The organism is Streptomyces sp. NPDC024555, from assembly GCF_055559335.1.
In genome coordinates, this window is sequence record NZ_JBVHKV010000007.1 from 247,244 (window position 1) to 302,548 (window position 55,305).

Consider the following 55,305-nt stretch of genomic DNA (forward strand, 5'->3'; position numbering starts at 1 on the left):
GGGCCGCCGCCCCCGGGCGCCGGCGGCCGGGGGGGGGGGCGGGGGGGGGGGGGGCGGGCGCCCCGGGGGGCCCCCCGGGGGGGGGGGGGGCCGCGCCGCCCCCCCCCCCCCGCGCCGTGTCCACCGGGTCAGCGGGTGGCCGCCAGCGCCCGGTCCGCCGCGCCCCCGGTGGAGTGCCAGAGCGTGGTCACCGGCGACCAGACCCGGATGCCCGCGTCCATGCCGACCGCCGCGGCGGGGAAGGTGACCCCGTAGTGCCCCGGATCCGCGGCCACGGAGATGCTGCCGACCACGTGCCCCTGGTCGGAGCCCCGCTCCGCCGTCCGTACGGCGGCGTGGCCGCGCTCGCCCGGCGAGAGGACGTACGGCCCGCTCGTCGCGGGCGGCACGGGCTCGGCCGAACCGTCCAGGCCCTTGAACGTGACGGTCGGGATCCGGTCCACCACACAGCTCCGCGCGCCCTGGTTGGCGACGGTGATCCGCGCCGTGCCGGACTCCGCGCCGGGTGACGCGGTGATCCGCAGGACCTTCTCCGGGCAGGGCGCGGGGGCGGCGGACGTCCCGGCGGTGGCTGTGCCGACGGCACCGGTGGCCGTCAGGGCCAGGGCGGCCGCGGTGGTCAGCGCGGCGGTGAGGGCGGAACTCGGACGCATGATGCTGCTCCCCTTCGGATCGACAGCCTGCGAGCGCGGCCTGACGGCCCCGGTGGCCGGTGAGGGCCGACAGGAACAGTCTGAAGGGTATGCCCGATTAGTGGCGACAGGTCGGACATGTTCGTTATGCATCCGTGGTGATCCGCGCCGCATCCCCGGGAACGACCGCCTGCGGCGGCCGCCGCACCGGACGGGCCAGGACGCGGCGGGGCTACCGCGCCCGGACCGTCGCCAGCATCTCGCGGTCCGGCTGGAGGGTCAGCGTCGGGACCGGGTTCACCGTGCCCGGGTCGACGTCCAGGTCGAAGCGGCGGGCCAGCACCGCGAGGATCAGTACCGCCTCCACCATCGCGAAGCGGGTGCCCAGGCAGACCCGGGGGCCGCCGCCGAAGGGGAACCAGGCGTACTCCGCGATCTCCTCGCCCGACTCCGCGTCCCACCGCTCCGGCCGGAACGCCTCCGGCTCCGGGAACCACCGCGCGTCCCGGTGCGTCGCCCACTGGCTGCTCCACACCCTGGTCCCCTCCGCCACCGGCAGCCCGCCGATCCGGGCGCCCTCCTTGGCCACCCCGGTGACCAGCCAGATCGTCGGGTACAGCCGCAGCGTCTCCTTGACCACCGCCTGGGTGTAGGTGAGTCGCGCGTAGTCGTCGAAGCCGGGGTCGCGGTCGCCGAGGACCCGGTCCAGCTCCTCGGTGAGCGCGGCGCGCGCTCCCGGGGTGCGGGACAGCAGGTACCACGCCCACACCAGCGTCGAGCTGGTCGTCTCGTGGCCGCCGATGTACAGCGTGACGGTCTCGTCGCGTATCTCCCGGTCGCTCAGGCGGGCGCCCGTCTCGTCCACGGCGGTGAGCAGCCGGCTCAGCAGGTCCGGACGCTCGTCGGTGCCGTCGCGGTGACGGGCGACGACCCGGCCGACCTCGGCGTCGATGACGGCGGCGGCCTTCTTGATCCTGGCCCGCCCCGGCGTGGGCACCCAGTCCGGCAGCAGGGCGCCGATTCCCGCGAACTCCTTGCCGATCTCGGCCTGGGCCACGTCCATGGCCCGGCCCATCGCCTCGGCGTCGGCCGGGGTGTCCACGCCGAAGATCGTCCGGACCGCGATCTTCTGGGTGAGCGCCGCCATCTCCCGCTTGACGTCCACGCGTCGGCCGTCGGCCCAGGTGTCCGCCAGCTCCACCGCGCTGTCCGCCATGGTCGCCGCGTACGACTTCACCTGCTTGGGGCGGACCGAGGGCTGGACGAGCGAGCGCTTGCGCCGCCAGTCGGTGCCGCGTGCCACCACGACGCCGTTGCCCATCACCGTACGGAACGCGATGCCGAGCGCCGGCTGGTCGAAGGTGCGCTCCGTCTCGGTGAGCAGTTCGCCGATGCACTCCGGATCGGCGACGAACAGGCAGTCGTTCGGGCCGAAGCGCCACCGGACCAGGTCCCCGTGGGAGCGCAGCCGCTCGAAGAAGGCGAGGGGATTCTTGCCGAACTGCGGCATGTTCCCGAGGAAGGGCACCCCCCGGGGGCCGGGGACGATGCGGTGGCCGCGCGGTGCGGCGTCGACGGCCGGCCCGGTCTCCGTGGACATGGAAGGTCTCCGCTCTGACGGTCCGGCCGGGGCGATCGCGTGTCACCGGCCTTGTGGCGTACGTGAGTTGCCGAGCCTAGCCCGGACATGACACACCTGCCCCCCCGCTCCGGACGCATCCGGCCACCGGAACCCCCGACGGTCCGTGCCGCCTGAAGGATGCACCCGTTTGCCTAGACCCCTTAGGCACGCGCATGATGAGGGAGGAACGAGGCGACGGCGACGAGGAGGAGGCGATGGTGCGCGCGGGACTGACCCCGGACCGGCTGGCACGCGCCGGCGCGGAACTGGCCGACGAGGCCGGCTTCGACGCCGTGACCGTCTCCGCCCTGGCCCGCCGCTTCGACGTCAAGGTCGCGAGCCTCTACTCGCACGTCAAGAGCTCCCACGACCTCAGGACGCGCATCGCCCTGCTCGCCCTGGAGGAAATGGCCGACCGGGGCACCGCCGCCCTCGCCGGACGCGCCGGCAAGGACGCCCTCGCCGCCTTCGCGAACGTCTACCGCGACTACGCCCGCGAGCACCCCGGCCGCTACGCCGCCGCCCAGTTCCCCCTCGACCCGGAGGCCGCCGCCACGAGCGCCGGAGCCCGGCACTCCCGTATGACCCGTGCCATCCTGCGCGGCTACGACCTGGCCGAACCCGACGAGACCCACGCGGTCCGCCTCCTCGGCAGCGTCTTCCACGGCTTCGTCACCCTGGAACTGCGCGGCGGCTTCAGCCACAGCGCCCCCGACTCCCAGGAGTCCTGGGAACGGTCCGTGGACGCCCTGGACGCCCTGCTGCGGAACTGGCCGTCGACCTGAGGGAAATCCGCCCGGGGGATGACCGGGGGCGGGGAGCCGTCCTCCGACGCCTCCCCGCCCCCTTGTTGTCCCGGCGCGCCGTCAGACGCCCGGCGGGACGTGCGACGGGCGGCCCCGGCCGCGTGTCACGGAGTAGCCGAAGACGGCCGCGAGAGAGGCCAGGACACCGCCGCCGGCCGTCCACAGCCAGCGGCTCGTCCACCAGCCGCCGGCCCAGCCGTCCTCGGGCTCGGCGCCGACGGCGACCGGGGCGGGGGAGGCGACGGAGGCCGCCGTGCCGGTCGTGGAGATACCGGGGACGAGCGGCTGGGAGAGGTGGCCGTCCACATCGGTGGCGCCGCTCCTGTCGGAGGACGTGACCTCGACCTGGGTGCGCACGGGCAGGCCCAGGTCGGCCGAGGGCAGGTCGACGACCGTCAGGCGGACGTAGTAGCTGCCGGGCAGCGGGTCGTTCGCCCAGGGCTCGGACCAGGCCCGCACCGTCCGCAGCACACAGGTCAGTTCGACCGACGCGGCGTCGGCGGCGGCCTTGCCGGTCTGCTTGCCGTACATGCACGCCTGGCGGCGCCGCAGTCCGTCGTAGACGTCGATCTGCCAGGTCGAGGCACCGTGCCGGGTGGCGGCCTCGGGAAGGGTGACCGTGGCGCTGACCTTGGCCCGCTGGCCGGCGTCGGCCGGGAAGACCCAGTACAGGTAGTCGCCCGTGGAGGCGCCGGCGGTGGCGGTCTGCCCCTGCTCGATCGCCGTGGCGGTACGGAAGGCGGTGCCGGCCTCGGTGGGGCCGGAGCCGTCGCCGGAGGCGCTGGGGCTCGGCGACGGATCGTCCGCGACCGCGGCGCCCGCCCCGGTGAGCAGGGCCAGGCCGGACAGCAGCGCGCCCGCGAGCACGCGTCTCGTACGGAACATCAGTTGGTCCTCCAGACGGCGACGCGCCAGCGCGAGATCCAGCCCGTCAGCAGACCGGCGATCAGACCGGTGAGGGTGAGCAGGCCCAGCAGCCACCAGCCGTGGCCGAGCCCGAACGCGGCGGCGTCCGAACCCTGGTCGGGGGCGTCCACCAGGTCGATGGTCAGCTCGACCGGCAGACCGGGGGTGGTCTTCACCGAGGCGGCGGCGGAGAAGGAGTGGGAGACCTGGAGGCAGACCGTCTCGGCGGCCGGCTTGTCGTTGTCGTCCACCTCGGGCTTCGGGTAGCGCAGCCCGGAGGAGATGGCGTCGGCCCGTCCGGTGCCGGACTCGGAGCCCCGTACGATCTCGCGGCCGTGCACGGTCACCGCCCGCAGCAGCATCCCGTAGTCGTTGTTGACCGCGCGGTCGGCGAACACACTGGCCGAGGCCCGCAGTTCCTGGCCCGGCAGCACGTCGACGCGGTACCAGCGGTGCTCGGCGAACTTCGCGCGGTCGGTGTAGAGGCCCGGCTTCAGCTGCGGGGCGTCGGTGCAGCTGCCCGTGCCCTCGGTGGCGACCGGGGTGACCACGGGCTCGGCGGCCCGGTCCACCAACTGCTTCACACGGCCGGAGAGTTCGTCGGTGTGCTGGACGGCCGTGTAGGTGCCGCCGGTGGCCTCGGCGATGCAGGTGAGCTGCTGGCGGATCTTCGCGTTGGGCACCAGGCCCAGGGTGTCGATCACCAGGTGGATGCCGCGCGCCGCGATGTCGCGGGCGACCTCGCACGGGTCGAGCGGGCCGCAGGTGTCCTCGCCGTCACTGATCAGGACGATGCGGCGGGTGGACTCACCGCCCTTGAGGTCGTCGGCCGCGCCCAGCAGCGCCGGTCCGATCGGGGTCCATCCGGTGGGCGCCAGCGTGGCGACCGCCGTCTTGGCCTCGGTGCGGTCCAGCGGGCCGACCGGGTAGAGCTGCTTGGTGTCCTTGCAGCCGACCTTGCGGTCCTCGCCCGGGTAGTCGGCGCCGAGCGTGCGGATCCCCAGCTCCACGCTCTCGGGCACCGCGTCCAGCACCTCGTTGAACGCCTGCTTGGCGGCGGTCATCCGGGACTGGCCGTCGATGTCGCGGGTGCGCATCGAGCCACTGACGTCGAGCACCAGCTCGACCTTCGGAGCGGGCGGCGGCAGGGTGTCGTTGGCCGACGCGGGGAGAGCCGTGCCGAGCCCGGCGGTCAGGGTGGCGAGCAGCAGGCCCACCCCGACCGTCAGCCTTCTTCTTATGATCATCGCCCGGATAGTAGTGAACATCTGTTCGCTGACCAAAACGGCTGGTGGACCGGCGGACCCGGTGCACGGCGGGTCATGACGGCAGGTCAGTCCTGCCTGCGCAGGATGTAGAGGTCCCAGGAGTCCGGGTCGCCCCGGTACGCGTAGAGCTTGGGACGCTCCTCGGTGCCCAGGACGTACCACCAGGTGCCCACGTCGTCGCAGCCGGGGAGGGTGAGCGTCGTCTGCTGGGTGCTCGGGCCGTCGCCCGGGTCGAACTCCCAGCTGCCGGTCCCGTCGCAGTCGCCCGCCGGAGCTCCGAAACCGTCGTGCTCGTCGAGGCCGGACGCCGTGGCACTGCCGTCCGCCGCGAGGGTGAGCGTTCCGCCGTGCCCGTCGGACCAGCTCCCGGCCAGCGTGGCCGGGGACATGCGCGGGGGTTCGTAGACGGTGGCCAGGCCCGTCCCGTACGCCGTGGCCCAGGCGGCCACCGTCAGGGCGACGGCGGCGGCCCCGCCGCACGCGGTCCGCAGGAACAGACGCACCCCCCGCCCCCGCCAGGAGTCCCGCAGGGCGAGCCGGGCCGTCAGGACCGCCGCCGAGAGCGCGGTGGCGACGGCCGCCCAGCAGACGAGGGACGCCCCGGGGCCCGCACCGAGGAAGGCGGCCGCTCCCGCCACAAGACCCGCCTCCACGGCGGCCGTTGCCGGAACCGGCCACCGGGCGTCGGCCCGCCCGGTCGCGGATCGTCCCAGCCGCCTCGCCAGTGGGACGGTCGGCAGGACCACGACGGCCGACAGCACGAGGCACACGACACCGACGAACAGGGCCAGGAAGGGGAGCAGGATCAACCCCAACCCGATAGTGCCGATCACGTTCGGCGCCTCGTCCGACAGGCCGTCGAGGGACAACCACGCCCCGGCGACCGCCGTCGCGGACAGCAGCACCGCGGTCGACGTCCACAGGGCCGTGCTTCTCCGACTCGTGGTGGCCATGGCCGACCTCCCCCCCCCGGCTGTCATGGCACAGCCATCCGCAGGGGAATCTCTCACGGGCGGCCGAGCCGGTGCGGGGCGGGGTGGCGCAATGGGGGAGGGGGCTACCGCGCGGCCCCTCCCAGCAGCGGGCCCGCCGCCCGTTCCAGGACCGAGCCGACCCGCTCCCAGGTGGCGAGGTCCCGCTCCACCGCGGGCAGTTGCCTCTCCTCGCCGGTCTCCCAGCCGGAGGCGAGGGCCACCGGGTCCTCGCCGGTGGCCGCCGACGCGGCGAGGGCGGCGGCGCCGAGGGCGACGAGCTCGCCGGCGGCGGGCACGATCACCGGGCGGCCGGAGAGCCGCCGTACGGTCTCCACCCAGACGTGCCCCTGGGCGCCGCCGCCGATCAGGCGCAGCGGACGGGCCGCGACCTCGGGGTTCTCCGGGTCCAGTCCGCAGGCCCGCAGCAGCGCGTCGAGCGCGCGGAGCACGGTGACGACGGCGCCCTCGTAGGCCGCGCCGAGGAGCTGCCGGGCGGTGGTGTCGTGCCGGAGACCGGTCAGGAGCCCGGCGGCGGTGGGCAGATCGGGGGTCCGCTCGCCGTCCAGGTAGGGCAGCAGGACGGCTTCGCCGCCGGGTTCGGCGTCCGCGCGGTCCAGGCCCAGCAGCGCGGCCACCTTGTCGACGGCGAGCGTGCAGTTGAGCGTGCAGGCCAGCGGCAGATAGGTGCCGTCCGCCGCGGCGAAACCGGCCAGCGCGGGGGAGGCGGGCCGGGTCCGGGAGGCGCTGAAGACGGTGCCCGAGGTGCCGAGACTGAGCACCGGGTGGTCCAGGAGCCCGGCGCCCCCGAGCCCGAGGCCGACCGCCGCGCCCATGTTGTCCCCGGTGCCCGCGGCGACCGCGATGCCCGCGGGCAGGCCCAGCGCGGCGGCGGCCTCCTCGGTGAGCCCGCCGGCGCGGGCCGCGCCGCTCGGGGCCACCTCGGGCAGCAGCGCGGCGTCGAGACCGAGCAGGGCGAGCAGCTCGGGGTCGTAGGCGCCGGTGGCCGTGGAGTACCAGCAGGTGCCCGAGGCGTCGCCGGGATCGGTGACCGCGCGGCCGCAGAGCCGTTCGGTGAGGAAGTCGTGGGGGAGGCGGACGGCGGCGGTGGCGGCCGCGGTCTCCGGTTCGTTCTCGCGCAGCCACTGCCACTTGGACGCCGTCATCGAGGCGACCGGCACCGAGCCCGTCCGGGCGGTCCACGCCTCGGGGCCGCCCAGCGCCTCGGTGAGCGCGGCGGCCTGCGGGGCGGAGCGGGTGTCGTTCCAGAGGAGGGCGGGGCGCAGCGGGGCCCCGTCGGCACCGAGGACGACCAGGCCGTGCTGCTGACCGGCGACGGCGATCCCGACGACGTCGGAGGCCGCGGCACCGGACTCCTTCAGCCCTCCGGCGACCGCCTCGCACAGGGCCTGCCACCACACCTCGGGATCGCTCTCCCGCGCCCCGCCCTCGCCGGTCACGACGTGCGCGGCCCGGCCGACGGCGAGCAGCCGTCCGGTGGCGCGGTCGACGAACGCGGCCTTCGTGGACTGCGTGGAGCTGTCCACACCGATGACGACCTCGTGCGACGGCATGGCTGACCTCATTCTCGGGGTTCGGGGTCCCGGGCCGCGTACCCCGCGCCACGGGTATTTGATCGTACGCAAAACAAATTACGTGATCGCATCCGATCGGACCAGGGGGTGTCCCGGATTTCCGGTGCGTTCGAACAGGCTTCGCCGAGAAGGCCTCCGGATTGTCGATGCAGGGGGGTTACGTCGGACCGGGGGTCCGTGCATGATTAGTCATGACAGTGAACAAATAGAGGTTCGGCCGCTCGACCGGCTGCGGACCCCTGGCACCGAAGGCGGCTGGACCATGACGGAACGCTTCACGCCCACCCCCCAGGACAAGTTCTCCTTCGGTCTGTGGACCGTGGGCTGGCAGGGGCGCGACCCGTTCGGCGACGCCACCCGGCCGGCCCTCGACCCGGTCGAATCCGTCCAGCGGCTCGCCGAGCTGGGGGCGTACGGCGTGACGTTCCACGACGACGACCTCATCCCCTTCGGCTCCACGGACACCGAGCGCGAAGGCATCGTCAAGCGCTTCCGCCAGGCCCTCGACGCCGCCGGGCTCGTCGTCCCCATGGCGACGACCAACCTCTTCACCCACCCCGTGTTCAAGGACGGCGCCTTCACCGCCAACGACCGGGACGTCCGCCGCTACGCCCTGCGCAAGACGCTGCGCAACATCGACCTCGCCGTCGAACTCGGCGCCACCACCTACGTCGCCTGGGGCGGGCGCGAGGGCGCCGAGTCCGGCGCGGCCAAGGACGTCCGGACCGCGCTCGACCGGATGAAGGAGGCCTTCGACCTGCTGGGCGACTACGTCACCGAGCAGGGCTACGACCTCCGCTTCGCCATCGAGCCCAAGCCCAACGAGCCCCGCGGCGACATCCTGCTCCCCACGATCGGCCACGCCCTCGCCTTCATCGAGCGCCTGGAGCGCCCCGAGATCGTGGGGGTGAACCCGGAGACCGGCCACGAGCAGATGGCCGGACTCAACTTCCCACACGGCATCGCCCAGGCCATCTGGGCCGGCAAGCTCTTCCACATCGACCTCAACGGCCAGTCCGGCATCAAGTACGACCAGGACCTCCGCTTCGGCGCCGGCGATCTGCGCCAGGCCTTCTGGCTCGTCGACCTGCTGGAGTCGGCCGGCTACGAGGGACCGCGCCACTTCGACTTCAAGCCCCCGCGCACCGAGGGCTTCGACGGCGTCTGGGCCTCCGCCGCCGGCTGCATGCGCAACTACCTGATCCTCAAGGAGCGCGCCGCCGCCTTCCGCGCCGACCCGGCCGTGCAGGAGGCGCTGCGCGCCTCCCGGCTGGACGAGCTGGCGCAGCCCACCGCCGCCGACGGCGTCGCCGGGCTGCTCGCCGACCGCTCGGCCTACGAGGAGTTCGACGTGACGGCCGCCGCCGAGCGCGGCATGGCCTTCGAGGCCCTGGACCAGCTGGCGATGGACCACCTGCTCGGCGTCCGCTGACAGCGCGGCGGAGCAACAGGAGAGGGGGACGCGGCCCGAGCCGCGTCCCCCTCTCCTTGTGCTCCCGGTCTCAGACCGGGGTCCGGCCCGCGTACGCCGCGGGGTCGGCCAGCACATCCGTCATCACCAGGGCCGCCGCGCCCCGGGCCGCGTCGCCCGCCACGGACGAGGCGCGCAGCCGGCCGCTTCCCGGCGTCCAGAGCCCGGACACCACCCGGCCCGTCAGCTCCTCGTCGGCCGGCGGGGCCAGCCACGGCATCAGGCTCCGGTAGATCCCGCCGAGCACCACCGCGTCCGGGTCCAGCAGATTGACCGCGCCCGACAGCACCCGCCCGAGCATCCGGCCCGCCCCGGCGACCGCGTCCACCGCGCGCGCGTCCCCGGCCCGGGTGCGCCGCTCCAGTTCGATGACGCCTGCCCCGGTCCCGCTCTCCGGGATCCCGGCCGCCCGCAGGAGCGCCGCCTGACCCGCGTACTGCTCCAGGCAGCCGCGCGAACCGCACCGGCACTGCGGACCGGCCGTGTCGACCACGACATGGCCGATCTCCCCGGCGAAGCCGTGCGCGCCGCGCAGCAGCTCACCGTTGATGACGAGGGCGCCGCCGACGCCGATCTCACCGGTCAGATACAGGAAGGTCCGCACCCGCCCCAGCCCGCCGAACCACAACTCGGCCAGGGCCGCGAGATTGGCCTCGTTCTCCGAACTGACCGCCAGCGGCTCGTGCCCCGGGCGCTCGGCGGCCAGCGCGGCGGCGAACAGCTCCTCGGCCGGCACCTGGTTCCACCCCAGGTTCGGGGCCTGGCGCACCGCGCCGTCCGAGACCAGTCCCGGCAGGGCCAGGGCCACCCCGACCGGGTGCAGCTCCTGCTCGCGCGCCGACTCCAGGGTGCGCGCCGCGATCCGCGCGGCGCGTGCCAGCACCTCGCCGGGCGGCGCGCCCCGGTTGTCGAGGTGCTCGGTGAGCCGGACCCGGCCGGTTCCGGCCAGATCGACGACGCACACCGAGACGTAGTCGATGTTGATCTCGACGCCGAGCCCGGACGGCCCGGTGCGGGCCGTCTTCAGCGCGGTCCCCGGACGGCCCGCCTGGCCGCTGAAGGTCTTGCCCGATTCGGTGAGGAACCCGCTGTCGATCAGCTGCTCGACCAGCGAGGACACGGCGGCCCGGGTCAGCCCCACCCGCGCGGCCACCCCGGCCCGGGTGGCCTCGCCCTCGTCCCGGACGGCCCGCAGCACGAGGCTGAGATTGCTGCGCCGGACGGTGTCCTTGTCGGCCTTGGGCCCCAGCGGCGTGAGGTTGCTCTTCATATCGGTCCCGAGCCTATGCGATGCCGTACGCCAGTACGGGCGGGATGTCCCGGTCCCGGCCGCGTACGGCAGGGACCGGGACCGGGGCGGTGCTCAGGCGCCGGCCCCGCGCTCCTTGAGCATGTCCGCCATGAGCGCGATCTCCGACTGCTGGCCGAGCACCATGCCCGAGGCGAGATTGCGGATCTCCTCGGTCCGGGCCGAGGAAGCGGCGGCCCGCGCCATCTCCGCCCCGGCCTTGTGGTGCGCGGTCATCAGCCTCAGGTACATCACCTCGGCGGCCCGGCCCTTCGCCGCGCGCAGCGCGTCGAGTTCGGTGCGGGTCGCCATGCCCGGCATCAGCGCGCCGTCGCCGCGCGGTGTGAAGGTGTGCCCCATCCACTCCATGGGCGGACCGGGCGAGCTCTTCGCGCGGCCCCATGTCTCCAGCCAGCCCAGCATCATGCCGCGCTGGTTGGCCTGGGTGTTGATGATGTCGTACGCCAGCCGGCGCACCGCCTCGTCGGAGGTGCGGTCCCGGACGATGAAGGACATCTCGACGGCCTGCTGGTGGTGGACCGACATGTCACGGGCGAAGCCGACGTCCGCCGAGGACTCGGCGGGCGCGGCGGAGGACGAGGCGGCGGCCTTCGGCGCGGACGAGGACGCCGGGCGCGCCACCATCACCACCACCAGGACCAGGGCCAGCAGGAGCACCGCCCCGCCGGCCAGCAGCATCGGCCGCGAGGTGCGGTCGTCGGCCGTCACTGGGCGATCCCGCCGGTGCAGGCGGCGCCCGGCTCGGGGGTCTGCGCGCCCTGGACGTACTTGGTGAAGAACTGCGCCACCCGGGGATCGGACGCGCTCTTCACGGCCAGCTGCTTGCCCCAGGCGCTGAGCATCAGCGGCGATCCCTGGTCCTCCAGCGGGCTCATCAGCGAGTACGAGGTCGCCGACACCTTCTTCTCCAGCGCCTTCACATCGTCCGCGTCCGCCCTGCTGGTGTACGTGACCCAGACGGCGCCGTGCTCCAGGGAGTGGACGGCGTTCTCCTTCGGTATCTCCTTGCTGTACACATCGGCGTCGCAGTTCATCCAGACCGGGTTGTGGTCGCCGCCCACCGGCGGGTTCATCGGGTAGTCGACCTTCTTCTCGACATGGTTCTGGGTGAGCTTGTCCCAGCTCTTCTCGCCCTCGACGGGCGAGGCCTTGGCGGCCGTCTCGGCCTTGTCCTGCTCGTCGGCGGCGTTCATCAGATAGCCGCCCCCGACGACGAGGCCGGCCACGACGACGACGGCGGCGGCGATGGTGAGGACGCGGCTGCGGCGCTCACGGGCGCGCTCCTGGCGCCGCGCCTCCTCCAGCTTGGCGCGGCGGGCGGCGGAGGCGGAGTTCTGGTTCTTGGCGGAAGCCATGGGGGTTCCTCGGATTCGGTGACACGGACGGGACGCGGACGTGCGGCAGCGGTTCCCGGACAGCGGGGGAGGCGCCGCGGCGGTACGGGCGGGCGCGGTCCCGGAAGGGGAGCGCGGCAGGCCCGGACGCAGGTCCTAGATCCGTTGCACCTGGAGGGAGAGGCGGTCGACGTCGTCGACGGCGTCGTTCGACGGTCCGCGGACGGCCGAGGCCCCGGTGAGCGGTGCCGGGGCGAGCGGGACGGCGGCCGTGGGCAGGGCCACGGGTGCGGGCTGGACGGGCAGCACGACCGGGGCCGAGTGCTCGGCCGTCCCGCTGCACGAACTGCCCGGACCCCGCTCGCGCGGGGCGTCGATCACCACGATGTCCACGGCGTCCCCGTGCACCGGGGGAACGGCCCAGACGGACGCGGGGGCGAACCGGCCGTGCTCGGCGGTGGGGGCGGGGTGCTCCGCGTCGAGCGAGCAGCACATGAGCAGGGCGACGAGGGTGAACGCCCAGCCGAGCAGCGCGGACGCGCGGGCGCGCCGCCGTCGCTCGGTGCGTTCGCTCAGCCAGGTCACCCGCGCATGATACGTGGTGTGTGAAGTTTCAATCAGGGTGAGGGCGGGCCGGGGAACCTGTGGATCGCCGGACGGGGGGTTCACGTTTCGGCCGGGCGGGATAGTGTGCCCCGGTGACCACGCACTCGAACGTATCTGCGGGCTGGTATCCGGATCCGCACGGCGCGCCCCAGCTACTGCGCTACTGGGACGGCTCCCAGTGGACCGAGCACACCAACCCGGCCGGCGGTCAGCCCCAGGCCCAGGCTCCGGCGCAGACCGCCCAGCCGCAGACCGCCCAGCCGCAGGCGGCCGCGCAGCAGTATCCCCAGCAGCAGGCGCCCGCGCAGCAGCACGCGATGCCGCAGCAGGGTGTTCCGCAGCAGCAGGGCGGCGCCCCCGGTGCCGGTTCGCTCTTCAATCAGCAGGTCCTGGTGGTCAACCAGAAGGCCAAGCTGATCGAGGTGACGAACGAGTACAGCGTCTTCGACCAGCAGGGCAACACGATCGGCTCGGTCGTCGAGGTCGGCCAGAGCGCGCTGCGCAAGGTGCTCCGCTTCCTCACGAGCGTCGACCAGTTCCTGACGCACCGGCTGGAGATCCGTGACGCCTACGGGCAGCCGCAGCTCCTGCTGACCCGCCCGGCCAAGTTCATCAAGTCCAAGGTCATCGTGCAGCGCCCGGACGGACAGCCGGTCGGCGAGATCGTCCAGCAGAACGCCATCGGGAAGATCAACTTCGCGATGATGGCCGACGGCCGCCAGGTCGGTGCGATCAAGGCCGAGAACTGGCGGGCCTGGAACTTCGCGATCGTCGACCACAACGACGCGGAGATCGCCCGGATCACCAAGACCTGGGAAGGCCTCGCGAAGACGCTGTTCACCACGGCGGACAACTACGTCCTCCAGATCCACTACCAGCTCCCCGAGCCGCTGCTGAGCCTCGTGGTGGCGACCGCGCTGACCGTCGACACCGCCCTGAAGCAGGACTCCCGCGGCCTCGGCTGAGCCCGCGGCCCCACCCCGTACGCGACCGCCCGCGTCCCCGCCGATGAGCCGGGGCGCGGGCGGTCGCGTGTGCGGGGGAGGGCCGGGGGAGTCCACGCCCAGATGTTTTACAGGTGTAATACCTGTTAAAGTGTATGAGTGAGTGATACATCTACACGGTCCCGGCAGCCCTCCGTCCGACGCGTCCCGCTGGTGGCGCCGCTGCGCCTGGCCCGCCCCTCGGACATGTGGTTCAAGCCCGCGACCAGCGTGGTGGTCGCCACCGCCGTCCCCAATCTGGTGCTCTACTCCCTGGACCGCCTCGACCTCGTGATGTACACGATGGCGGGCTCGCTCTGCGCGCTGTACGGGCACAACCTGCCCTACGCGCGCCGTGCCCGGACGGTCGTCGGCGTCGTCCTCGGCATGATCGCCGGGCTGGCCGTCTCCCTCGTCACCGCCTCGCTGACCGGCTCGACCGCCGTGCTGATCGCGGTCGGCGCCCTCCTCGCCGCCGGGCAGAAGCTGCTCTGCGACGCCACCCGCGTCGGCCCGCCCGGACCGGTGATCTTCACCTTCGTCAGCTCCGCCGCGCTGTTCGCCCCGCAACGGCTCGGCCAGGTCCCCGCCCACCTCGCCCTCACCCTCGCCGCGGGCGCCGTCTCCTGGCTGGTGACCGTCGCCCCCGCCCTGGTCCGCCGGGAAGGACCCGAGCGCCGCGCCACCGCCCGCGCCCTGAACGCCGCCGCCGCGTACGCCGAGGCCCCCGGCCACCGCACCCGCCGCGCCGCCGTCCTCGCCGTGCACGCCGCCTGGCAGACCCTCCTCGCGGCCGGCCGGCCCACCCCGGTCCGCCGCGCTCTGGAGCGCCTCGTCGTCCACGCCGAGACCGGTCTGTTCGACGGCGACCGCACCGCGGACCGGGACGCCGCCGACGCGGCGCGCCTGCGCGACTGGGCCCGGCGCACCCGTGCCCGCGGCCCCGTCCCCACCCCCGAACCGGCACCCCGCACCGCCCAGGAACTCTTCGGCCTCGACGCCGAACGCGCCGCCCGTGCCGGATCCCCGCGCGCCCTGCTCCGCCGCCTCGCCCCCGGCTCCCCGCTCCTGCCGGTCGCCGCCCGCACCCTCATCGGCTGCGCCCTGGCCGGATACATCTGCTCGGCCGCCGGGGTCGGCCGCCCCTACTGGGCCATCGTGACCGCCGCCTCCCTCTACCAGGCCAACCTCACGCTCTCCTGGAACCGCACGCTCCAGCGCACCCTCGGCAATCTGATCGGCGTCCTCGTCTTCGCCGCGGTGCTCCCGCTCACCCGCCTCGACCCGCTGGTCCTGATCGCCTTCTGCCTCTTCTTCAGCTTCGCCGCCGAGGCCCTGATCACCCGCAACTACTGGCTCGGCTCCATCGCCGTCACCCCGATGGCGCTCCTCGTCCTGGAGTACGCCGGAAGCCACCCCGCCGGTGAACTCATCGGCGACCGGGTCCTGGACACCGTGATCGGCGCCGCCGTCGGCTTCCTCGCCGCGGCCCTGGTCACCAACCGGCGCGCCGCCGGACGCGTCGAACAGGCCCTGGCCGCCACCGAGCGCGCCCGCGCCCACGCCGTCCGCACCCTCGCCGAACCCACCGCCGGCCCCGCCGCGCTGGACGCCGCCCGCCGCCGGCTCACCGGCTCCCTCGTCGAACTGCGCGAGGCGGACGACACCGCCTCCGGCGAATGGTGGCAGCGCGCCCTGCCCGGCGAAGCGGTGCTCGCCGCCGAGCGGGCCGGACACCGTACGCTCGCGGCTACAGCGAACCGGCACGGGTCCACGGCCCCGGCCCAGGAGAACGGAGCGATGTGACCGACGACATCGTCGCCTCGGTGGTACGGCAGTGGCAGGCCGTCAATCCGGAACTCGACACCGGCCCGATGGAACTCATCGGCCGTATCAACCGCTGTTCCGCCCTGCTCCAGCAGGCCGAGGACGCACCGCTGCGCGAGGCCGGTCTGACCCGCGCCGAATTCGACCTGCTCGGTGCCGTACGCCGGACCGACCGCGCGCTGACCCCCGGGGAACTGGCCCGGGAGACCTTCTCCTCGGGCGCCGCCGTCACCAAACGGCTGCGGGTCCTCCAGGAACGCGGTCTGGTCGACCGCCGGGGCGACGCCCGCGACCGCCGGGTCGCCCATGTCCACCTCACCGAGGAGGGGCGCGCCCTGGTCGACGGACTGCTGCCCCGGCAGCTCGCCTACGAACGCGCGGTGCTGGCCGGGCTGGACGCCGGGACCCGCGAGCGGCTCAGCGCCCAGCTCAGTGAACTGCTGGTCCAGCTGGAGGGCCGTATCGGCGGCGCCCGCCGCTGAGCCCCGGGGCCGGCACCTCCTCGGCCGCGTCCGGGGCCGGCCCCGTTCCCTCCGCCGCGCGGGCCCGCCGCAGCTGTTCCGCCCGGCGCGCCAGTTCGCCGTCGCCGCCCCGGTGCGCCGGAGCGCACGCCGTCAGTGCCAGCCGGTCGCGCCAGGTGGCGCCGGTCAGGGGCACGGCGACCGCGTACACGCCGTCGACCGCCTCGCCCCGGCCGAAGGCATGGCCCCGCTCCCGGACCTCGGCGAGTTCGTCGAGCAGCGCCGACCGCGAGGTCAGGGTGCGGGGCGTCACCGCCTCCAGCCGTTCCGACGGATACAGGGCGCAGATCTGTTCGACGGTCATCCGGGAGAGCAGGAGCTTTCCGCCCGCCGTGGCGTGCGCCGGGCGCGTACCGGCGGGCTCGGGCGCCACCCGTACGGGATGGCCGGACTCCCGGGCATCGGTGACCACGATCCGGTCGCCGAGCAGCGCGACGCTCTGCACGGTCTCCCCGGTCCGCCGCACCGCCTCGTCGAGCACCGCGCCGGCCCGCTCCCGCACGGCCGGGTCGAAGCCGGCCGGACGGCCCAGCCGCACCAGCTCCGGACCGGGGCGGTAGCCCCGCGCCGAGGCGTCGCGGACCACGAAGCCCCGTCCCTCCAGCGTGCTCAGCACCCGGTGCGCGGTGGAGCGGCCGACGGCGAGGAGTCCGGCCGCCTCGGTCACGGTCAGTGCGTCGTGCGTGAGGAACAGACGCATCATCCGGAGCCCGGTGTCCAGCGATTCGATCGTGTAGTCCCGTGCCCGACCCATGAGATGTGTGTTCCCCTTCCCGTCCCGGACGCCCCCTGCCACCCCTGCGGTGGACAGGATTCTGTTCCTTTCGATCCGCTTCGATCACATGTGCGCTCGTCCCGTGGTGCGGGACGGAAGCGGTCGCACGGGCGTCGCGTACGTGCCGTATCACCGTACTCCCCAAGCGAGTTGGCCATTCCTCGTCCTGCTCAGCGGGACTCGTGCAGGTGATTTCTCCGCATCACCCGTTCCCGTCACTCCCCGCGCACGGATGTTGGCGGTCCGTGCAAAAACTCGTGAGTGTATTACCGCGCGCTGCCTCGCGCAGGGGGTTGGGTGAATGTGCCGAAGCACTGTTTCGATCTGACTAAGCTCACGCGCAGTGAAGTCGAGTTGGCACGAAAGTCGAGTGCTTGTTCCCTATGCGTCTGCACGCACCGTATGCCGCCGTACTTCATGTTTTCTTCCCGAATCAACCGCCAGAGGTTCTAGATGGCTCGTGTTGAATCACCGCCGACCGACGGGGGAACACCCGTCGTCCGTGCCCTGTTGCTGCCCGTGGTCACGGTGGCCGGAGCAACCGCCGCCGCCATGGCGCTGGTTGCCGGGGCCGCCCGCATACCGGTCGCCGTGTGCGGTGCCGTCACCGCCGCCGTGGTCGCCGTGCTCAGCTACCGGCTCGCCCGCCGGGCACGGACCATCCGTCGGCAGCGCGCCCACTACGAACAGCGCGTCACCGCGCTGGAGCGGCGCATCGCCACCCACGACGAAGAGACCGTGCGCATCAGCAAGGAGCTGCTGCCGTCCGCGATCCACCGGCTGCGCGTGGGCAACTCGCCGGACGAGGTGCTGCGCGACGTCGTGGACGGCGACCCGGTCTACCGCCATCTCCCGGACGCCCAGCGCTCGCTCGTCTACACGGTGCTGGACATCATCGACAACGAGGAGGCCACGCGTGACTCCGCGCAGCGCGCCTTCGTCAACGTCGCCCGCCGCGTCCAGGCGATCGTCCACCGCCAGGCCAGTGAACTGCGGGAGATGGAGGAGCACCACGGGCGCAACCCCGACGTCTTCGACGACCTGCTCCGCATCGACCACGGCACCGCGCTGATCGGCCGGCTCGCCGACTCCATCGCCGTCCTCGGCGGTGCCCGGCCCAGCCGCCAGTGGCCCAAGCCCGTCCCGCTGTTCAGCGTGCTGCGCGGCGCGATGTCGCGCATCCTGGAGTACCCGCGCGTCGATCTGCACTCGATCGCCAAGGTCGCCATCATCGGCACCGCGGTCGAACCGCTCATCCACGCCTGCGCCGAACTCCTCGACAACGCGACGCGCTACTCGCCCCCGCAGACCCGCGTCCACGTCACCGCGGTCGAGGTCCAGACCGGCATCGCCATCGAGATCGAGGACGGCGGCGTCAGCCTCAGCGAGGAGGCCCGCGCCCGCGCCGAGAACATGCTCGCCCGCGCCCAGGCCGGTTCCAGCATGAACGACCTCGGCGAGTCCCCGCGCCTCGGCATGGCCGTCGTCGGCCGGCTGGCGCGCATGTACGACCTCCAAGTCTCGCTGCGCCAGTCCGCGTACGGCGGTGTCCGCGCGGTGCTCATCGTGCCCCGCTCCATGATCACCACCGGCCCGGCCCCCGGCATCGCCCACGGCATCGGCGCCACCTCGCGGCCCACCAGCGACATCGACCTCGCGGACATCAAGCACGTCGTCCCGGCCCGCAGCACCCACCGCAAGCCGCGTCCCGCCGTCACCCGGCCCACCACCGGACCGGTCGCGTCCGACTCCCGCCCCGCCGCCCCGGCCACCCCGGCCGTCGCCATGGAGGACGACGTGCCCGTCGTCACGGAGTGGACCGCCGGCGGCCTGCCGCAGCGCCGCAGCCGCGGCCGCGCACCGCTCGGATCGCACAACCTCCCCGCCCAGGCCACGGACTCCGGCGCCGGCCGCACCAACGGCCACGGACGGAGCAACGGCCAGGACGGCGCCAAGGAGCCGCCGCCCGGAATCTGGCTGGAGGCGTTCACCAAGGCCGCCAACGGAGTGCCCCAGGAGCCCAAGGCGGACGAAGACTCTGACGATGCGTGGGACAAGGGAGACCTGAAGTGATCCAGCAGCGGGGCAACATGGACTGGATGCTCAAGGAGCTCGCCGACGACGTCCCGGACGTCCACCAGATCGTCGTCCTCTCCGCGGACGGGCTGCGCATCGCCCAGCACGGCGGCGACCCCGACGTCGCCGACCGGCTGGCGGCGGCCTGCGCCGGACTGCAGAGCCTGGCCGCAGCCGTCGCCTCGGAGATCCCGTACAGCGACGGCCGGATGCGGCTCGTCGTCATCGAGGTCACCGGCGGCTTCTTCTATCTGATGGCCGCCGGGGCCGGGGCGTACCTCGCGGTGCTCGCCGGGGAGACGGTCGACGCCGGGCTCGTCGGCGCGCGGATGCGCGACATGGTCGTACGCATCGGCGGCCACCTCACGAGCCCGCCCCGGCACGACGGGCAGACCGGATGAGCGCTCCCCGACGAGAGCGCCGCAAGGCCGACCCGGCACTGAGCGATCCGGAACGGCTGTACGTCATCACCGGCGATCCCGACGGCAGCGAGCGGGCCGCGCTCGACCTGGTCACGATGGTGGTGGCCAAGGCGCAGCCGAGCCCTACGGTCCAGCCCGAACAGGCCGTGATCCTGCGGCTCTGCCAGGCCCCGTTATCCGTCGCCGAGATCTCCGCCTACCTCGGTCTGCCCTTCAGCGTGGTGACCTCGCTCCTCACCGAACTCCTCGCCACGGAACTGATCGAATCGCGCGCGCCGATCGTCCGCGCGACCCTCCCGGACAGGTCCCTCCTCGAAGCGGTGATGCATGGACTTCAGAAACTCTGACACGATCACGGGCCCCCGCAGCGAGGACGTCCTGCCCACCACGGCCACCGCCGCGGTGAAGGTCGTGATCGTCGGAGGGTTCGGGGTCGGCAAGACGACCATGGTCGGCTCGGTCAGCGAGATCCGGCCGTTGACCACCGAGGAGACGATGACCCAGGCCGGGGTCGGCGTCGACGACAACTATGGGGTGGAGACCAAGACCGCCACCACTGTCGCCATGGACTTCGGCCGGATCAGCATCAGCGAGGAACTGATCCTCTATCTGTTCGGCACCCCCGGACAGGAGCGGTTCTGGTTCCTCTGGAACGGGCTCTTCGAGGGCGCGCTCGGCGCCGTCGTCCTCGTCGACACCCGCCGGCTCGAAGTCAGTTTCGACGTCATCGGACGGCTGGAGGAGCGCGGCGTCCCGTTCGTCGTCGCGATCAACACCTTCCCCGGCGCTCCGAACCACCCCGTGGAGGCGCTGCGCGCCGCACTCGACCTGCCGGACGAGGTTCCGATGGTCGACTGCGACGCCCGGCTGCGCACCTCCAGCCGCGATGTGCTGATGACCCTGATGCGTTATCTGCACAGCCTGGCCGTCCCCCTCGGCTGATCCCAGCCCCGGTGCGCGTGCCCCCACCGCGCACCCCCAACCGTTCTGACCCGCCAGTCCCATCCCTGGAGCGATCGTGACAACCCCCTTCCACTACGAGCCCGGCGAGGCCTCGGGCCCCTTGCCGCCACCCGGGTGCCCGGCCCACGACCTGGGCGTCGGCCCCGGCGGACTGCGCCGGTTCTACGGGCCGGAGGCCGAGCGCGACCCGCACGGCCTGTACGACAAGCTGCGCGCCGAGCACGGACCGGTCGCCCCCGTCCTGCTCCACGGCGACGTGCCGGCCTGGCTGGTCCTCGGGCACAGCGAGAACCTGCACGTGACCCGGACGCCCTCGCAGTTCTCCCGCGACTCCCGCCGCTGGCGGGCGCTGCAGGACGGCAGCGTGGCCCCGGACCACCCGCTGGCCCCGATCTTCACCTGGCAGCCGATCTGCGTCTTCGCCGACGGCGCCACCCACGAGCGTCAGCGCGGTGCCGTCACCGACTCCATGAACCGGATCGACACCCGCGGCGTACGCCGCCACATCAACCGGTACAGCAACCGCCTCGTCAACGACTTCTGCCGGAAGGGCCGCACCGACCTGGTCGCGGACTTCGCCGAGCGGCTGCCGATGATGGTGATGTGCGCGATCCTCGGCATGCCCGAGGAGTACGACGACCGCATGGTGCAGGCCGCCCGCGACATGACCCGGGGCACCGCCACCGCCGTCCAGAGCAACGCCTATGTGCTGGCCGCCCTCACCCGCCTCGTCGAACGCCGCCGGCGCGAACCCGCCGACGACTTCGCCACCTGGCTCGTCGAGCACCCCGCCGCCATGACCGACCAGGAGGTCGCGGAGCATCTGCGGCTCATCCTCATCGCCTCCTACGAGGCCACCGCCAACCTGATCGCCAACGTGCTGCGCATGGTCCTCACCGACCCCCGGTTCCGGGCCCGGCTCAGCGGCGGCCATATGACGGTCCCCGAGGCGGTGGAGCAGACGCTCTGGGACGAACCGCCGTTCACCGCGGTCTTCGGCCGCTGGGCCGTCGGCGACACCGAGCTGGGCGGCCAGCGCATCAAGGCGGGCGACGCCCTGATCGTCGGCATCGCCCCGGCCAACACCGACCCGGTCGTCCGCCCCGACCTCGACGCCAACATGGACGGCAACCGCGCCCATCTGGCGTTCAGCGGCGGCCCCCACGAGTGCCCCGGGCAGGACATCGGGCGTGCCATCGCGGACGTGGGCATCGAGGCCCTGCTGATGCGCCTGCCCGACCTCGAACTCGCCGTCGACGAGCGCGAGCTGCGCTGGGTCGGCAACATCATGAGCCGTCATCTCATGGAGCTCCCGGCCGAGTTCGGGGCGCGCGCCCCGCAGGACGACCGGGAACCGCCCTCCATGGGCAAGCCGTCCCAGTCCGTCCGCCAGGACTGGGAGGTGCAGTCCGCGGTGCGCCATCAGCCGCCGACCCCGGGCCGTGCCACGCCCGTCCCCGACCCGGCCGAGGCCGGTGCGGTCACCGCCCCCGCCGGGGTCACCGTCACCGCCGACGGCTCCTCCGACGGCTCCGCCACCGGGCTGATCCCGCAGCAGCGCAGGCCCGGCGCCCCGGCGCGGCTCTGGCGGGTCGTCACCCGCTGGTGGACCGGTTCCTGACCGGCTCTGCCGACCGGGCCCGGGGAAGGCGGGACGAGAACCCGCCGCCCCGGGCCCGTCGCGTCACGTCACGGCCGGCCCCGCCCGCCCCACGTACCATGCGGAAGCGTGAAGCTCACCATTCTGGGCGGCGGCGGATTCCGGGTTCCCCTGGTGTACGGAGCGCTGCTCGCCGACCACGCCGAGGGCCGGGTCACGGCCGTCACCCTCTACGACACGGACGCCGGCCGACTGGCCGCCGTGGCCCGGGTCCTCGCCGAACAGGCCGAGGGTATCGCGGACGCGCCCGTCCTCGTCGCCACCACCGACCTCGACGAGGCGCTGCGCGGCGCCGACTTCGTCTTCTCCGCGATCCGGGTCGGCGGTCTGGCGGGCCGGGCGGCCGACGAACGGGTCGCGCTGGACCTGGGCGTGCTGGGCCAGGAGACGGTCGGCGCGGGCGGGATCGCCTACGGGCTGCGCACCGTGCCCGTCGCCGTCGGACTGGCCCGGCGGATCGCGCTGCTGGCCCCGGAGGCCTGGGTCATCAACTTCACCAACCCCGCGGGCCTGGTCACCGAGGCGATGTCCCGGCATCTGGGGGACCGCGTCATCGGGATCTGCGACTCGCCCGTGGGCCTCGGCCGGCGTATCGCCCTCGCCCTGGGCGCCGATCCGGCCCGCGCCCGGATCGACTACATCGGCCTCAACCATCTGGGCTGGGTGCGCGGACTGCACGTCGAGGGGCGGGATCTGCTGCCCCGGCTGCTGGCCGACCCGGAGCTGCTCGGCACCTTCGAGGAGGGCCGGCTCTTCGGTGCCGACTGGCTGCGCTCCCTGGGCGCGGTCCCCAACGAGTACCTGCACTACTACTACTTCAACCGCGAGGCGGTCCGCGCCTACCAGGAGGCGGAGCGGACCCGGGGCGCCTTCCTGCGCGACCAGCAGGAGGGGTTCTACGGTCTGATGAAGGACCCGGCCACCCCCGCCCTGGCGACCTGGGACCGCACCCGTGCCGAGCGCGACGCCACGTACATGGCGGAGAACCGGGACGCGGCCGGGGCCGGGGAGCGCGACGACAGCGGGATGGACTCCGGGGGCTACGAGCAGGTCGCGCTCGCCCTCATGCGGGCCGTCGCCCGGGACGAGCGGACCTCGCTGATCCTCAACGTCCGCAACCGCACCACCCTCGCCGCCCTGGACGCGGACGCGGTGATCGAGGCGCCGTGCCTGGTCGACGCGAACGGTGCGCACCCACTGGCCGCCGACCCGCTCCCGTACCACGCCATCGGGCTGGTCACGGCGGTGAAGGGGGTGGAACGGGCGGTGCTCGACGCGGCGGAGAGCGGTTCCCGGGCCGACGCGGTCAAGGCCTTCGCGCTGCACCCGCTGGTCGACTCGGTCTCGGTCGCCCGCCGGCTGGTGGACGGCTACACCGAGGCGCACCCCGGTCTGGCCCATCTGCGTGCCTGACCGGCCCGGTCAGGGCGTCGGGACGACCCGGCGCCCGCCCGAGGGCGTCCAGGACGGTGCCACCCCGGTCACCTGGCAGACCATCAGGTACAGCGGGATGGGCGGGGTGTAGGGCGTCCGGCTGTCGGGCTGGTGGATCAGCCGGGGACGCACCGCGGGGACGCAGGCGCCCCGGGCGTACGCGGTCTGCGCGGGCCAGTCCAGGTCCTGGTCGGATCCGGCCGGGACGATCCACCACCACTGGTCGGCGTCGGCGAAGACACAGCCGGTGCGCGGCAGATGGGACATCAGCCGGAAGCCGTAGCGCGCGGGCACCCCGACCGCGTCGCAGCCCAGACTGGCCGAGAGGGTGTCCGGAACCGGCAGCCGGACCCTGCCGGGTTTCGATGGGCCGCCGGTCTCCCGGGTGCGCCGGGTGCCGAGCAGATGGGACATGGCGTTCTTCAGCATGAGTGCTCCGAGCCGTGCGGCAGTTCCGCCCAGACGATGCGGCCCGAGCCGCCCCGGGCGTCGCGGGACCCCCAGGCGCTGCACAGCGCGTCCACGAGCAGCAGACCGCGTCCGTGCTCGTCGTCGCCGCCCGCGGACAGCCGCGGGCCGCCGGGCTGGTGTCCTTGGTCCTGTACGGCGATGCGCAGCCCCCGGTGGAGGCGGTGCAGCTCGCACACGACGCGATCGCTCGCGGTGTGCACCACCGCGTTGGTGACCAGTTCGGACACGATGAGGACCGCGGCCTCGTGCGTGTCGCCGTCCAGCCGCCAGGCGTCCAGCCGGGCGCGGGTCAGACGTCGGGCACCGGCGACCGACTCGGGGTGCGCGGGCAGCGCGAAGCAGTACCGGAGCGCTTCGGTCCCGGGGCTGAGGTCCATGAGCCGGGGGATGAGCGCACTGCCAGGTGCCACGACCGATTCCTCACAGTGGGGGCTGTGTCACGCTTCGCGATCTTCCTGGAAAGGGCGGGGCATGACGAGTGAACTGGTTCACTCCCCAACTCTCCCCCTGTCGTGAACACTTGGCAAGGGGCACTCTGAAAATTCCAGAGTGGCTGTGTTCTTGGTGGCGGGCGCATGGCACACTGCTGCCAAACAGCGCATGGGGAGGTCTGAAGTGAGCGAACCGCGGTCCGCCCCGACCGTGGGCCAGGTCGTTCTCGGAAAGCGCCTGCAGGAACTGCGGGTCCGGGCCGGCCTGAGCCGCGACCAGGCCGCCAAGGTGCTGCGCGTCGCCCCCGCGACGGTCCGCAGGATGGAGACCGCCGAGGTCGCGCTCAGGATCCCCTACGTCCAGGCGCTGCTGAGGGCCTACGGGATCTCCGAGGAGGAGACCGACGCCTTCGTCGACCTCGCCGAGGAGGCCAACAAGCCCGGCTGGTGGCAGCGTTACCACGATGTGCTGCCCGACTGGTTCAGCATGTACGTCAGCCTGGAGGGCGCCGCCAGCCTGCTGCGCATGTACGAGCCGCACTTCGTCCCCGGACTGCTCCAGACCGAGGACTACGCGCGCTCCGTCATGCGCACCGGGGCGGTCGGCCAGACCAGGCCCGAGGACATCGAACGCCATGTGGCGCTGCGCATGCAGCGGCAGTCCCTGCTCACCCGGCCGGACGCCCCGAGGCTCTGGGTCGTGATGGACGAGACGGTGCTGCGCCGCCCCGTGGGCAGCCCGCAGGCCATGCGCGCCCAGGCCGACAAGCTGCTCGAAGCCACCGAGCTGCCCCATGTGACGCTCCAGATCGCGGAGTTCTCCACCGGGCACCACCCCGGTACCTACGGCCCGTTCGTCCTGTTCCGGTTCGCCGTCCCGGAACTGCCGGACATGGTCTACAGCGAGTACCTGACCGGGGCGGTCTACTTCGACGCCCGCCCCGAGGTGGCCTCGTACCTGGAGGTCATGGACCGCATGGCGGCCCAGGCCGCGACTGCACAACGCACGAAGGAAATCCTCCGGGACTTCCGCAAGGAGCTGTGAATGACACCCATATACAACGGCATGCCGGCCGCCGACCTCGGCGACGAGGGCTGGTACAAGCCGTGGAGCGGTGGCAACGGCGGCAACTGCGTCGAGGCGATGAAGCTCTCCGACGGACGGATCGCGATGCGCCAGTCCGCCGACCCCGACGGCCCCGCCCTCATCTACTCCCACCGTGAGATCGCCGCCTTCATCCAGGGAGCCAAGGCCGGACAGGCCGACTTCCTCCTGACCTGACGGGCGGTGCGCGCACGGTTCGCGCGTCCTCCACCCAGCCGTACGCCGACCACCGATCCAAGGAGCGCGCCATGACCGGGCACGAGCCCCCCGTCGAGATCGACACCAGCAAGCCGCATCCCGCGCGGATGTACGACTGGTTCCTCGGCGGCAAGGACAACTATCCGGTCGACGAGCAGATGGCCCGGCAGCTGCTCGCCCTGGACTCCCGGGGCCGCGACATGGCCCGGGTCAACCGGGCGTTCATGCACCGGGCCACCCGCTGGCTCGCCGAGGACGGCATCCGCCAGTTCCTCGACATCGGCACCGGCATACCGACCGAACCCAACCTCCACCAGATCGCCCAGCGCACCGCGCCGGAATCCCGCGTCGTCTACTGCGACAACGACCCGATCGTCCTGGCCCACGCGGCGGCCCTGCTGCGCTCCACGCCCGAGGGCGCCACCGAGTACATCCAGGCCGACGCGCGCAAGCCCGGCACGATCCTGGAGGCGGCCGGCCGGGTCCTCGACTTCGACCGGCCGATCGCCCTGTCGATGCTGGCCCTGCTGCACTTCATCGACGACGAGGACGGCGCCGCGGAGCTGGTCGGCCGGCTGGTCGACCAGCTCGCCCCCGGCAGCTACCTCGTCCTGTCGCAGACCACCGGCGACTTCGACCCGGCGGGCGCCGCCCAGGCGGTCGAGCTCTACCGGGCGCGCGGGATGGCGCTGCGCCCGCGCAGCCGGGCCGAGTTCTCCGCGTTCTTCGAGGGGCTGGACCTGGTCGAGCCCGGCGTCTCGCTCTCCGCCGACTGGCATCCGGAGCTGGGCGAGGTCATCGAGGTGCCGGGCGACGAGCCGATCCCGGGGTACGCGGGCGTGGCCCGCAAGCGCTGACCGGCCCGGCGGCGGGGGGAGCGGCCGGGACCGGGGACAATGGACCCATGTCCCGACGCACCGCACGCCCCCGCAGGCCCGCAGCCCCTCCCGCTCCCCGGATCACGGCCGTCTCACCGTGCCCCTGCGGGCTGCCGTCGTCGTACGCGGAGTGCTGCGGGCGGTTCCACGCGGGCGCCCCGGCGCCCACCTGCGAGGCGCTGATGCGCTCCCGCTACTGCGCCTTCGTCGTCCGGGACACCGGATACCTCCTGCGCACCTGGCATCCGGACCACCGTCCGGCCGTCCTCGACCTGGATCCCGAGCAGCGCTGGGAGGGGTTGGGGATCCTGGAGACGACGCAGGGCACCGCCTTCCACACCACCGGGACCGTCACGTTCCGGGCGCGGTTCACGGCCGGCGGGCAGGCGGACGAGCTGTACGAGAAGAGCCGCTTCGTGCGGTACGGGGGCGCCTGGGTCTACGAGACGGCCGTCTTCGCCGGCTGAGACCGGGGCCGGGCGCGGTCCCGGACGCCCGTCAGGCGGGCGCCCCGGCCGGGGTGACCGGGGCCAGCTCCTGGGCCAGGTCCTCCGCCAGCAGCCGCTTGGCGATCACGTCGACGGCGGCCCGCAGCCGGTCGTGGTCGGGGCGGCCGATGTCGTCGTCGCCGAGCTGGTCGTTGAGCCAGGACGCCCAGGCGTCCGTGATCGTCGCGGCCTCCCGGCGGCCCGCCTCGGTGTGGGTGAACAGATGGCCGTCGCCGGTCAGATAGCCCTCCTCGATCATCCGGTCGAAGACCGGGACCAGGACCTCCGGCGGGATCCGGTGCCGGGTGGCGATCAGCCGCAGCCCCGCGTGGCCGACCATCCGGGTGAACAGCTCCACCTGCATGACCGCCCAGGCCCCCGCCATGTCGAGCCGGGTGTCGGAGGAGGCGACGATCCGGCGCGCGGTGTCCGGGTCCACCCGGCGCAGGACCTTCGCCACGGAGAACTCCAGCAGCCGGGCGGAGTCGCCCGCGCTGGGGGAGGCGAAGCCCTCGCCCATGTCGGTCGAGCCGGCCCGGACCGTGTCCCGCAGCTTCACCTCCTTGAGGAAGAGCGCCACCACGAAGCCGATCAGCGCGACCGGCACCGTCCACAGGAACACGGTGTGCAGGGTGTCGGCGTAGGCCTGGGCCAGCGGCGCGGACTGGGTCTCGGGCAGGGCGTGCAGCCCCTCCGGGCTCTGCGAGGCCTTCGCCAGGACCGCCGGGTCGCCGCCCGCCCGTACCGCCTCCGCGATGCCGTCCCTGAGGTGCGGGCCGAGCGCGTTGGCGTAGATCGTGCCGAACACGGCCGTGCCGAAGGAGCTGCCGAGCGTACGGAAGAAGGTCACGCCCGAGGTCGCGGTGCCCAGGTCCGCGTAGTCGACCGTGTTCTGCACGGCGATCGTCAGCACCTGCATGGACAGGCCGATGCCGAGGCCCAGCACCAGCATGTACAGCGACTCCAGCCAGACCCCGCTGTCCGGGCCCATCCGGGAGAGAAGGAACAGGCCGAGCGCCATGACCAGGGAGCCGACGATGGGGAAGACGCGGTAGCGGCCGGTCTTGCTGACCACGTTGCCGCTGAAGATGGAGGCGGCCAGCAGACCGACGACCATCGGCAGCGTGCGGACGCCGGAGAGCGTCGCCGAGTCGCCGTCCACGTACTGGAGGTACGTCGGCAGGAAGATCATCGCGCCGAGCATCGCGAAGCCCACGATGAAGCTGAGGATCGAGCACACCGTGAAGACCGGATTGCGGAAGAGCCGCATCGGCAGCATCGGTTCCTTCGCCCGGAACTCCACCAGGCAGAAGGCGGCCAGGGCGGCCAGACCGAGGACGAACAGGCCGATGATGACGCCGGATCCCCAGGCGTACTCGTTGCCGCCCCAGCTCGTCGCCAGGATCAGCGCGCTCGCCCCGACGGTGACCATGGCGATGCCCAGGTAGTCGATGACGGGGCGGCCCGCCGCCTTCACCGCCGGGATGGTGCGGGCGGCGGCGATGACCACCAGGATCGCGATCGGCACATTGACGTAGAAGGCCCAGCGCCAGCTCAGATGGTCGGTGAACAGCCCGCCGAGCAGCGGTCCGACGACCGTGGAGACACCGAAGACCGCGCCGATCGCGCCCTGGTACTTGCCCCGGTCGCGCAGCGGGATGACATCCGCGATCAGTGCCATCGAGGTGACCATCAGACCGCCCGCGCCGATGCCCTGGAGACCGCGCCAGACGATCAGCAGCGTCATGTTGGTCGCGAGGCCGCAGAGGAACGAGCCGGTGATGAAGATGATCGCGGAGAGCTGGAAGACGATCTTCCGGCCGAAGAGGTCGCCGAACTTGCCGACCAGCACCGTCGCGACGGTCTCCGCGAGCAGATAGGCGGTCACCACCCAGGACATATGGGCGGCGCCGCCCAGGTCCGAGACGATCGTGGGCAGCGCGGTGCCCACGATCGTCTGGTCCAGCGCGGCCAGCAGGATCCCCAGCACGATCGTGGCGAAGACGATGTTGCGACGGCGCGGATCGAGCACGGCGGGTGCGGCGGCGCTCCGCGCGGCGGGGGCGGTCTCGCTGGCAGTGGTCACCCTTGCACCTTCACACCGCCCCCTGTCACCCGCATGCGGGAGGCGACCGGACGTGTCAGCCCAGCAGTTCCCTCAGCGAGACCGCCATCCGGGCCGCGAACGCCTCCCGCGTGCCGGGATCCACCCGGTCCAGCGAGAGGTACGGGTTCAGGTCCTCCAGTTCGACCAGGAGCAGCTCGCCGGAGGCCGTGCGGCAGGCGTCGACCCGCTGGATGCCGTGGTCGAGGGTGTTCCACTCGATGAACGCGCGCGCGAAGTCCAGATCGGCGGGGCTCGCCCCGTACGGCTCCAGCACCCACCGCCGGTCCGGGTGCGGCGCGTGCAGCGCGTACTGGAAGTCGTGGTCGACGAAGTAGAAGGACACCTCGTAGCGGAAGTCGATCCGGGGCTGGACCAGCAGTGTGCCGTCCGACCCGGGTTCCAGCTCCGGGGTGTCGGTGAACCGCAGCCCCACGGAGTCCGCGCCCAGCTTCGGCTTGACCACATAGCCCGCGGCCTCCGGCAGCAGCCCCAGGTCCGCCGCCCGGTCCACGGTCGGTATCACCGGGTATCCGGCCCGGCTCAGACCCACCAGGTACTGCTTGCCCGCCATGTCGCCCCGCCCGGTCAGCGGGTTGTAGACCCGGGTGCCGCGCTCCAGGGCACGCGCCCGGAAGGCGTCGTACGCCTCCTGGTAGTGCAGTACCGGACCGCTGTTGCGGACGACGACGCCGTCGAAGCCGTCCATCAGGGCCGCCGCGTCGCGCGGATGGCACAGCGCGAGGTCGACGTCCCGGCGCAGCCGCGCGGTGAGCGCGATGTCCTCGTCGCAGTAGCGGCGCCCGCGCGCCTCGTAGGCGAGGTCGGTCACGAACAGGACGGACGGGCGCGGACCGGCGGGCATGGCTCTCCAGGGGTTCGGCGGCGGGGGCGGTCGAGGTCCCGGCATTCTCCCGTCCGCCCCCGCCGTCGCCCCTGGCGGGGTGGTCATTCGATACGGGCGCAGACGTCGTCCACCGATCCGTGGTGCATGCGCAGGGTGCGGTAGCCGTCGGCGGCGATGTCCAGCGTGTACACGCCGTCGACCCGGTACTCCCCGCGCGGCAGGTTGCCCTGGTGCGCGCCGACGCCGAGGAGGACGGGCCCGACGGCGTGCCAGCGCTGCGAGCCGTCGGCGTGGTGGTCGACCAGCGCGCTGCCCCCGGCGTCCACGTCGGTGTACGCGCCGGTACGGGTGTTGGTGACCCGGATGAGCAGGGCCCCCTTGTAGGCGATCTCGGACGGGGAACCGTCGGGGTGGGTGGCGAGCACCTTCTGGACGACCTCGTCCACGAGCGGTTCGCCGTGAATGGGGGCGTCGCAGCGGGTGCCGGCCGGTGCGTCGAAGGGGGCCGTCGGCGCGGGCTCCCACCCGGCCGGGGCCGGGGCCGCCGAGGCGGGGGCGGCGGTGAGGAGCGAGGCGGCGAGCGCCAGGGCGGTCAGGACGGTGGTCCGGAGCATGCGGTCTCCCGGTGGCGGGGGCACCCGGACGGGCCGTGCGGCCGGTGGCCCCCGTGCACCGGCCGCCCGCTCACCGCACGAGCATGCACCCGCGCGGGGCGCGCGGTCCGGGAGACGCGCGAGGACGGCGTCCGTACGGGTGCGCCGCCCCGGTCAGCGGATGTGGCGTCCCGAGATCGCCCGCGCGATGACCAGGCGCTGGATCTCGCTGGTCCCCTCGAAGATCGTGTAGATCTTGGCGTCGCGGTACATCCGCTCCACCGGGTGTTCCCTGCTGTATCCCGCGCCGCCCAGGATCTGGACGGCCTTCTCCGTGGCGGCCACCGCGAGTTCGCCCGCGCGGAGCTTGGACATGGAGCCCTGTCCGGCGTCGAAGGTCCGGTCGTTGCGGGCCATCCACGCGGCCTGCCAGATCAGCAGCCGTACGGCCTCGATCTCGGTCCGCAGATCGGCCAGGGCGAAGGCGATCGACTGGTTCTCGATGATCGGCCGGCCGAACGCCTCGCGGGTCCCGGCGTACTCCAGCGCGTATTCGTACGCGGCGCGGGCGATGCCCAGCGCCTGGGCGCCGACGGTGGGGCGGCTGACCTCGAAGGTCGCCATCGCGGCCTGCCCCTTGGCGGTGCCGCCCTCGCGGGCGCGGGCGAGCCGGGCGTCCAGCTTCTCCCTGCCGCCGAGCAGGCAGTGACCGGGGACCCGGACGTCGTCGAGGAAGAGGTCCGCCGTGTGCGAGGCGCGCAGCCCCAGCTTCTTGACCGTGCGGCCCGCTTCGAGGCCCTTGGTGCCGGGCGGCACGATGAAAGCGGCCTGCCCGCGCGCGCCGAGCGCCGGATCGACCGAGGCGACGACGACGTGCACTTCGGCGATCCCGCCGTTGGTGATCCACGCCTTCTGGCCGTTGAGCACCCACTCGTCCTTGGCCTCGTCGTAGCGGGCCCGGGTGGCCATCGCGGAGACGTCGGAGCCGGCCTGTGGTTCGGAGACGCAGAACGCGGCGACCTTGGGGTCGTCCGCGTCGCCGTAGCACTGCGGCACCCACTCGGCGAGCTGGTCGGGGGTCCCGGAGGCGAAGATCCCGGCGACGGCGAGCGAGGTGCCGAACAGGGCCATGCCGATTCCGGCGTCGCCCCAGAACAGCTCCTCGTTGGCTATCTGGAGGGAGAGGCCCGAGGGGTCGCCGTACATGTCGGCCAGCGACTCGAAGCCGTAGAGCCCGATCCGGGCGGCCTCCTGGATGACCGGCCAGGGAGTCTCCTCGCGGGCGTCCCATTCGGCGGCGGCCGGGCGCACCACCTCGGCGGCGAAGCCGTGCACCCAGTCGCGCAGGTCCTGCTGCTCCTCGGTGAGGGCCAGGGAGAAGTAGCTCATCGGCTCATGCCTTCGGGATGTCGAAGTAGCGGGTGAGGCCCGAGGCCAGGCCGACGTCGCCGGCCACCTTCAGCTTGCGCATCATGAACATGGTGACGGGGTTGCCGTTGCCGGAGACCAGCTTCAGGAACTCCGTGTCCGCCATGACCAGCGTCGTACGCGGCTCGGCGTCCGAGCGGCCCTCGCTGATCGCGCAGACACCGTCGGCGATGGACGTCTCGTAGACGACGTCGCTGTCACCGGTGATCTTCCAGCGGATGAGCGCCGTGAGCGTGCCCGCCGCATCGGGGCGGAACTGCTGCTTCATCCGGGCGAAGACCTCGCCGAGCACCCGGGTGCGCAGATCGCCGTGCATGACCTCGCCGAGCTGCTTGGCGGACATGCCCTTCACGATCCGCGCGAACTCCGGCGGGGAGACGGCCGCGAAGTCGAGGGCGGCCAGTTCGCCGGTGAGGTTGCCGCTGCTGTTGTCGGCCACGCCAGTTCCTTACTCCGGAGTAAACTTACTTTTGAGTAAGGTAAGGGCAGGGCGCCGCAGCCGCAAGGCGACGGGGATCGCCGGGCGCGGGGGAGTGCGCGGGGGCGGTGCGGGCTACCAGGCGTCGCCCGGCCGCACCATCAGCCGCGGGTCGTGCGCGGCCAGCACCTTGTTGGCGCGGGCCAGCTCGGCGAGGGCCTGCTCCCGGTCGGCCTGGTCCTCGATGCCGAGCCGCGGGCCGCGGAACCGGCGGATCTCGCGCGCCGCGCACTCCGCGTCGAACTCCGCCTCCAGGATCCGGGCCGGCACACAGGAGCCGATCAGCGCGGCGACGCTGTCCGGGATGGGGACGGGGACGAGCAGATGTGAGGCGGTCATGGGGGGTTCCCTCTCGATGGTGGCCAGAAGGTCGGGCGCCGGGCCGCCTGGTGGGCGGCCGACTCCTCTCCATATAACGGGACGCAGTTCCGTGTTTCTCGTTGAGAACGTCTCCGTGTGGCAACCGTTTGGGAATGACCGGCTATTTCCCCTTACCAGCAAGTAGGTTGACTTCGCGTGAGCTGTTCGTCGGATCGAGGGCGCGTCGCGCTGTTCACAGAGGTGAGTCGTTGCTGCGGGCGCGCAGCTGCATGGCGCGGAGCACGGTCTCCGTCGAGAACCGCGCCTCCGGATCGACCAGTTGATCGCCGAAGATCGATTCCAGATTGCGCATCCGGTAGCGGACGGTCTGGGGGTGGACGTCGAGCAGCTCGCCCATCTGGGCGGCGGTGCCACGGGTTTCGAGCCAGATCCGCAGCGTTTCGATGAGCCGTTCGCGACGGTTGACGCTGATGTTCGCCATGGGGGCGAGTTCGCGGCGCGCGAGCTGGTCGAGCAGGACCGGATCGGAGAGCAGCCACAGGGTGATGAGGTGGTCGTCGCAGAGGATGGCCGGCGCGTCGTCAATGACGCCGGCGTCCACCAGTTCCAGTACCCGCCGGGCCCAGCGGATCGAATCGGACGCCAGGGAGGCGGGGACCGTCAGGCCGATGGCCGTCCGGCCTCCGGGAAGCGCGTGCTCCAGCATGCGTCTTCGCAGGTCGTCGAAGGGGCCCGGGATCAGTAAATGCGGTTGCGGATCGGTGAAGTCCACCAGGACGTCCCGGTCGATCGCCGGCCGGTCCAGATCGGGGGACGGCCGTACGGCGACGAGCGTCACCTCGTCGGGCAGTGTCCACCCCGTCTGCTCGCAGAGTTCGGCGATGGCCACCCGGGGCACCGGCGGTCCGGCCAGGATCAGATGCAGCAGTCTGCGCCGCAGGGTGTCCGTGTGGTCGTCGGTCGCCGACCTGACCTCCAGATACCCCTCGCGCGACAGCGCCTCCAGCTCGTCCACATAGGAGAACAGCGCGTCCGCGAACGTCAGCATCATCGTGGGGGAGAGGTTGTAGCGCCGGCCGATCCTCTTCGCCCGCCGCAGCGCCACCCGTGCGCCCAGCCGGTAGGCCCCCTGCAACTGGTCCATGCTCCGGCCCTCGTACGCCTCGAACCGGCCGAACCTGCGGCACATCTCGTCGCGCAGCGCGGAGGGCGCGGTCGGCTCGGCCACCTGGTCGACGAAGACCGAGATGCTCTGCTCGACACCGACCCGGATGCCCTTTCCGTACGGGCCCTCCAGGAGTCGCGCGTACTCGGGGTAGGCGCGGGTGACCTCAAGGCCGATCTCCTTGATGAGCCCGGGGAGTTCGGGCCGCACGATGGCGGCGAACTCCTGAGGCAGCGGTCCCAGTGGCTCTCCCAGATCCGAGGGTTGCGCAACTCCCGGCATACCTCTACCCCTTGCTCTTCGGCGCCCGATGGGGGGTGGGCGGACGGGAGAGCGCTCCCATCCGTCGTCAGGTGCGTAGCGACATCGGCTGTCGAAGATAGTCCACGTCATGTGGCCCTGAACACAGGCAGGACAAGACGAAATGTATGGGGCACGTATCGATCGGTTTCGGCCATCTGTCCGATCGGCCCCCGTACTCGGGAACGGCTCGTGAACCACTCGTGCCGTGTTGATCCGGGGGCCCGGATTCCGGTAATGCGGCGGTGGCTCCGGCCGCTGTTCCGGATTCCCCGAACAATGTCGTCCTCGCTCTGCGCGGTGAATTCCACTGTGAACCCGGCCGGAAGTCAAGAGGCCGGCCGGGCGCCGGAGGGTGGAGGCGCGGGCGGTGGCCGAACCTGTACGGCAGGGCTGTGACGTGGGGTGTTGGGCCGAGCCGGGGGGCGTACCGTCATCGGGTGAGCAACCCGCGGCCCCCGTGTCCGGCCGGAAGTACTCACTTCTGGATAAAAATCCGGAGGGCTGTACTCGCCGCGCAGCAAATTTCTCACCGACGGGGCCGATTACGGAGATTCTTTCTTCCCGTGTGTTGCGGAGCGACATTACCCGCCCGTAGCGTCATCGCCGAACGCAAGAGGTCGTGCAGTCCGTCAGGCCGGACTGCCGCATTCCTGTCCTGTGACCCCCGCTCCGGGGGCGCCACTGACCCGGCCGGAAGTGGCCCCCCGGAGCAGGTCGCGAACCCCTCGAAGGGAACTGGATCCGTGAACACCCTTGCACGTAGAGCCGCCATCGTCCTCACCGCTTCCGCCGCCGCCCTCGGCATGGCGGTGACCACCGCCTCCGCCGGTGCCACGTCCTCGTGGTCGGCGACCCCGTCCGGGGCGTACACCGCCCACGCGGACAACCCCACGCTGGACGTTCCGGCGGCCAACCTGGAGTGCGACTCCTCCGACGTGACCTCCGGAGTGGTCAACCCGACCAGCCCCGACGGCACGAACATGGCGACGATCGGCAACATCACCTTCACCAACTGCACCGTCGGCGGGCTCGACTTCGACGTTTCGATGACCGTGACGCCGTGGACGATCAATGTGGACCAGGTCGACCCGGGCAACGCCAACCACGTCCTGGGTAACGTCACCGGCATCTCCGCCCACATCGAGGGCTTCTCCTGCTCCGCCGACTTCACCGGCAAGGTGTACGGCTACTACGACAACAGCGCGGGCAACCTGGTCATCGACGGGTCGGGCGGCGATCTGCTCGCGTCCAACGCGGACTGCCTCGGGCTCATCAACGACGACGACGTGGCGTCCTTCAACGCCTCGTACCACGTGAAGGTCACCTCGACCGGTACGTCGCCGGTCATCACCACGCCGTAAGGCCGCTTGAGCACACAGGTACGGGCCGGCCGCGGAGTCTCTCCGCGGTCGGCCCGGCCTTCTCGTTATGGGCACCGTGCGTACGGTGCCCCGACCGTGAGGACGTGAGTGAGTGAAACGCAGTCTTCGAAGACCCTCCGCAGTCGCGGCACTTCTCGTCGCGGCCCTCGTCACCCCGGCCTCCCCGGCCTCGGCCGGGACCACCTCCGTGGAGACGCTGACACCTCCGGGGCCCTACACCGCGCATTCCGACGACGCGACGCTGGGCTCCATGACATGTGCCTCCTCCGACGTGAGCGGCTCGCTCTACGACACGGGTCCGGCCGCCGCCGACGTCGAACTCGTCTCGTTCACCGGCTGCGCGATGATCGGCATGAATCTCGATCTGACGGTCACGGGTCTCCCCTGGCAGGTCGTGGCCGGTGCTCAGAGCCCCTCGAACCCGAATGTGTACGACGTCACCGTCCAGGGGGTCGCGGTCCACGTCGTGGGCTTCGGCTGTTCCTTCGACGTCACCGGGCCCGTTCAGGGATCCTTCGACAACACCACCGACGACCTTGTCGTCGACGGCTATCTGATCGCTTCCCAGGCCGACTGCCTGGGCCTCGTCCTTGACGGCGATACGGTCCCCTACAGCGCCACGTATCACGTGAACGGCTAGGGGCGACCCCGGCATGAACCACCGCACGCACCCCGTGGAGGACAGGCCCGATATGTACACCCAGATACCTGTGACCCGTACGGGGCGCCGCTCCGTGAAGGTCGCCTCCGTCGCCGGTCTCGCTCTGCTCGCCGGGCTGTTGTCCGGCGGGGGCTCGGCGGCCGAGGAGAGCGCCGGGCCTGTCGGCCTGACCGTCGGATGCGGCACCGAGGACGGCGGCGAGGCCGCCGTGGCGGCCACGGTGGCCCTGTCGGTGGACGTTCCGGCGACCGGCGAGGTCGACCGTCCCGTGCAGCCGGGGCCTGTGTCGTTCGCCCTCACGCTCTCGCGCGCCGATCTCGCGGGGCTGTTGCCCGAGGGGGCCGAGGCCGTAGTCAGCCGGGCCGCCCTCAAGGTGAGGGTCGCCCAGAACGGCGAGTCGGCCGAGGCGCAGTGGGAGCTCAACGCGCCGAGCACGCCCCTTCCCGCTGACGGAGACGTGACGCTCGTCCACTCCGGCGAGGTGCCCTACGTGACATTCGGGTCCGCCGGAGATGTCGACTTCTCGGTGGGGGAGTTCACCGTCGAGCTACGGACCGCCGCAGAGGCTCCCGAAGCGGACGCACCGGCTCTGGCCTCGGTGACGTGCCGGCTGAAGGAGGGAGAGAGTGGACATGTCGCCACCACGCACGTGACCGAGGTCGGTGGCAACGAGCCCTCCGGGACCCCCACCACCCCGGCGGACGGTGCGGCCGGAGCGGGGGACGGGGACATCACCGTGGAGCGGTCGGCCGCCGCTGCCGCCGCGGAGGAGGATCCCGACTGGTGTCCTGTCGCACCGCCGACGGGAGAGATAGACGCGAGCGAGGCGCCGCAGCTACCGCCGGGCGCTCCCCCCAGGGTGGTCGAACTCCCCGGCGTCTTCATGTGTGCCAACGCGGTGGGCCTGGCCAACGTGCGGAAGCTGAACGGGGCGATGATCATCAATAATCCCGACGCCCCCGCGCTCATCAGTGTCATGTCGTCGAAGCGCTCGACAGCGCGGTCGGCGAAGGACGAGGGCGGCGCGTACGCCCGGATCGACTCGCTCGCGAACCTCGCCCTCCCGGACGCCGAAAGCACCTTTCTCACCTTCGGGTTCCAGCCGGTGACGGCGAAAGTGTCGTTCGAGAACGGGCCCATGACCATCTCCATAGGAAACGTCGGATCCGCGCCCAACAGGACCACGTTCTCCACGGTCTACTTCAAGCAGTCCCTGCGCCTTCATGACGTGAAGGTCAACGGCACGCCGCTGGACGTGGGCAGCGACTGCAGAACGGCGAAGCCGTTCAAGGTGGTGCTCAACGGGGGCGACAAGTACACGAACGTCGGCGTGGGCGGCCTCTTGGAGGGCGCCGTCGACATCCCGCCCTTCACCGGCTGTGGCACAGGCGGTGAGGACCTGAACCCGCTCTTCACCGCCTCCCTCTCGGGACCCGGGAACCGGGTCTTCATGAATCAGGCCTCGACCTGCACTCCGAGCAACCCCACCAGGTCCTACTGCCCGCCCCCTCCGGCGGAGCTGCCCGGAGCGAAGCCCGCCACGTAGTCCGGCCCGCACACCGAAGGGGCCGTCTCCTTGTGGAGGCGGCCCCTTCGGGCTTCACGGAGCGGGCGCGGCTACTGCGCCGCCGAGTGCCAGTACTGCGCCAGCAGCTTGCCCGCGTTGGGCGCCGTGTCGCGCGGCTTGTTCATCGTCGCCACGTAGGTCTGGGCGTTGTCCAGCGTGACGTTGTTGTTGCCGGAGGCCGACGGCAGGCCCGTCTTCAGGTTGACCGCCCAGTTCAGCGCGCCCAGGAGGCCGCAGCCGTTGGTGCCGGGCACCGCGAACGCCGTGTCGGTCTGGGTGGCGCCCAGAAGGTTGAGCCGGTTCATGGGGCCGGTCGCGTCCGGCGTTCCGTTGCCCGCGAACTTCTCGCTGGAGATGGCCGGCTGGGTCGAGTTCTGCGGCGTGAGCAGGATCGGGTTCGAGGAGGAGCCGATGTAGCACTTGTCGCCCAGGATCGGGTTCTCCAGGTGGATGCGGACGGGGAGGGTGATGATCGGCTTGCCGGTCGTCGTGCCCGCCACGAGCTGGAAGCCGGTCGGGGTGTTGACCGACTCTATGGTCGCCGTCACCCGGTTCAGGTTGACGTCGGTGAGCGTGTTGCAGATGCTGCTGACGACGGGCACGTCGTTCGGGCACATCAGCCCGAGCAGCCCGCCGGGCACCTTCGCGGAGTCGGCGACGAGCGCGCCGCCCGCCGGGGAGACCACGGTGGACGTGCCGCCCGGGTGGTTGACCACGCCGACCTGGAGGTCGCTGGCACCGACCGGCACCTCGGTGTTGCCCAGCTTGATGGAGCCGCTCGCCGAGTGGGACGACACACAGATGGCGGTGTCCACCGCCCCGTCGGCCGCCAGCATGGCGGGGTCGTCGACCGGGCAGCGGCTGAAGGGCGCCCAACTGCCGTTCAGCGTTGTGGCGGCCGTGGCCGAGCCGATCGACGCGACGGCGGCGAGCGCGGTGAAGGAGGCCAGCAGCCCCACACGTACCCGGTTCGAGCCAGTTCTCATGTCTTCCCCTTGTTTGGGATGGGAGGCGGCCGTCGTCGAGGTGCCCGGGTGAGTCCGGAGTTCTCGACGGACGGCGGAATTGAGCACGGAACACAGAAATGCGGAATGCGGGTGCCGGGAGCGCGTCGGACGCGACGGACACGGCCGGTGCGAAATCCCTTTCACCGAGCCGTGAGGTTACTGGCGGGAAACACCGCGACACAATCCCGGCGTATGAGAATCTGGGGGAGGGACCGGCATCTCCTCCGCCGATGAGTACGAGATCCGGCCTTCTTGTCACTTCCTGCGCAGCGCCCCGCGGGTGCCGAGGGTCGTCGCGCCGGCCACATATACGGAATGCTGTCCGCCGTTTGTGTATTCGAGCCGGTCCCGAGCGTGTCTCAGTCGTCCGGCCGAGGTTCCTGCCCCTGCCGGCCCGTAGAGGAACTTGTCATCAGGAGACAGGTTTTCCCGGCGCTCTGCTCAACCGGTGCGAAAGAACGGACCGCTTTGCGCTCTCGCGCGAAAACTTGATGACCTGGTATTGCGGGCCAGGTTACCCACCCGTAGCGTCGCCTCCGTCAGCAACGCGTCCGGCGCGCCCGGAGGTTGCTCACCCGTCGGGAGGGATTCCGGACGCATCCCCAGTGTCCGGTTCCCGGATCCAGCAGGGTCTCCCTCTCGGAATCTTCACACCGGCGGAGCTCTTCCTCCGGAACCCCACGGCGCAGGCCCCTCTGGGCCGCGGGGTTCCGGCCTGCACCGACGGACGGGAGTGCGCAGTACTTCACAAGATCGGGAACGGAATTTGTCATCCGATGACAAACGGGCCGGATCTTTGCGAATGGGCTGTTCAAGGGCTTGTCCTGGCGGTGTCGGTGAACTTAACGTGCGCCCCTCGGTGCACTTCTGTCACTTCGTGAGCGCATGCAGGAGGTGGGATGGGAATCGAAGTAGTGGTCGAAGGCCTCACCAAGTCTTTCGGCAAGCAGAACATCTGGCAGGACGTGTCGCTCACGCTTCCCGCAGGCGAGGTCAGTGTCATGCTCGGGCCCTCGGGCACGGGAAAGACCGTCTTCCTCAAATCCATCATCGGCCTGCTCAAACCCGAACAGGGCCGTGTTCTCGTCAATGGCGTCGACATGGTGAACGGCGCCGAGCGGGACATCATGGAAGCGCGCAAACTCTTCGGGCTGATGTTCCAGGACGGTGCCCTTTTCGGGTCGATGTCGCTTTTCGACAACATCGCGTTCCCCCTCCGGGAGCACACCCGCAAGAAGGAGTCCGAGATCCGCCGCATCGTCATGGAGCGGATCGACGTCGTGGGTCTGCTCGGTGCGGAGAACAAGCTGCCCGGCGAGATATCCGGCGGTATGCGCAAGCGCGCCGGCCTCGCCCGCGCCCTCGTGCTGGACCCGCAGATCATCCTCTGCGACGAACCGGACTCCGGCCTCGACCCGGTCCGCACCGCGTACATCTCCCAGCTCCTGGTCGACCTCAACGCGCAGATCGACGCGACGATGCTCATCGTCACCCACAACCTGGACATCGCCTCCACGGTCCCGGACAACATGGGCATGCTCTTCCGCCGCAACCTGGTGACCTTCGGGCCGCGCGAGGTGCTGCTGACCAGCGACCTGCCCGTCGTCTCGCAGTTCCTCGCCGGACGCTGCGAGGGACCCATCGGGATGTCCGAGGAGAAGGACGCCGCCACCCTCGCCGCCGAGGAGCGCAACGGCTACGGCCAGGGCATCAGCTCGGCCAACGCCCCGCGCACCGTCGTCCCCCAGCTGGAGCCCTCGGCCGGACTGCCGGTGCGCCAGGGCGCCCTGCGCCGCCGGGAGCGGGTCATGGCGATGCTCGGGCAGCTGCCGGAGGCGGCCCGTACCGCCATCCTCAACAGCTACAGCCCGGCCGCCGGCGGTGGGCGCCCATGACGGCCCCGATGCCGCTCCTGCCCCCGGGGCAGCCGGCGGACCAACCGCCCGCGCCGGCGGAGAAGGCCCCCGCGGCCCCCCGGCCCAGCAAGGCCCTCGCCCCGCTGCGCCAGACCGGGCAGCTGTTCGCGCTCGCCGGGACCGTCTGCCGCGACACCTTCCGACGGCCTTTCCAGGTACGGGAGTTCATCGAGCAGTTCTGGTTCGTCGCCAGCGTCACCATCCTGCCCGCCGCCCTCGTCTCCATCCCCTTCGGCGCGGTCATCGCCCTCCAGGTCGGCTCGCTCACCCAGCAGCTCGGCGCCCAGTCCTTCACCGGCGGGGCCAGCGTCCTCGCCGTCATCCAGCAGGCCAGCCCGATCATCGTGGCGCTGTTGGTGTCCGGCGCGGCCGGCTCCGCGATCTGCGCCGACCTCGGCTCGCGCAAGATCCGCGAGGAACTGGACGCGATGGAGGTCATGGGCGTCTCGCCGGTCCAGCGCCTCGTCGTCCCGCGCGTCCTGGCCACCATGCTCGTCGCCGTCCTGCTCAACGGTCTCGTCTCCGTCGTCGGCACCCTCGGCGGCTACTTCTTCAACGTGATCATGCAGCACGGCACGCCGGGCGCGTACCTCTCCAGCTTCTCCGCCCTCGCCCAGCTGCCCGACCTCTACGTCAGCGAGATCAAGGCGCTGATCTTCGGCTTCATCGCCGGGATCGTCGCCGCCTACCGCGGTCTCAACCCGCGCGGCGGACCGAAGGGCGTCGGCGACGCGGTCAACCAGTCCGTCGTCATCACCTTCATGCTGCTGTTCTTCGTGAACATGGTCCTCACGGCGATCTACCTCCAGATCGTCCCCGCGAAGGGGAGCTGACCCATGTCGATGCTCGGCTGGCTGGACCGCTCCGGCGACCAGCTCACCTTCTACGTACGGGCCCTGCTCTGGATCCCGCGCACCCTGCGCCGCTACCTCAAGGAGGTGCAGCGGCTGCTGGCCGAGGTCGCCTTCGGCAGCGGCGGCCTCGGGGTCGTCGGCGGCACCATCGGCGTGATGATCGCGATGACGCTGGCCACCGGCACCGTCGTCGGCCTCCAGGGGTACGCCGCCCTCAACCAGATCGGCACCGCCGCCTTCACCGGCTTCATCTCCGCGTACTTCAACACCCGCGAGATCGCCCCGCTCGTCGCCGGTCTCGCGCTCTCCGCGACCGTCGGCGCCGGCTTCACCGCGCAGCTCGGCGCCATGCGGATCAACGAGGAGGTCGACGGCCTGGAGTCCATGGGCGTGCGCTCCATGCCCTACCTCGTCACCACGCGCATCATCGCCGGGGTCGTCGCCATCATCCCGCTCTACGCGATCGGGCTGCTCTCCTCGTACGTCGCCTCCCGCTACGTCACCGTCCTGTTCAACGGCCAGTCCGCGGGCACGTACGACCACTACTTCAATCTCTTCCTCTCCCCGCAGGACGTCCTGCTGTCGGTGCTCAAGGTGCTCATCTTCTCCGTGATGGTGATCCTCGCGCACTGCTACTACGGCTACCACGCCAGCGGCGGGCCCGCCGGGGTGGGCGTGGCCGTCGGCCGCTCGGTGCGCAACGCCATCGTGCTGATCAGCGTCACCGACTTCTTCCTCTCCCTCGCCATCTGGGGCGCCACGACGACCGTGAAGGTGGCCGGCTGATGAGTAACCGGACCACGCGGACCGCCGGCCGCAGAACCGCCGGGATCGCCTTCTTCCTCGTCCCCGCCGTGCTGATCTGGGTCTCGGTCGCCGTCTACGACAAGAAGTTCACCGACGACGCGACCGTCACCGTCCGCGCCTCCAGCGTCGGCAACGAGATGCACGACAACGCCGACGTGAAACTGCGCGGCGTCGTCATCGGCCAGGTCCGCCGGATCGAGGCCGACGGAGACGGAGCCCGCCTCACCCTCGCGATCCAGCCCGACAAGCTCGACCGCGTCCCCGCCGACGTCACCGCCCAGATGCTGCCCACCACGCTCTTCGGCGAACGCTTCGTGGCGCTCGTCCCGCCCGCCGTCCCGTCCACGAAGACGCTGCGGGCCGGGGACGTCATCCCGCAGGACCGCTCCAGCAACGCCCTGGAACTGGAGCAGGTCCTCGACAACGTGCTGCCGCTGCTGACCGCCGTCAAGCCGGAGAAGCTCTCCGCCACCCTCAACGCCGTCTCCGAGGCGCTGAAGGGCCGCGGCGACAAGCTCGGCGACACGCTCACCACCCTCGACGCCCACCTCAAGAAGTTCAACCCCCAGCTCCCCACGCTCAACGAGGACATCAAGCAGCTCGTGAAGGTGAGCACGCTGTACGCGGACGCCGCCCCCGACGTCCTGGACGCCCTCACCGACTTCACCACCACGAGCGGCACCCTCGCCGAGCAGGAGGCGCAACTGGCCGACGTCTACGGGTCCACCACGGCCTCCGCCCGGGACTTCACCGCGTTCCTCCAGAAGAACAAGGACAACCTCATCCGGCTCGCCGCCTCCGGCAGGCCGACGCTGGAGACCCTGGCGAAGTACTCCTCCGAATTCCCCTGCACCCTGCGCACCGTCGTCGGCTTCGTCCCGGCCATGGACAAGGCGCTCGGCAAGGGAACGAACGAACCGGGCCTGCACGTCACGCTGAAGACCGTGCCCTCCAAGGGGAAGTACGTGGCCGGACGGGACACCCCCGTCTACAACGCCTCCGGCGGACCGCGCTGCTACTCCGTCCCCTACGTCGGTGACACCGTCCCCACCGCCGACGCCCGGACCTCCGCCGAACTGCGAACCTCCGGCGCGGACACCGAGGCGGCCCCGGAGGAAGTGCCCGCCGCGAACCCCTCGCTCGGCATGCCCAACTCCCCGCAGGAGAGCCGGCTCGTCAACGAGCTCGTCGCTCCCTCCCTGAACGTCCGGCCGCAGGCCCTGCCCGAGTGGAGCAGCGTGCTCATCGGACCGGCCTTCCGCGGTGTGGAGGTGAATCTCAAGTGAAGCGCCGCTCCCTCGCGGGACCGCTCGCGAAATCCCTCGTGTTCGTCGTGGTCACGGTGCTGGCCACCACGGTGCTCGGCCTGTCCATCGCCAACACCGGGGTCGGCGACACCCGTTCGTACCGGGCCCGGTTCACCGACGCCACCGGCCTCATCGTCGGCGACAGCGTCCGCATCGCCGGCGTCAAGGTCGGCCAGGTGAAGTCCGTCAGGATCGCCGACCGGCGGCTCGCCGAGGTGTCCTTCACGGTCCAGAAGGGCCGCAGTCTGCCCGCCTCGGTCACCGCGTCGATCAAGTACCTCAACATGGTCGGCCAGCGCTACATCGACCTCGGCCAGGGCACGGGCCCCGTCGGCGAGAGCTTCGCCCCGGGCGCCACCATCCCGCTCTCCCGCACCACCCCGGCCCTGGACCTCACCCAGCTCTTCAACGGCTTCCAGCCGCTCTTCGAAGGGCTCTCCCCGCCCGACGTCAACCAGCTGGCCGGCTCCATCGTCCAGGTGCTCCAGGGCGAGGGCGGCACCGTCGACAGCATCCTCCAGCACGTCGGCTCGCTGACCGGCACAGTCGCCGCCAAGGACAAGGTGATCGGCGAGGTGATCAAGAACCTCAACACGGTCCTGAAGACCGTCAACGACCGCGAGGCGGGCTTCGACGACCTCGTCGACACGCTCCAGGAACTCGTCACCGGCTTCGCCGGCGACCGCAAGCCGCTCGGCCAGGCCGTCACCGCGATGGGCGCCCTCACCACCGTCACCGCCGACCTCTTCCAGGACGGACGGGCCCCGCTCAAGAAGGACATCAAGGAGCTGGGCCGGCTCTCGAAGAACCTGGCCGACAACCAGCCCCAGATCGAGAACTTCCTGACCAGGACCCCGCAGAAGATGGCGGCGATCACCCGCCTCACCTCGTACGGCTCCTGGCTCAACCTCTACCTCTGCGAGGCCAAGGTCAGCGGTGTGACGACCAGCGACGGCAGCACCCCGCCCACCGGCATCGAGATCACCGATCCGGCGAGGTGCACCTCATGAGAATCAAGCCGCTGCGCCACCGCAACCCCGTCGCCGTCGGCGTCGTCGGACTGCTCGTGCTCGCCCTCCTCGGCTACGGCGCCTACCGCGCCGACTCGCTGCCCTTCATCGGCGGCGGCACCACCTACAGCGCCGACTTCACCGAGTCCGCCGGACTCGACGAGGGCGACGAGGTCCGCATCGCCGGGGTGAAGGTCGGCAAGGTCACCGGGGTCTCCCTGGACGGCGCCAAGGTGAAGGTCACCTTCGAGGTGAAGGACGCCTGGATCGGCAACGCCAGCACCGTCGGCATCGCCATCAAGACGCTCCTCGGCGACAAGTACCTCGCCGTCGACCCGCTCGGCGAGTCCCCGCAGAACCCGGACGAGCGCATCACGTCGAGCCGCACCACCTCCCCGTACGACGTCACCCAGGCCTTCAACGGACTGGGCGAGACCATCGGGGAGATCGACACCGAACAGCTCGCCAAGAGCTTCGAGACGATCTCCGCCACCTTCAAGGACTCCCCGCCCGACGTGAAGAGCGCCGCCCAGGGACTGTCCGCCCTGTCGAAGACCGTCTCCGAACGCGACGCGCAGCTCGCCACCCTGCTCAAGGGCAGCAAACAGCTCACCAAGACCCTCGACAGCAAGAAGAGCGGATTCGAGACGCTGCTCCAGGACGGCAATCTGCTCCTCGGCGAGATCCAGGCCCGCCGCGACTCCATCCATCTGCTGCTCACCGGCACCCGCGATCTGGGCACCCAGCTCACCGGGCTCGTCGCCGACAACAACAAGCAGCTGAAGCCCACCCTCAAGGCGCTCGGCCGGGTCACCGCCGTCCTGAACAAGAACCGCAAGAGCCTCGACAAGGTGCTCTCGCTGGCCGGCTCGTACAACCGGCTGGTCGGCAACACCCTCGGCAACGGCCGCTGGTTCGACAACTACGTCTGCGGCGTCGTCCCGAAGAACTACCTGCCCGCGGACACCCCGCCCGCCACCGGCTGCATGCCTCCCAAGCAGGAAGGCGGGAGCTGAGATGAGACTCACCCGCGTCATCGGGATCGGCGCCGGCCTCGCCGTCGTGGCCGTCGCGGCCACCACCGGGGTCATGGCCCTGGACGAGGAGGGCACCACCACCGTCACGGCCTACTTCGACCGGGCCACGGGCATCTACGCCGGCTCCGACCTGCGGATCCTCGGCGTCAAGGTCGGCTCCGTCGAATCGGTCAAGCCCCGCGGCAAGGAGGTCAAGGTCGTCCTCCGCCTCGACAAGGGCGTCCAGGTCCCCCGGGACGCCCACGCCGTCGTCGTCGCCCCCAGCCTCGTCGCCGACCGGTACGTCCAGCTCACCCCCGTCTACACCGGGGGAGCGGTCCTCGCCGACGGGGCCCAACTGCCCGCCGCGAACAACGCCACCCCCATCGAGGTGGACCAGCTCTACGAGTCCATCACCGAACTCTCCACCGCGCTCGGCCCCGACGGGGCGAACGCCCAGGGCGCCTTCGCCGGACTCCTGGACACCGGGGCCAAGAACCTCAAGGGCAACGGCAAGGACATCGGCGACTCCATCGAACAGTTCGGCAAGGCCACCAAGACGCTCGACAAGAGCAGTGGCAACCTCTTCGACACGCTCGCCTACCTCCAGTCCTTCACCACCATGCTCAAGGACAACGACGGCAATGTGCGCGCCGCCGAGGACCAGCTGAACACCGTCACCGGCTTCCTCGCCGACGACAAGCAGAACCTGGGCGCCGCCCTCAAGGAACTCGGCACCGCGCTCGCCCAGGTCAAGACCTTCATCAAGGACAACCGGGGCGAACTGAAGAAGAACGTGGACGCCCTCGTGCCGATCACCCAGACCCTCGTCGACCAGCGCGCCTCGCTCGCCGAGTCGATGGACGTCCTGCCGCTCGCCGCGGGCAACGTGCTCAACGCCTACGACCCGGCGAACCGCACGCTCAACGGCAGGACCGACCTCAACGAGCTCAGCATGGGCCGGCTCCCCGTCCTCCAGGGCCTCGAACCCGTGGACACGGCGCGCCAGGAGGACCTGCCCGTCCTGCCGCTGCCCGCCGTCGGCACGGTCTACGGCACACCGAAGGACGCCGCGGCGAAGAGCGGCGACGACACGAAGGGGGCCACCCGATGAACCGGACCCCGCGCCGGCCCCGGGCCCTGCCGGGCCTCACCCTGGTCACCCTCGGCCTGAGCTGCACCCTGCTCCTCACCGGCTGCGGCGCACCCAGCTTCACCGGCATCGAGGACATCCCGCTGCCCGGCGGCGCCGACCTCGGCGACCATCCGTACGAGATTACCGCCGACTTCGCGGACGTGCTCAGCCTCGCCCCGCAGTCCTCGGTGAAGGTCAACGACGTCGCCGTCGGCCGCGTCACCAAGATCTCCCTCGCCCCGGACACCTGGCAGGCCCGGGTCACCATGAAGGTCAACGGGAAGATCAAGCTCCCGGCCAACGCCTACGCCCACCTGGAGCAGTCCAGCCTCCTCGGCGAGAAGTACGTCCAGCTCTCGCCCCCCGCCAAGGGCACCGCCGTCGGCACCCTGGCCTCCGGCGACCGCATCCCGCTCGCCCGCACCAACCGCAACCCCGAGGTGGAGGAGGTGTTCGGCGCCCTGTCCATGCTCCTCAACGGCGGCGGCGTCCAGCAGCTCAAGACCATCACCACCGAGCTGAACAAGGCCCTGACCGGGCGGGAACCCCAGGTCAAGTCCATGCTCCACCAGGTCGACACGCTCGTCACCAACCTCGACGACCACCGCGGCGACATCACCGCCGCTCTCGACGGCGTCAACCGGCTCGCCACCACGCTCGCCACCCGCAAACAGGACGTCGGCACGGTCCTCACCAAGCTCAGCCCCGGCATGAAGGTGCTGGAGAAGCAGCGCGGCTCCCTGATGACCATGCTCCGCTCGCTCGACACCCTCTCCGGCGTCGCCGTCACCACCATCAACAAGTCCAAGGCGGACACCATCGCCGACCTGAAGGCCATCGCCCCCACGCTGCGGGCCCTGGCCGACTCCGGCAAGGACCTGCCCGACTCCCTCCAGGTGCTGCTCACCTACCCGTTCACGGACGAGGTGCTGCGCGGCGTGAAGGGCGACTACCTCAACGTGTACCTGGACCTCACCGCCGTACCGGGCACCCAGATCATCCCCGCCTACGAGCCGGACCCGGACACCCCGGCCGGCGCGAAGACCACGGCGGGCGGCGCGGCCCTGCCGCTGCCGCTGCCCGCCACCACGGCTCCCACCACGTCCTCGGCCCCGGACGGGAGCACCCGATGATCACCCTCGCCATCCGGCTGAAGAACCTCGCCTTCCTGATCATCGCCGTGCTGGTGCTCGGCTTCCTCGGCATCCGCTACGCCGATCTCGGCCACTACGTCGGCATGCGCGACTACTACACCGTCAAGCTGCAACTCCCGCGCACCGGAGGCCTGTTCACCCACTCCAACGTCACCTACCGGGGTGTCTCCGTCGGCCGGGTCGGCCCCATCGAACTCACGGACGACGGAGTCGAGGCCGAACTGCGCATCGACAAGTCCGCCCCGGACATCCCCGACGACCTCAAGGCCGTCGTCGCCAGCCTCTCCGCCGTCGGCGAGCAGTACGTCGACCTGAGGCCGGCCCGCAACGAGGGCCCCTTCCTCGCCAACGGATCGGTCATCGACCAGGCCGAGACCACCGTCCCCGCCCCGGTGACCAACGTCCTCACCAGCGTCAACGACCTCGCCTCCTCCGTCGACCTGGAATCCCTGCGCACCGTCGTCGACGAGTTCGGCACCGCCTTCACCGGCCGGGGCGACGACCTCCAGGTCCTCCTGGACACCGGAAGCGACTTCGTCCAGGCGGCCGACGACGCCCTCCCCGTCAACACCAAGCTCATGGAGGACGGCGAGAAGGTGCTGCGCACCCAGGTCGAACAGGGCCAGGCCCTCAAGGGCTTCGCCTCCGGGGCCAAGGAACTCGCCGAGCAGCTCAAGGGATCCGACACCGATCTGCGCAAGCTCATCGCCGTCACCCCCGACGCCACCGGCCAGATCAGCGGGCTGCTGCGCGATCTCGACCCGGCCTTCGGCGTGGTCGTCGCCAACCTCCTCACCACCTCGGACGTCGCCGTCACCCGGCAGCGCGGACTGGAGGAACTGCTCGTGAAGCTCCCCGCCGTCGTGGCCGCCGGCGCCAGCGCCGTCGACGAGGACGGAGCCCGGTTCGGCATGTCGATCACCTTCTTCGAACCGCTGCCCTGCACCTCCGGCTACGGCGGTACGACCTACCGCAACGGCCTCGACACCTCACCGGGCCCCGCCGTCAACACCAAGGCCCGCTGCGCCTCCTCGCCCGGCACCGGCATCAACGTCCGGGGCAGCGCCAACGCCCCGAAGGGCGGCCCGCTGCCCGCACCGGCCAGGCCCGGCACCCTGCCGCTGCCCGGCGACAGCGACCGGCTGCCCGGCGCGCTCGGGGTGACGGCGGACTCCGGCGCCCCGGTCGACGGCATGGCCGGACTCCTGGGCCTCGGCACGGGGAGCGGCGCATGAGGGCCGGCGGACGCGCGCTCGGCGGCTGGGCGGTGCTGCTCGTCGCGGCCCTGGTCTGCGGCCTCGGCGGCTGGTCGTACGCCCGCGCCCGGGGCGACGACGATCTGGCGTACGCCAAGAGCCGGGACGCCGCGCTCGCGGACGGCAGGGCGGGACTGGCCCGGCTCAACAGCCTGGACGGCAAGGACGCGGCGAGCGTCGACGCCGGACTCGCCTCCTGGCTGGACTCCTCCACCGGACCGTTCCACGACCAGCTCGCCCGCACCCGCGCCAAGGACGCCGCCGAGCTGAAGAAGTCCGGCACCACGGCCCGGGGCAAGGTCACCGACGCGGCGCTCACCGAGGTCGACGCGCGCAGCGGCACGGCTCTGATGATCGCCACCGTCGACATCGAGGTCACCCCGCGCGGCGGAAAGCCCGCCACCGAACGCAAACGCTTCGAGGCCACCCTGGCCCGGACCGGCGACGGCTGGAAGGTCAAGGCGCTCACGGCACTCGGCATAGGGAGCGGCGCATGAGCCCCAAGAGCGGAACCACGACCGACCTGGCGAAGGCATCGCCGGAGGAGCCCGTCGACGCCCCGGAAGCCGTGGACACGGAGCGGGAGCCGGATCCGGAGCCGGCCGCCGCCGAGGTCCCGGACGCCTCCGACACCTCGGAGGCCTCCGATGCCCCCGAGGCCGTCGACGCGGCCGACGACGAGGCCGGGGCCCGCCCCCGGCGTCGCTGGACGCGCTCCGTCGGCGCGCTGCTGGCGGTCGTCCTGCTCGCGGCCGGTGCCGTCTTCTACGTCGCGGGACGGCAACTGCGCGACACCCCCGCCACGGACAACCTCGCCCTGACCGACAGCGCGGCCACCACCCAGGTCGCCGGCGAGGTCACCAACGCGCTCGGCAAGGTCTTCTCCTACGGCCCCGGCGAGACCGCCGCCACCAAGGAGTCCGCCCAGCGCTATCTGGCCGGCAAGGCGCTCCAGCAGTACGCGGCGCTCTTCGGGCAGGTCGAGAAGCAGTCCGCCGACCAGAAGCTCACCCTCACCACCCATGTCGTGCGCGCCGGTGTCACCCGGCTCACCCGCGACAGCGCCCATCTCCTGGTCTTCCTCGACCAGGTCTACGAGCGCAAGGACAAGCCCGCCTCCCGCGCGGCGGCCCAGCTCTCCGTGACCGCCCAGCTCAGGGAAGGGCACTGGACGATCGTCGCGATCGACCCCCGATGACGGACGGGCGCCCCCCGGGGCACGTCAGCACAGACGCACAGTACGGAACGGCCGGCAGGAAGAGGCAGTGATGGCACGGGCACGGATGACGAGGAACCCGCTGACGGCGACGGCGATCGTGCTGACGCTGGCGGCGGCCTGCGCCGCGGGGTGGGGCGGAGTGTCCTGGTACCAGGCGGAGCACGACGACTCCGCGGCGTACGCGCGGGCCCGCGACGAGGCGCTGGCCGCCGGCGAGCAGGCCGTGCAGAACATGAACACGCTCGACCACGCCCGGGTCGCCCAGGGGCTCGACGTCTGGGAGGACTCCACCACCGGAGACCTGCACCAGCAACTCGTGGACGGACGCGACGGGTTCGTGAAGCAGATCCAGGAGGCGAAGACGGTCAGCACCGCCAAGGTGCTCTCCGGCGCGGTCACCGAACTCGACGAACGGGCCGGCCGGGCGGGCGTCATGGTGGCCCTGCGCGTCACCGTGACCGCCCCCAAGGGGAAGCCCGCGGTGAAGGAGAGCCGGATGCTGGGACAGCTCACCCGCACCCCCGACGGGTGGAAGCTCAGCGCCCTCGGCCAGGCGCCCGTCGGCAACACCGCCGGCTGAGCGGCCGCCGACGCCCCCGCCCGCCACCCCGCACCGAGAGGACCCCCGGACATGTCGACGACCCGTCACCTCGTCAACCGGCAGCGCCGTCTGGCCACCGTCGCCGCCGATCGCGCCGCCGCGCCCACCGCCCCGCACAGACCCGCAGAGCCGGACACCGAGTCCGGGACCACCCACGACGACACCGCCGCGGACGCGCTCGCCGGCCCGGACGGGACCGACGGCGACGACGCGCCCGCAAAGCCCGCGGACCCCGACGGGGAGAACACGGCGGAGAAGGAGGCCGGCGAGAAGAGGACCGGCCGCGCCCGGCCGCGTCTGCGCGTCACGCTGCCCGCCGTGCTCTGCGCCGCCACCGTGCTCCTCGGGGCCTTCGCCGCCTGGGCGTTCACCGAGTCCGGCAGCCTGCGCGACGATCCGAGCCGGCAGAACACCGCGCTCACCGACATCAGCCGCACCAGCGAGGTGAAGGGCCAGATCACCGAGGCCGTCGGGGCCGTGTTCTCGTACGACTACGCCTCACCGGCCAAGTCCGAGGCGGCGGTGAAGAAGTACCTGACGGGCAAGGCGGTCGGGCAGCACACCGACATGCTCGCCGCCGTCCGGGCCCAGGCGCCCAAGCAGAAGCTGGTCCTCACCACGACCGTCACCGAGAGCGGCGTGGAACTCCTGGACGGCGACCGGGCCCGGCTCCTCGTCTTCGCGGACCAGCGCAACACCCGTACGGGCACGTCGGAGGAGACCACGTACGCGGCGGCCATGTTCGCCGTGGACGCCGTTCGCCGGGGAGGCACCTGGCGGATATCCGCCATCGATACGTTCACCCGGTGACCCGGGGGAGAGGAGAGCACGCATGAGGTTCAACGGCACCATGCGCCGCGGACTCGGCGGCACCGCGGCCGCCGTCGCCGCGATGGCGGCGCTCACCGCGTCCCAGGCACCGGGCACCGCCGCCCACGAGGACACGGCGCGGCGGCAGAACACCGGGACGGACGAGGTCCGCTGGTCCGAGGTCCCCAACGACGACTCGTACCACACCGAACTCCCGCCCCTGAAGAGCCCGGAGCCGCCGAAGCCGGGGGCCAAGCAGAACAAGGCTGCCGTCCAGTCGTGGGCCCAGGCGGGCATCCCGTCCACGGTGCTCGCCGCCTACCGGGACGCGGAGAGCCGGCTGCGGCGCGACGACCCCGGCTGCCGGCTGCCCTGGCAGCTGCTGGCCGCCATCGGCAAGGTCGAGTCCGGGCACGCGGCGGGCGGCCGGGTCGACGCCCGGGGGACCACCCTCACCCCGATCCTGGGCCCGGTGCTCAACGGCGTGGGCTTCGCCGAGATCCCGGACACCGACGGCGGGGCGTACGACGGGGACAAGACGTACGACCGGGCGGTCGGCCCCATGCAGTTCATCCCCTCGACCTGGGCGCACTGGGCGAGGGACGGGAACGGCGACGGGATCAGCGACCCGAGCAACGTCTACGACGCCTCGCTCGCCGCGGGGGCCTACCTCTGCGCGGGCGGCCGCGATCTCGCGGTCTCCGCCGACCTCGACCGTGCGGTCCTGAGCTACAACCACTCGGACACCTATCTGCGGACCGTGCTGTCCTGGCTGGAGTTCTACCGCAGCGGTGTCCATGTGGTGCCCGACGGCAAGGGCGTCGTCCCGAGGAGCCCGGGGGCCGGCGGCCCCACCGAGCCCGAGCACGCGGTGGGCGGCCCCGGCACCGAACCGGCCCAGAGCGGCAGTGGCGGCGGCATCCAGGTCGGCCCGCAGCCCGGCCACCCCACGCGCCCGACCACCCCCGGCACCGTCGACCCGGGCACCGGCCCCTCGGCCGGCACCGAGTCCCCGGAACCGGGCAACCCCACCGGCCCCGGCACCCCCGACCCCACGGACCCGGGCACCCCGGACCCCACGGACCCCGGCACCCCCGATCCCACCGACCCCGGCACCACGCCCGACCCGGGCACCACCCCCGATCCCGGCACGACCCCCGACCCGGGGGAGACCGGCTGCCCGTCACCCGATCCGACGGACACCACCGGAACGACCCCCGACCCGTCGGCCGACCCCACCGGAAGCACGGAGCCCTGCCCGACGGAGACGCCCGCCGCCTGAGGACGCGCCGGGCCGCCGTGCTCAGCCCGAGAGCACCGAGGCCAGGTCGTAGCGCACCACCTCTTCCAGCTGCGCGTAGGTGCAGCCGGAAGGGGTGCGGTCCGGGCGCCACCGGCGGAACTGGGCGGTGTGCCGGAAGCGGTCGCCCTCCATGTGGTCGTACGCGACCTCGCAGACCCGCTCCGGACGCACCGCCACCCACGTCATGTCCTTCTTCCCGGACCAGCGGCTCGGGGCGCCGGGCATCCGGGAGTGCTCGTGCGCCTCGGCGTCCGCCCACGCGCCCCAGGGGTGGCCGGCCGCGTCCGTCACCAGCGGCTCCAGTTCGGTGACCAGCTCCGCGCGCCGTTTCATCGGGAAGGCGGCGCAGACGCCCACGTGCTGGAGGACGCCCGCGTCGTCGTACAGGCCGAGCAGCAGCGAGCCCACGACCGGGCCGCTCTTGTGGAAGCGGTAGCCGGCCACGACGACGTCGGCGGTCCGCTCGTGCTTGATCTTGTACATCGCCCGGGTGTCCGGCCGGTAGGGGAGATCCAGCGGTTTGGCCACCACGCCGTCGAGCCCCGCCCCCTCGTACCGTTCGAACCACTCCCGGGCCACTTCGGGGTCGGTGGTCGCCGGGGCGAGGTGCACCGGGGGGCCGGACGCCGCGAGGGCGGCCTCCAGCACGGTGCGCCGCTCCGACTGGCGCATCCCCATCAGCGAGTCGTCGCCGAGCGCCAGCAGATCGAAGGCGACCAGGCTCGCCGGGGTCCGCTCGGCCAGCAGCCGCACCCGGGAGTCCGCGGGATGGATGCGCTCGCTCAGCCGGTCGAAGTCCAGCCGTCCCTCGTGCGCGACGACGACCTCGCCGTCCACGACGCACCGGGGCGGGAGGTGGTCGCGGACCGCGGTGACCAGCTCGGGGAAGTAGCGGGTGAGCGGTTTGCCGGTCCTGCTGCCGATCACGACCTCGTCGCCGTCCCGGTGCACGATCGCCCGGAAGCCGTCCCACTTCGCCTCGTACTGCATCCCGGGCGGGATCTTCTTCACGGCCTTGGCGAGCATCGGCTTCAGAGGCGGCATCACCGGCAGGTCCATGCCTCGATTGTGGACCGTACGGCCACCTGAGTCCTCCGATATGCGGCATATGTGTGCCCGGCCTAGCGTGGCCGACATGGCAGCAGCGGGCAGAGCGGTGGAGCTGGACGCGGCCGGGCGGGCGGTCCGGCTGTCCAACCCGGACAAGGTCTACTTTCCGGCGAAGGGATACACCAAGCGGGACGTGGCGGAGTACTTCCTCGCCGTCGGCCCGGGAATCCTGCGGGCCCTGCGCAACCGGCCCACCACCCTCCAGCGGTTCGTGGACGGCGTCGAGGGCGAGTTCTTCTACCAGAAGCGCGCTCCGAAGAACCTCCCCGACTGGATCCCCACCGCCGAGATCGCCTTCCCCAGCGGGCGCACCGCCCACGAGATCTGCCCGACCGAGGTGGCCGCCGTCCTCTGGGCGGCCAATCTGGGCACGCTCACCTTCCACCCCTGGACGGTCCGGGCCGACGACACCGACCACCCCGACGAACTGCGCATCGACCTCGACCCGCAGCCCGGCACCGACTACGCCGACGCCGTCGCGGCCGCCCGCGAACTGCGTTCCGTGCTGGAGGACCACGGGCTGCGCGGCTGGCCCAAGACCTCCGGCGGACGCGGCATCCACGTGTTCGTGCCCATCGAGGCGCGCTGGACCTTCACCGAGGTCCGCCGCGCGACCATCGCCGCCGGGCGCGCCCTGGAACGCCGGATGCCCGACCGGGTGACCACCGCCTGGTGGAAGGAGGAGCGGGGCGAACGGATCTTCGTCGACTTCAACCAGACCGCTCGGGACCGCACGATCGCCTCCGCGTACTCCGTGCGCCCCCGCCCGCACGCCCCGGTCTCGGCCCCGCTCAGCTGGGACGAGATCGACGACGTCGAGCCCCGCGACTTCGACATCCGCACGATGCCGGCGCGGTACGCGGAACGGGGCGATGTGCACGCGGACATGGAGCAGGAGGCGTTCCGGCTGGACGCGCTGCTGGAGCTGGCCGACCGCGACGAGAAGGACCGGGGGCTGGGCGACATGCCCTATCCGCCGGAGTACCCCAAGATGCCGGGCGAGCCGAAGCGGGTGCAGCCCAGCCGGGCCCGCCATGAGGACGAGGAGACCGGGGACGCGAGCGCATGAGCGGTCCGGAGCCGGGGGCCGACGCGCAGCACGGCCCGGAGAGCGCCGGCCCCCACGGTGCGCACGGCCGGACGCCGGACGCCCGCCAGAGGTGGGCCTCCTTCAAGGCGTCCCCGTACTTCCCGGCGACG

General features: G+C 71.9%; 56 protein-coding genes (1 of these 56 running past the window's edge). 34 read left to right on the plus strand and 22 right to left on the minus strand.

Annotated elements, in window-relative coordinates; all coding sequences use genetic code 11:
* Positions 1-128: 128 nt before the first annotated feature.
* On the minus strand, positions 129-653 hold the full coding sequence (locus tag ACZ4FH_RS14390; protein ID WP_467304736.1) for a DUF4232 domain-containing protein: 525 nt from the start codon (positions 651-653) through the stop codon (positions 129-131).
* Between the two features lie 211 nt (positions 654-864).
* Positions 865-2,232, minus strand: a complete 1,368-nt coding sequence (locus tag ACZ4FH_RS14395) for a cytochrome P450 (RefSeq protein ID WP_467304737.1) — start codon at positions 2,230-2,232, stop codon at positions 865-867.
* Between the two features lie 236 nt (positions 2,233-2,468).
* On the opposite strand from ACZ4FH_RS14395, the gene ACZ4FH_RS14400 reads away from it, so the two are divergent.
* Positions 2,469-3,038: a TetR/AcrR family transcriptional regulator gene (locus tag ACZ4FH_RS14400; RefSeq protein WP_467304915.1), complete on the plus strand. Its 570-nt coding sequence runs from the start codon at positions 2,469-2,471 to the stop codon at positions 3,036-3,038.
* An 81-nt stretch (positions 3,039-3,119) separates the two neighbouring features.
* Here ACZ4FH_RS14400 and ACZ4FH_RS14405 read toward each other — a convergent pair whose 3' ends face one another.
* The 4 genes from ACZ4FH_RS14405 to xylB all read right to left on the minus strand — a co-directional run bounded on the left by ACZ4FH_RS14405 (position 3,120) and on the right by xylB (position 7,778).
* Positions 3,120-3,944 carry a hypothetical protein gene (locus ACZ4FH_RS14405; protein WP_467304739.1) on the minus strand — a complete coding sequence of 275 codons (825 nt, stop codon included), beginning with the start codon at positions 3,942-3,944 and terminating at the stop codon, positions 3,120-3,122.
* Positions 3,944-5,212, minus strand: coding sequence for a VWA domain-containing protein (locus ACZ4FH_RS14410; protein WP_467304740.1), 1,269 nt, complete (start codon positions 5,210-5,212; stop codon positions 3,944-3,946). The genes ACZ4FH_RS14405 and ACZ4FH_RS14410 overlap by 1 nt, the downstream gene beginning before the upstream one ends.
* An 86-nt stretch (positions 5,213-5,298) precedes the next feature.
* On the minus strand, positions 5,299-6,186 hold the full coding sequence (locus ACZ4FH_RS14415) for a hypothetical protein (protein WP_467304741.1): 888 nt from the start codon (positions 6,184-6,186) through the stop codon (positions 5,299-5,301).
* Between the two features lie 104 nt (positions 6,187-6,290).
* A complete protein-coding gene (gene xylB / locus ACZ4FH_RS14420) occupies positions 6,291-7,778 on the minus strand; it encodes a xylulokinase (protein ID WP_467304743.1) in 1,488 nt (495 codons plus the stop codon).
* A gap of 283 nt (positions 7,779-8,061) precedes the next feature.
* Between xylB and xylA the strand changes: the two genes are divergently transcribed.
* The gene (gene xylA, locus ACZ4FH_RS14425) at positions 8,062-9,231 is read left to right on the plus strand and encodes a xylose isomerase (protein WP_467304745.1); all 1,170 of its coding nucleotides are present in this window, start codon (positions 8,062-8,064) and stop codon (positions 9,229-9,231) included.
* 70 nt (positions 9,232-9,301) lie between these two features.
* Here xylA and ACZ4FH_RS14430 read toward each other — a convergent pair whose 3' ends face one another.
* The 4 genes from ACZ4FH_RS14430 to ACZ4FH_RS14445 form a co-directional block, all read right to left on the minus strand.
* The gene (locus tag ACZ4FH_RS14430) at positions 9,302-10,540 is read right to left on the minus strand and encodes an ROK family protein (RefSeq protein ID WP_467304746.1); all 1,239 of its coding nucleotides are present in this window, start codon (positions 10,538-10,540) and stop codon (positions 9,302-9,304) included.
* A 93-nt stretch (positions 10,541-10,633) separates the two neighbouring features.
* Positions 10,634-11,257 carry a DUF305 domain-containing protein gene (locus tag ACZ4FH_RS14435; protein WP_467304916.1) on the minus strand — a complete coding sequence of 208 codons (624 nt, stop codon included), beginning with the start codon at positions 11,255-11,257 and terminating at the stop codon, positions 10,634-10,636.
* Positions 11,258-11,283: 26 nt separating this feature from the next.
* Positions 11,284-11,934 (minus strand): DUF3105 domain-containing protein, encoded by a 651-nt coding sequence (locus ACZ4FH_RS14440; RefSeq protein ID WP_467304748.1) that lies wholly within the window; start codon positions 11,932-11,934, stop codon positions 11,284-11,286.
* Between the two features lie 135 nt (positions 11,935-12,069).
* Positions 12,070-12,498, minus strand: a complete 429-nt coding sequence (locus ACZ4FH_RS14445) for a hypothetical protein (RefSeq protein WP_467304749.1) — start codon at positions 12,496-12,498, stop codon at positions 12,070-12,072.
* Positions 12,499-12,611: 113 nt separating this feature from the next.
* Between ACZ4FH_RS14445 and ACZ4FH_RS14450 the strand changes: the two genes are divergently transcribed.
* From ACZ4FH_RS14450 to ACZ4FH_RS14460, 3 genes are all read left to right on the plus strand, one after another.
* Positions 12,612-13,484, plus strand: a complete 873-nt coding sequence (locus ACZ4FH_RS14450) for an LURP-one-related family protein (RefSeq protein WP_467304750.1) — start codon at positions 12,612-12,614, stop codon at positions 13,482-13,484.
* A 138-nt stretch (positions 13,485-13,622) separates the two neighbouring features.
* Positions 13,623-15,308, plus strand: coding sequence for an FUSC family protein (locus ACZ4FH_RS14455; RefSeq protein WP_467304751.1), 1,686 nt, complete (start codon positions 13,623-13,625; stop codon positions 15,306-15,308).
* A complete protein-coding gene (locus tag ACZ4FH_RS14460; RefSeq protein ID WP_383638500.1) occupies positions 15,305-15,811 on the plus strand; it encodes a MarR family winged helix-turn-helix transcriptional regulator in 507 nt (168 codons plus the stop codon). Before ACZ4FH_RS14455 ends, ACZ4FH_RS14460 begins: the two co-directional genes overlap by 4 nt.
* On the opposite strand, the gene ACZ4FH_RS14465 is transcribed toward ACZ4FH_RS14460, so the two are convergent.
* Positions 15,759-16,604 (minus strand): IclR family transcriptional regulator, encoded by an 846-nt coding sequence (locus tag ACZ4FH_RS14465; protein WP_467304752.1) that lies wholly within the window; start codon positions 16,602-16,604, stop codon positions 15,759-15,761. The genes ACZ4FH_RS14460 and ACZ4FH_RS14465 overlap by 53 nt on opposite strands.
* A gap of 474 nt (positions 16,605-17,078) precedes the next feature.
* On the opposite strand from ACZ4FH_RS14465, the gene ACZ4FH_RS14470 reads away from it, so the two are divergent.
* The 6 genes from ACZ4FH_RS14470 (at position 17,079) to ACZ4FH_RS14495 (ending at position 23,159) form a co-directional block, all read left to right on the plus strand.
* On the plus strand, positions 17,079-18,698 hold the full coding sequence (locus ACZ4FH_RS14470; RefSeq protein WP_467304754.1) for a sensor histidine kinase: 1,620 nt from the start codon (positions 17,079-17,081) through the stop codon (positions 18,696-18,698).
* Positions 18,695-19,102 (plus strand): roadblock/LC7 domain-containing protein, encoded by a 408-nt coding sequence (locus tag ACZ4FH_RS14475; protein WP_383638490.1) that lies wholly within the window; start codon positions 18,695-18,697, stop codon positions 19,100-19,102. Before ACZ4FH_RS14470 ends, ACZ4FH_RS14475 begins: the two co-directional genes overlap by 4 nt.
* Positions 19,099-19,470 (plus strand): DUF742 domain-containing protein, encoded by a 372-nt coding sequence (locus ACZ4FH_RS14480; protein ID WP_383638487.1) that lies wholly within the window; start codon positions 19,099-19,101, stop codon positions 19,468-19,470. The genes ACZ4FH_RS14475 and ACZ4FH_RS14480 overlap by 4 nt, the downstream gene beginning before the upstream one ends.
* A complete protein-coding gene (locus ACZ4FH_RS14485) occupies positions 19,451-20,065 on the plus strand; it encodes a GTP-binding protein (RefSeq protein WP_467304757.1) in 615 nt (204 codons plus the stop codon). Before ACZ4FH_RS14480 ends, ACZ4FH_RS14485 begins: the two co-directional genes overlap by 20 nt.
* A 76-nt stretch (positions 20,066-20,141) precedes the next feature.
* A complete protein-coding gene (locus ACZ4FH_RS14490; RefSeq protein ID WP_467304759.1) occupies positions 20,142-21,707 on the plus strand; it encodes a cytochrome P450 in 1,566 nt (521 codons plus the stop codon).
* Positions 21,708-21,815: 108 nt separating this feature from the next.
* Positions 21,816-23,159: a 6-phospho-beta-glucosidase gene (locus ACZ4FH_RS14495; RefSeq protein WP_467304761.1), complete on the plus strand. Its 1,344-nt coding sequence runs from the start codon at positions 21,816-21,818 to the stop codon at positions 23,157-23,159.
* A gap of 9 nt (positions 23,160-23,168) precedes the next feature.
* Here the strand turns inward: ACZ4FH_RS14495 and ACZ4FH_RS14500 are convergent, their stop codons facing one another.
* Both ACZ4FH_RS14500 and ACZ4FH_RS14505 read right to left on the minus strand, forming a co-directional pair.
* A complete protein-coding gene (locus tag ACZ4FH_RS14500) occupies positions 23,169-23,609 on the minus strand; it encodes a hypothetical protein (protein WP_467304762.1) in 441 nt (146 codons plus the stop codon).
* A complete protein-coding gene (locus ACZ4FH_RS14505; protein WP_383638472.1) occupies positions 23,603-24,061 on the minus strand; it encodes an ATP-binding protein in 459 nt (152 codons plus the stop codon). The genes ACZ4FH_RS14500 and ACZ4FH_RS14505 overlap by 7 nt, the downstream gene beginning before the upstream one ends.
* Positions 24,062-24,266: 205 nt before the next feature.
* On the opposite strand from ACZ4FH_RS14505, the gene ACZ4FH_RS14510 reads away from it, so the two are divergent.
* The 4 genes from ACZ4FH_RS14510 (at position 24,267) to ACZ4FH_RS14525 (ending at position 26,730) form a co-directional block, all read left to right on the plus strand.
* Positions 24,267-25,127 (plus strand): helix-turn-helix domain-containing protein, encoded by an 861-nt coding sequence (locus ACZ4FH_RS14510; protein WP_467304764.1) that lies wholly within the window; start codon positions 24,267-24,269, stop codon positions 25,125-25,127.
* Positions 25,128-25,364, plus strand: coding sequence for a DUF397 domain-containing protein (locus ACZ4FH_RS14515; RefSeq protein ID WP_383638467.1), 237 nt, complete (start codon positions 25,128-25,130; stop codon positions 25,362-25,364). It abuts the gene before it with no gap.
* Between the two features lie 71 nt (positions 25,365-25,435).
* Complete coding sequence (locus ACZ4FH_RS14520) at positions 25,436-26,242, plus strand: SAM-dependent methyltransferase (RefSeq protein WP_467304766.1); 807 nt, start codon at positions 25,436-25,438, stop codon at positions 26,240-26,242.
* A 47-nt stretch (positions 26,243-26,289) separates the two neighbouring features.
* Positions 26,290-26,730 carry a YchJ family protein gene (locus tag ACZ4FH_RS14525; RefSeq protein WP_467304767.1) on the plus strand — a complete coding sequence of 147 codons (441 nt, stop codon included), beginning with the start codon at positions 26,290-26,292 and terminating at the stop codon, positions 26,728-26,730.
* 31 nt (positions 26,731-26,761) lie between these two features.
* Here ACZ4FH_RS14525 and ACZ4FH_RS14530 read toward each other — a convergent pair whose 3' ends face one another.
* The 7 genes from ACZ4FH_RS14530 to ACZ4FH_RS14560 form a co-directional block, all read right to left on the minus strand.
* Positions 26,762-28,837, minus strand: coding sequence for an MDR family MFS transporter (locus ACZ4FH_RS14530; protein ID WP_467304769.1), 2,076 nt, complete (start codon positions 28,835-28,837; stop codon positions 26,762-26,764).
* A gap of 55 nt (positions 28,838-28,892) precedes the next feature.
* Positions 28,893-29,720 (minus strand): ATP-grasp domain-containing protein, encoded by an 828-nt coding sequence (locus tag ACZ4FH_RS14535; protein ID WP_467304771.1) that lies wholly within the window; start codon positions 29,718-29,720, stop codon positions 28,893-28,895.
* A gap of 83 nt (positions 29,721-29,803) precedes the next feature.
* Positions 29,804-30,316, minus strand: coding sequence for a hypothetical protein (locus ACZ4FH_RS14540; RefSeq protein WP_467304772.1), 513 nt, complete (start codon positions 30,314-30,316; stop codon positions 29,804-29,806).
* A 153-nt stretch (positions 30,317-30,469) separates the two neighbouring features.
* Positions 30,470-31,684, minus strand: a complete 1,215-nt coding sequence (locus tag ACZ4FH_RS14545; RefSeq protein ID WP_467304774.1) for an acyl-CoA dehydrogenase family protein — start codon at positions 31,682-31,684, stop codon at positions 30,470-30,472.
* 4 nt (positions 31,685-31,688) lie between these two features.
* A complete protein-coding gene (locus ACZ4FH_RS14550) occupies positions 31,689-32,162 on the minus strand; it encodes an SCP2 sterol-binding domain-containing protein (RefSeq protein WP_467304776.1) in 474 nt (157 codons plus the stop codon).
* A 114-nt stretch (positions 32,163-32,276) separates the two neighbouring features.
* Positions 32,277-32,540: a hypothetical protein gene (locus ACZ4FH_RS14555; RefSeq protein ID WP_385107054.1), complete on the minus strand. Its 264-nt coding sequence runs from the start codon at positions 32,538-32,540 to the stop codon at positions 32,277-32,279.
* Between the two features lie 214 nt (positions 32,541-32,754).
* Positions 32,755-33,969 (minus strand): PucR-like N-terminal domain-containing protein, encoded by a 1,215-nt coding sequence (locus ACZ4FH_RS14560; protein WP_467304778.1) that lies wholly within the window; start codon positions 33,967-33,969, stop codon positions 32,755-32,757.
* Between the two features lie 764 nt (positions 33,970-34,733).
* On the opposite strand from ACZ4FH_RS14560, the gene ACZ4FH_RS14565 reads away from it, so the two are divergent.
* From ACZ4FH_RS14565 to ACZ4FH_RS14575, 3 genes are all read left to right on the plus strand, one after another.
* A complete protein-coding gene (locus ACZ4FH_RS14565; protein ID WP_467304780.1) occupies positions 34,734-35,351 on the plus strand; it encodes a hypothetical protein in 618 nt (205 codons plus the stop codon).
* A 112-nt stretch (positions 35,352-35,463) separates the two neighbouring features.
* Positions 35,464-36,012: a hypothetical protein gene (locus ACZ4FH_RS14570; protein WP_467304781.1), complete on the plus strand. Its 549-nt coding sequence runs from the start codon at positions 35,464-35,466 to the stop codon at positions 36,010-36,012.
* Positions 36,013-36,025: 13 nt separating this feature from the next.
* Entirely contained in the window at positions 36,026-37,579 is a 1,554-nt protein-coding gene (locus tag ACZ4FH_RS14575; RefSeq protein ID WP_467304783.1) for a DUF6801 domain-containing protein, read from the plus strand.
* A gap of 71 nt (positions 37,580-37,650) precedes the next feature.
* On the opposite strand, the gene ACZ4FH_RS14580 is transcribed toward ACZ4FH_RS14575, so the two are convergent.
* Positions 37,651-38,586, minus strand: a complete 936-nt coding sequence (locus ACZ4FH_RS14580) for a hypothetical protein (protein WP_467304784.1) — start codon at positions 38,584-38,586, stop codon at positions 37,651-37,653.
* A gap of 920 nt (positions 38,587-39,506) precedes the next feature.
* On the opposite strand from ACZ4FH_RS14580, the gene ACZ4FH_RS14585 reads away from it, so the two are divergent.
* The 14 genes from ACZ4FH_RS14585 (at position 39,507) to ACZ4FH_RS14650 (ending at position 52,974) form a co-directional block, all read left to right on the plus strand.
* The gene (locus tag ACZ4FH_RS14585) at positions 39,507-40,502 is read left to right on the plus strand and encodes an ABC transporter ATP-binding protein (RefSeq protein ID WP_383638424.1); all 996 of its coding nucleotides are present in this window, start codon (positions 39,507-39,509) and stop codon (positions 40,500-40,502) included.
* Positions 40,499-41,356 (plus strand): MlaE family ABC transporter permease, encoded by an 858-nt coding sequence (locus ACZ4FH_RS14590; RefSeq protein ID WP_467304786.1) that lies wholly within the window; start codon positions 40,499-40,501, stop codon positions 41,354-41,356. Before ACZ4FH_RS14585 ends, ACZ4FH_RS14590 begins: the two co-directional genes overlap by 4 nt.
* Before the next feature lie 3 nt (positions 41,357-41,359).
* Positions 41,360-42,163: an MlaE family ABC transporter permease gene (locus ACZ4FH_RS14595; RefSeq protein ID WP_383638418.1), complete on the plus strand. Its 804-nt coding sequence runs from the start codon at positions 41,360-41,362 to the stop codon at positions 42,161-42,163.
* Positions 42,163-43,470 (plus strand): MCE family protein, encoded by a 1,308-nt coding sequence (locus ACZ4FH_RS14600; RefSeq protein WP_383638416.1) that lies wholly within the window; start codon positions 42,163-42,165, stop codon positions 43,468-43,470. The genes ACZ4FH_RS14595 and ACZ4FH_RS14600 overlap by 1 nt, the downstream gene beginning before the upstream one ends.
* A complete protein-coding gene (locus tag ACZ4FH_RS14605; RefSeq protein ID WP_467304789.1) occupies positions 43,467-44,501 on the plus strand; it encodes an MCE family protein in 1,035 nt (344 codons plus the stop codon). The genes ACZ4FH_RS14600 and ACZ4FH_RS14605 overlap by 4 nt, the downstream gene beginning before the upstream one ends.
* The gene (locus ACZ4FH_RS14610) at positions 44,498-45,517 is read left to right on the plus strand and encodes an MCE family protein (RefSeq protein ID WP_467304790.1); all 1,020 of its coding nucleotides are present in this window, start codon (positions 44,498-44,500) and stop codon (positions 45,515-45,517) included. The genes ACZ4FH_RS14605 and ACZ4FH_RS14610 overlap by 4 nt, the downstream gene beginning before the upstream one ends.
* Position 45,518: 1 nt before the next feature.
* Complete coding sequence (locus ACZ4FH_RS14615; protein ID WP_467304792.1) at positions 45,519-46,631, plus strand: MCE family protein; 1,113 nt, start codon at positions 45,519-45,521, stop codon at positions 46,629-46,631.
* Entirely contained in the window at positions 46,628-47,785 is a 1,158-nt protein-coding gene (locus tag ACZ4FH_RS14620) for an MCE family protein (RefSeq protein ID WP_467304794.1), read from the plus strand. Before ACZ4FH_RS14615 ends, ACZ4FH_RS14620 begins: the two co-directional genes overlap by 4 nt.
* Entirely contained in the window at positions 47,782-49,041 is a 1,260-nt protein-coding gene (locus tag ACZ4FH_RS14625) for an MCE family protein (protein ID WP_467304795.1), read from the plus strand. Before ACZ4FH_RS14620 ends, ACZ4FH_RS14625 begins: the two co-directional genes overlap by 4 nt.
* Positions 49,038-49,559: a hypothetical protein gene (locus ACZ4FH_RS14630; RefSeq protein ID WP_383638398.1), complete on the plus strand. Its 522-nt coding sequence runs from the start codon at positions 49,038-49,040 to the stop codon at positions 49,557-49,559. The genes ACZ4FH_RS14625 and ACZ4FH_RS14630 overlap by 4 nt, the downstream gene beginning before the upstream one ends.
* Positions 49,556-50,260, plus strand: coding sequence for a hypothetical protein (locus tag ACZ4FH_RS14635; protein WP_467304798.1), 705 nt, complete (start codon positions 49,556-49,558; stop codon positions 50,258-50,260). The genes ACZ4FH_RS14630 and ACZ4FH_RS14635 overlap by 4 nt, the downstream gene beginning before the upstream one ends.
* A gap of 70 nt (positions 50,261-50,330) precedes the next feature.
* On the plus strand, positions 50,331-50,861 hold the full coding sequence (locus ACZ4FH_RS14640; RefSeq protein ID WP_467304800.1) for a nuclear transport factor 2 family protein: 531 nt from the start codon (positions 50,331-50,333) through the stop codon (positions 50,859-50,861).
* A 51-nt stretch (positions 50,862-50,912) separates the two neighbouring features.
* On the plus strand, positions 50,913-51,692 hold the full coding sequence (locus tag ACZ4FH_RS14645) for a hypothetical protein (protein WP_467304802.1): 780 nt from the start codon (positions 50,913-50,915) through the stop codon (positions 51,690-51,692).
* A 22-nt stretch (positions 51,693-51,714) separates the two neighbouring features.
* Entirely contained in the window at positions 51,715-52,974 is a 1,260-nt protein-coding gene (locus tag ACZ4FH_RS14650) for a lytic transglycosylase domain-containing protein (RefSeq protein WP_467304803.1), read from the plus strand.
* Positions 52,975-52,995: 21 nt separating this feature from the next.
* Here ACZ4FH_RS14650 and ACZ4FH_RS14655 read toward each other — a convergent pair whose 3' ends face one another.
* Complete coding sequence (locus ACZ4FH_RS14655; protein ID WP_467304804.1) at positions 52,996-54,054, minus strand: ATP-dependent DNA ligase; 1,059 nt, start codon at positions 54,052-54,054, stop codon at positions 52,996-52,998.
* Positions 54,055-54,151: 97 nt separating this feature from the next.
* Here ACZ4FH_RS14655 and ligD point away from each other — a divergent pair, with 97 nt between their 5' ends.
* A complete protein-coding gene (ligD, locus tag ACZ4FH_RS14660; protein WP_467304918.1) occupies positions 54,152-55,174 on the plus strand; it encodes a non-homologous end-joining DNA ligase in 1,023 nt (340 codons plus the stop codon).
* Positions 55,171-55,305, plus strand: the 5' portion of a protein-coding gene (locus ACZ4FH_RS14665) for an ABC transporter permease (RefSeq protein ID WP_467304806.1). It continues 969 nt past the right edge of the window; 135 of the gene's 1,104 nt are visible here — the first part of the coding sequence; the start codon lies at positions 55,171-55,173; the stop codon falls past the right edge of the window. The genes ligD and ACZ4FH_RS14665 overlap by 4 nt, the downstream gene beginning before the upstream one ends.

What these genes read in the sequence shown, in the direction of transcription:
- ACZ4FH_RS14480 (WP_383638487.1), top strand. Translation starts at nt 19,099, where the DNA reads ATGAGCGCTCCCCGACGAGAGCGCCGCAAGGCCGACCCGGCACTGAGC.
- ACZ4FH_RS14470 (WP_467304754.1), top strand. Translation starts at nt 17,079, where the DNA reads ATGGCTCGTGTTGAATCACCGCCGACCGACGGGGGAACACCCGTCGTC.
- ACZ4FH_RS14535 (WP_467304771.1), bottom strand. Translation starts at nt 29,720, where the DNA reads ATGCCCGCCGGTCCGCGCCCGTCCGTCCTGTTCGTGACCGACCTCGCC.
- ACZ4FH_RS14635 (WP_467304798.1), top strand. Translation starts at nt 49,556, where the DNA reads ATGAGCCCCAAGAGCGGAACCACGACCGACCTGGCGAAGGCATCGCCG.
- ACZ4FH_RS14405 (WP_467304739.1), bottom strand. Translation starts at nt 3,944, where the DNA reads ATGTTCCGTACGAGACGCGTGCTCGCGGGCGCGCTGCTGTCCGGCCTG.
- ACZ4FH_RS14555 (WP_385107054.1), bottom strand. Translation starts at nt 32,540, where the DNA reads ATGACCGCCTCACATCTGCTCGTCCCCGTCCCCATCCCGGACAGCGTC.
- ACZ4FH_RS14575 (WP_467304783.1), top strand. Translation starts at nt 36,026, where the DNA reads ATGAACCACCGCACGCACCCCGTGGAGGACAGGCCCGATATGTACACC.
- ACZ4FH_RS14440 (WP_467304748.1), bottom strand. Translation starts at nt 11,934, where the DNA reads ATGGCTTCCGCCAAGAACCAGAACTCCGCCTCCGCCGCCCGCCGCGCC.
- ACZ4FH_RS14640 (WP_467304800.1), top strand. Translation starts at nt 50,331, where the DNA reads ATGGCACGGGCACGGATGACGAGGAACCCGCTGACGGCGACGGCGATC.
- ACZ4FH_RS14545 (WP_467304774.1), bottom strand. Translation starts at nt 31,684, where the DNA reads ATGAGCTACTTCTCCCTGGCCCTCACCGAGGAGCAGCAGGACCTGCGC.
- ACZ4FH_RS14650 (WP_467304803.1), top strand. Translation starts at nt 51,715, where the DNA reads ATGAGGTTCAACGGCACCATGCGCCGCGGACTCGGCGGCACCGCGGCC.
- ACZ4FH_RS14610 (WP_467304790.1), top strand. Translation starts at nt 44,498, where the DNA reads ATGAGAATCAAGCCGCTGCGCCACCGCAACCCCGTCGCCGTCGGCGTC.
- ACZ4FH_RS14395 (WP_467304737.1), bottom strand. Translation starts at nt 2,232, where the DNA reads ATGTCCACGGAGACCGGGCCGGCCGTCGACGCCGCACCGCGCGGCCAC.
- ACZ4FH_RS14590 (WP_467304786.1), top strand. Translation starts at nt 40,499, where the DNA reads ATGACGGCCCCGATGCCGCTCCTGCCCCCGGGGCAGCCGGCGGACCAA.
- ACZ4FH_RS14625 (WP_467304795.1), top strand. Translation starts at nt 47,782, where the DNA reads ATGATCACCCTCGCCATCCGGCTGAAGAACCTCGCCTTCCTGATCATC.
- ACZ4FH_RS14430 (WP_467304746.1), bottom strand. Translation starts at nt 10,540, where the DNA reads ATGAAGAGCAACCTCACGCCGCTGGGGCCCAAGGCCGACAAGGACACC.
- ACZ4FH_RS14415 (WP_467304741.1), bottom strand. Translation starts at nt 6,186, where the DNA reads ATGGCCACCACGAGTCGGAGAAGCACGGCCCTGTGGACGTCGACCGCG.
- ACZ4FH_RS14615 (WP_467304792.1), top strand. Translation starts at nt 45,519, where the DNA reads ATGAGACTCACCCGCGTCATCGGGATCGGCGCCGGCCTCGCCGTCGTG.
- ACZ4FH_RS14500 (WP_467304762.1), bottom strand. Translation starts at nt 23,609, where the DNA reads ATGCTGAAGAACGCCATGTCCCATCTGCTCGGCACCCGGCGCACCCGG.
- ACZ4FH_RS14520 (WP_467304766.1), top strand. Translation starts at nt 25,436, where the DNA reads ATGACCGGGCACGAGCCCCCCGTCGAGATCGACACCAGCAAGCCGCAT.
- ACZ4FH_RS14585 (WP_383638424.1), top strand. Translation starts at nt 39,507, where the DNA reads ATGGGAATCGAAGTAGTGGTCGAAGGCCTCACCAAGTCTTTCGGCAAG.
- ACZ4FH_RS14630 (WP_383638398.1), top strand. Translation starts at nt 49,038, where the DNA reads ATGAGGGCCGGCGGACGCGCGCTCGGCGGCTGGGCGGTGCTGCTCGTC.
- ACZ4FH_RS14595 (WP_383638418.1), top strand. Translation starts at nt 41,360, where the DNA reads ATGTCGATGCTCGGCTGGCTGGACCGCTCCGGCGACCAGCTCACCTTC.
- ACZ4FH_RS14410 (WP_467304740.1), bottom strand. Translation starts at nt 5,212, where the DNA reads ATGATCATAAGAAGAAGGCTGACGGTCGGGGTGGGCCTGCTGCTCGCC.
- ACZ4FH_RS14645 (WP_467304802.1), top strand. Translation starts at nt 50,913, where the DNA reads ATGTCGACGACCCGTCACCTCGTCAACCGGCAGCGCCGTCTGGCCACC.
- ACZ4FH_RS14600 (WP_383638416.1), top strand. Translation starts at nt 42,163, where the DNA reads ATGAGTAACCGGACCACGCGGACCGCCGGCCGCAGAACCGCCGGGATC.
- ACZ4FH_RS14655 (WP_467304804.1), bottom strand. Translation starts at nt 54,054, where the DNA reads ATGGACCTGCCGGTGATGCCGCCTCTGAAGCCGATGCTCGCCAAGGCC.
- ACZ4FH_RS14390 (WP_467304736.1), bottom strand. Translation starts at nt 653, where the DNA reads ATGCGTCCGAGTTCCGCCCTCACCGCCGCGCTGACCACCGCGGCCGCC.
- xylA (WP_467304745.1), top strand. Translation starts at nt 8,062, where the DNA reads ATGACGGAACGCTTCACGCCCACCCCCCAGGACAAGTTCTCCTTCGGT.
- ACZ4FH_RS14540 (WP_467304772.1), bottom strand. Translation starts at nt 30,316, where the DNA reads ATGCTCCGGACCACCGTCCTGACCGCCCTGGCGCTCGCCGCCTCGCTC.
- ACZ4FH_RS14465 (WP_467304752.1), bottom strand. Translation starts at nt 16,604, where the DNA reads ATGGGTCGGGCACGGGACTACACGATCGAATCGCTGGACACCGGGCTC.
- ACZ4FH_RS14435 (WP_467304916.1), bottom strand. Translation starts at nt 11,257, where the DNA reads ATGCTGCTGGCCGGCGGGGCGGTGCTCCTGCTGGCCCTGGTCCTGGTG.
- ACZ4FH_RS14400 (WP_467304915.1), top strand. Translation starts at nt 2,469, where the DNA reads ATGGTGCGCGCGGGACTGACCCCGGACCGGCTGGCACGCGCCGGCGCG.
- xylB (WP_467304743.1), bottom strand. Translation starts at nt 7,778, where the DNA reads ATGCCGTCGCACGAGGTCGTCATCGGTGTGGACAGCTCCACGCAGTCC.
- ACZ4FH_RS14515 (WP_383638467.1), top strand. Translation starts at nt 25,128, where the DNA reads ATGACACCCATATACAACGGCATGCCGGCCGCCGACCTCGGCGACGAG.
- ACZ4FH_RS14485 (WP_467304757.1), top strand. Translation starts at nt 19,451, where the DNA reads ATGGACTTCAGAAACTCTGACACGATCACGGGCCCCCGCAGCGAGGAC.
- ACZ4FH_RS14525 (WP_467304767.1), top strand. Translation starts at nt 26,290, where the DNA reads ATGTCCCGACGCACCGCACGCCCCCGCAGGCCCGCAGCCCCTCCCGCT.
- ACZ4FH_RS14560 (WP_467304778.1), bottom strand. Translation starts at nt 33,969, where the DNA reads ATGCCGGGAGTTGCGCAACCCTCGGATCTGGGAGAGCCACTGGGACCG.
- ACZ4FH_RS14620 (WP_467304794.1), top strand. Translation starts at nt 46,628, where the DNA reads ATGAACCGGACCCCGCGCCGGCCCCGGGCCCTGCCGGGCCTCACCCTG.
- ACZ4FH_RS14580 (WP_467304784.1), bottom strand. Translation starts at nt 38,586, where the DNA reads ATGAGAACTGGCTCGAACCGGGTACGTGTGGGGCTGCTGGCCTCCTTC.